The sequence below is a fragment of the Rubrobacter sp. M3-4 genome (assembly GCF_059772285.1).
Map to the genome: position 1 here is coordinate 1 of NZ_JCBAJP010000004.1, position 57671 is coordinate 57671.

Genomic DNA, 57671 nt, shown 5'->3' on the forward strand with positions numbered 1-57671 from the left:
TAGAGGGGGCGCCTGAGAGAAACCACCCGGGGCGGGAACACACCCGCCCCTTCTTTTTGCCTTCGAGCGGTGATCTCTGGTCTTGAAAGCCTCCCGCGATGCTAGAATGCCGCTTGGTGGAAGGAATCGAGAACATAAGCAAACGCCGCCGCCGGGTACGCAGGCTCGGGGAGCCGCATCCGTGGGAGCCGCGCCACATGCGGCTCATGAACGCGCGCTTCGCGGAGGCCGTCGGAGATCCGGCCGGGGCGCGCAACATAACCCTCGGCGTCATAAAGCATCTGTGGCGCTCGCCCGTACCGTTCGTCGGGTTCTATCCACCCGAGGGTGTCCCGGTCACCGGGAATCGGCCTTACTCTCCGGCCCCGCCGCGTCTGATAGACGACGCCGAGTACCTCGCCGGGGTCGAGGAGCACAAGCGGTCCTTCGCCCGGCGGCTGCAGGAGACCATGGTCTGCGGCGGAGAGCTCTCCGGGTATTTCTGCGCCCCGACGGAGTCCGGCTGGACGATGACCCTCGATCTCGTAGAGCAGGTCCTCGACATCTACGACGCCAGAGGGGAGCACAGCCGGCACGAGCTCTCGGGGGACGTGGCGCCGTTCGTGTGGGCCTACCGCAACTGCGGGTTCTGCGTGATCTCGATCTACGACAAGGACATACAGGCCCTGCGAGACGACCTGCTCTTCTTCGCCAAGCGCGAAGGGGTGGAGCTCCGGTGGCGCACCAACGCCGCATGAGATCCTGGCGGTCCCGCGGCTTCAGGGTGACCGGGGCTTCCGTACAGGCTCACCCGAAGGCGGCTGACGGATGGGGGCTTCTCCACCCGCGAGGTCGTTTGCAGGGCGGTGAGAAGGTTGTATCAGGGAGCCCGGCCGACGTTCGAGGAGCAGACACCGGAGGCTCGGGGCGGCGGGTGGACGGCTTATGATCTAGAGCGAAGACGAAACCCCGGATGCCGACCCGTCGTATACTGAGGCTAGCATGAGCTATACATCCGCAGCAGAGCTCGGCCGGTGGCGAGAGAGGCTCAGGAGCCTCACCCTCGACAGGACGAAGCTGGAGGACGACGAACTCGTCGAGCGCACCCTCGCCGGTGACGTGCGCTCCTACGAAGAGCTGGTCCGGAGGTACGAGAGGCTGGTATGGAGGGTTCTCTACCCATACTCCAGGCGTGAGGTCTCGGCCGAAGACCTCGTGCAAGAGACCTTCCTGAGGGCCTACGACCGGCTGGAGTCCTTCAACCCCGAATACAGGTTCAAGACCTGGCTGCTCGCGATCGCCAACAACCTCGGCGTGGACACGCTGAGGAGGAGGAAGGACGTCGTAGAGTTCATCCCGGAGGTGCACTCGGCGCCCGAGGCGGAGGGCCCCGAGGACGAGGCCGTCGAGGCCGACCTCTCGCGCAGCATCCAGAGGATGGTCGTGGACCTTCCGGAGTCCTACAGCGTGCCGCTGATCCTGCGCTACGCCGAAGGTCTCAGCTACGCGGAGATCTCGGAGGTGCTCGGGATCTCGGTGCCGGCCGTCAAGAGCAGGCTTTTTCGGGCCCGCAACATGCTTGCGAGCAAACTGGAGGAGTCCGGGGAGGTCCTGTGAGGTGGCAGGAGAAGAGCTCCGGGTGCGACCCGGCGCGCATCTTCGAGCTCGTGGAGGGGTCGCTCGGTCCCGGGGAAGAACGGGAGGTGCGCGAGCACCTCGCGCGTTGCCGGGGGTGCCGGAAGCTCTACGAGCGGGAGGCGGGGCTGAGCGCGTTTCTTGGGAGCATGCGCCACTGCCCGCCTCCCGTGCAGAGGGGGACCATCAGCCGGGGGGTCGCGATGGCGCTCCCGACGCGGTCCGCGAAGGCGAGGGCCGCGTGGAGCACGCTGGCCGCCGTGCTGTTCGTCGCCGCGCTGCTCGACCTGGAGCGCACGGGGGGCTTCGAGCTGGTGGGAGCCCTCACCGGGGCGTTCAACGAGCTCTCCGGGCTCATCTCCGGGGTCGCGGAGGCCGTTCACACGGGCCTTTCGGTGGTCTCCTGGCCGCTTTTCGTCGTGCTTGGGGTCGGGACCTTCGTGGACGCCGTGATAGCGGTGGTCGTGCTGGCCTTCGTCCGCCGGTCGCGGCGGGCATGAGGACGGTTCCGGGCCTCTCTCTCCCAAGCCCTTTGCGCCTGCTGGCGCTCCTGGTCTTCGGCCTCTTCTTGCTGGCCCCCGCGCAGCCTGCCCGGGCCTGGGTGGACCGGGCGATCGGGGATGTGGTGGTACGCGACGGTCAGACCGTCGACTCTGCCACGACGGCCATAGGCGACATCACGGTCGAGCCCGGAGCCCACGTCCGCGGGAACGTGAGTTCCGGTATGGGCAACATACTCATAGAGGGACAGGTGGACGGCAGCGTGAACTCGGGTTCCGGGAACGTTCGCATACTCGCGCCGGTCGCCGGCGGGGTCAAGGCCGGCAACGGCAACGTCTACGTCAACGCCCCGGTGGGTGGTGATGTGGAAGTGGGGCACGGCAGCATCCACCACGGTCCACGAGCCTGGTTCGGGGGGAGCATCATATGCCGCAGCTGCAGCATGCCCGACGAGAGCCGTGACGTGAGCGCGAGCCCCGCCGTGACGGGCGTCGCCTTCCAGAGCGGTGGCGGGCTGAGGGACGCCGGGTCGGGAGCGGGGGGCGGAGCCGGTCTCGTCGGGTGGGGTCTCGGGACGCTCGCGTTCGTCGCCTGCAGCGTCCTGCTCGCCATGGTCCTGCCCCGGCCGCTCGCCTCCGCGGCCAGAAGCATAGAATGGTATCCGGGGAGGTCGCTGCTCGTCGGGGCGGCTTCGGTGCCGCTTTTCGTCGTGCTCGGGGTCGTGCTCGCCGTGTCGGTCGTCGGAGGGCCGGTGCTCGTCCTCCTGGTCCCGGCGTACTTCGGGCTCGCGCTCTTCGGTACGGTCGCCACCGCGTACTTTCTGGGGCGCAGGACGCTGTTCGCTACGGGGCGTTACAGGAGCGGGAACGCCGCGGCGGCGATCGTGGGGGCGCTGCTCGTCGCGGTCTCCGCGCTGGTACCGATCCTGGGGGCTCTCATACTCTGCGGGCTCGTGCTGCTCGGCCTCGGCGCCACGGTGCTGGCGGTCTTCTCCAGGGGAAGACGTTAGGGAAACACTTCCTTGACTTTCATCTTGCGCGGGAGTAGTTTCTTGACTGTTCATACAGGGCGGAGTACGGATCATCTACGATGGCCTGCACCAGCGTACGAAGAAAGGAGGCTTCAAGCTGACGGTATCCCCGGATAGGTTGGCAACCTCACAAGAAGAGGCTGGGGGGTCGCTACGGGGGATAAAGAGCCGCTCGCCGCGGGAGGAGGCGCTGCGGCGTTTTCTCGCCAGCAAGAGCGCCCTAGTGGGGCTCGCGATATTCCTGATCATGATACTCGTCGCGATCCTCGCGCCCGTGCTGGCCCGTTACAACCCCGACATCCAGTTCCGTAACGGCCTCACCGCCACGGGCAGCCCGCTCCCACCCTCCGGTAGGTTCTGGCTCGGCACCGATCCGCTCGGGCGCGACCTGTATTCCAGGCTCGTCTACGGGGCGCGCACCTCGATGGAGGTCGCGATCCTGGCTAACATAATCTCCACGATAATCGGCGTCGTGATAGGCGCGGTGGCCGGCTTCTTCGGCGGGATCGTGGACACGCTGCTCATGCGCTTCACGGACGTGATGATGAGCTTCCCGGTCTTGCTCTTCGCCGCCTTCCTATCGGTGGCGCTCAAGCCCGGGCTCAAGGTCGTCATCTTCGTCATCGGGTTCGTGAGCTGGTTCTACCTGGCCCGGATCGTGCGCGGCGAGATCCTCTCGGTGAAGAACCGCGACTACGTGGACGCGGCACGAAGTATCGGGGTGAGCCGGTTCCGGATCCTGATCCGGCACCTCCTGCCGCAGGTCTACGGGCAGATCATCGTCTACGTCACGCTCGGGTTCTCGACGACCGTCCTCTACGAGGCGATCCTCTCGTTCCTCGGCATCGGCGTGCAGCCGCCGACCCCGAGCTGGGGCAACCTGATAAGCGACGGTGATCAGTACCTCACCTCGGCCCCCTGGATAGCGGTCTTCCCCGGTATCGCGGTGGCGATCACGGTACTCGGGCTCAACCTGCTCGGCGACGGGCTCAGGGACGCGCTCGACCCCAGGAAGTAGTCTGGAGGAGTGTGCCGCCGGAGGGTCCGGCGGGAGGAGAACGAAGAAGGAGGAGAAGATGACCAGAAGAAAAGAAGAGGACGAGGCGAAGCCCTACACCTCCGGTGGACGGAGGAGGGTCAGCCGCCGCGACTTCCTCAAAGCGGGAGGAACGGGCCTAGCCGGGGCCGCCCTGCTCGGGGCCGCCGGGTGCGGCGGCGGACAGGGTGGCTCGAGCGGTGGCGGTGGCGGGAGCGCCAGCCGGCCGATACAGGTCACGACCCAGCAGGACATACCGCACACCGACCCGGCTCTGGCCTACGACACGCTGAGCTGGCCGGTGGTGCACGCGACCTTCGTGACGCTCATCACCTACAACCAGAGCGCGCAGGGGTTCGTGCCGTGGGCCGCGACCGAGGTGCCCAAGCCCGAGAACGGCGGGCACAAGTACGTCTTCAACATACGAAAGGGGATGAAGTTCACCAACGGCGAGCCGGTGAACGCGCAGGCGTTCAAGTACGCCATAGAGCGCATCCTCAACCCGAAGACCAAGAGCCCGGTCGCCGACTTCTACACCAACATCGTCGGCGGTGCGGCCTATCGCAAGAACCCCAAGGGGGACGTCAAGGGCATCAAGGTCCTCTCGCCCTACAAGATAGAGTTCGACCTCGAGAAGCCCGACCAGACGTTCCTGCAGACGATCGCGATCCCGCCGGCCTCGGCGGTGCCGCAGAAGGCCGTCGAGAAGGCTGGGCCGGACTTCGACACCCATCCGGTCGGGAGCGGGCCGTTCATGGTCAAGCAGTTCAGCCACGGCTCGAAGCTGATCCTGGTGAAGAACAAGGACTACAAGAACCCGACCAGCGCTCCGGAGACGACCGAGGCGAAGGCGGGCGAGATAGACATCACCATCGGGCTGAGCCCGACGACCGAGATCCAGCGGGTCGAGTCCGGGCAGGCCGACTACGCGCTCGACTTCCCCTCCGCGCAGTACAACCAGGTCAAGAACAACCCCAAGTACAAGAGCTACATAAAGAGCGCGGTCTCTAACACGCTCTGGTACATCTTCTACAACGTGCAGCAGAAGCCCTTCACCGACCCCAAGGTGCGCCTCGCCTTCCAGTACGCGATAGACAAGAAGCGCATAGCCCAGGTCCTGGCCGGCATGGTCGTGCCGACGAACCAGATCCTGCCGCCGCACATGCCGGGCTACGACCCGAGCATAAAGGGGTATCCGTACGACCCGGAGAAGGCGAAGTCGCTCCTGAAGGAGGCCGGCTACGGCAACGGTTTCCACATCGACTTCTGGGACCAGAACACCTCGGACGAGCCCAAGGTGGACCAGGTCATACAGAACAACCTGTCCCAGATAGGCGTGAAGATGACGCTGCACAGCATCTCGTTCAGCGAGTGGATCAGCAAGATCGAGTCCGGCAAGGCGCAGGCGGGCGTCGGCGCCTGGAGCCAGGACTTCCCGGATCCTTCGGACTTCCTGGACGTCCTGTTCAACTCCAAGCAGATACCGACCAACAACCAGTCGCACTACTCGAACAAGACGGTCGACAAAGAGCTGGCGCAGGCCCTGGTCGAGACGAACCACAAGAAGCGCCTGGAGATGTACCAGAAGATCCAGCGCCAGATCCTGGCGGACAACCCGATAGTGCCGCTCTACAACCAGAAGGCCATCTACTTCGTCAACCCGAAGCTCAAGGGGGCCGACATAAACCCGGTCTTCTACCAGGTCTACCAGCAGTGGTACCTGACGTGATCGGAGCTGCGGGGGCTTAGAGGATGGCTGCATACGCGCTGCGCAGGATAGCGTGGGTCGTCTTCACGCTGTTTCTGGTCTCGGTCATAACGTTCCTCATCGCGTTCGTCGTGCCGGTCAACCCGGCGCGGGTCGTCGCCGGGCCGAACGCCCCGCAGTCGGTGGTCAACAGCATCTACCACCAGCTCGGGCTGGACAAGCCGCTCTACGAGCAGTACCTGGGCTTCGTCGACCGGGCGATCCACGGCAACTTCGGCCGTTCCTATCGGACGCAGCAGGAGGTTCTGCCTACCATTTTGCAGCGGTTCCCCTACACGGCCGAGCTGGCCGTGGCCGGGGTGATAGTCGAGCTCGCGATAGGAGTCACTACCGGGATCATCGTCGCCGTCAAGCGGGGTTTCCTGGAGGGGATCTCCAACGTGCTGGTGCTGATCGGGCTGGCGGTCCCGCAGTTCTGGCTGGGGATTCTCCTGCTCTTCTTCCTGGCGTACAAGATCCCGATCTTCCCGCTCGGTGGCACGGGGGGCTTCAAGGCGCTCATCCTGCCGGCCCTCACCTTCGGGATCACGGGCGCGGCGTTCTACACCCGGATGACCCGGGCCGGGATGCTCGAGGTCCTGAACGAGGACTACATCCGCACCGCGAAGGCCAAGGGCCTCAGCCAGAGCGCCGTCATCCTCAAGCACGCGTTCCGCAACGCGATGCGGGTCGTGGTGACGATGTTCGGGATGGACCTGGGCTACGCCCTCGGCGGCCTGCTGGTCATAGAGGAGGTCTTCGGCTGGCCGGGGATAGGTACGCTCGCCTGGCAGGCGGTGCAGAACCAGGACATACCCATGATCATGGGTACGGTGCTCTTCGCGAGCTTCCTGATCGTCGCGGCGAACCTGGTCATAGACCTGCTCTACCCGCTCCTCGATCCGCGGGTGACGTACGACTGAGCTGTGGCTTCGGGAGAGGGGGCCGGGACTCCCGGCCCCCTTTTTCTTCTCGTTGGACGGTTGCGTCGGCTATACGGGTTGATCTGGCAGAGCTCCGCATTCCTCCGGGAGCATGGGGAAGATGATGGCGTTACCCGGGGATTTATCAGTAGCGGTGGATGCATCCTGTCCGGGATTTACGCCGGCTCTTGACCGCCGGTCCAATCCGGGGTTTCATGCGACCATGTCTGATATGGTGGCGGTGAGATCCATCGCCGTGCGCGCCTCTCCCTCAGGCGATGTCGAGATGGTCACGGAGGTCGTCTGCGGCGAGCGACTCGTGGTGCTCGGGGGGAGAGGTGGCTGGCTTCGCGTCGTGGTGCCGGAACATGCCTCTCACCTCGACCCGGGAGGATACCCGGGTTGGGTGGACGCGGGGGATGGGCTGGTGGAGAGAGGCGCGTGGGAGCCCGCTTTCGTGGTCGTGGGCGAGAATCGGGCCTGCCTGCCGCTCGGGGCGCTGATCGGAGAGGATGAGGGGAAGGCGGTGCTCCCGGACGGGAGGCCGGTGGAGGTCGAGGCCGGGGTCCTGCGGCGGGTCGGGGATCCGGTCGGGATCGGGGGCCACCATCTCTGTCTGCGGCTTCTCGGGCTGCCGTACCGATGGGGCGGCACCGACTCGACGCGCGGGATGGACTGCTCGGGGCTCGTGATGAGGGCAATGCAGCTGCGCGGCACCCGGATGCCGCGCGACGCGGAGGATCAGTTCGCGAGTGCACCCTTCAGGAGCGGGGAGAGCTGGGAACGGGCCCGCGTGGGGGACCTCGTCTTCTTCGGGGAGGAGATCACCCACGTCGGGTTCTACCTCGGCGATGGTTGCTACGTCTCGGCGAAGGGCGAGGACGGCGGGGTCTCGGTGCGAAGGGTTTCGGAGGATGGGTACGTCGGCTTCGCGCGTTACGGAGGGGGATGCGGTGAACCTGGGGCCGCTCGCTGATCTCGGCGTGGTTCCCGGGTGCAGGGTAGGGCTCTGTGCTCTCGGGTTGGAGGGGGAGCCGGCCGGTAAGAGCTTCGGTGTTCGGGAGGACGAGGCCTTCCGGAGCGCGAGCCTGATAAAGCTCTTCGTCCTGGCGGCGCTTCTCGCCGAGGTGGAGGGAGGCGTGGCGTCGCTCGAGGAGTCGCTCAGGGTCCGGGCGGAAGACCTCGTCGCGTATTCGCCGGAGGTCAGCACGCCGGGTGTCTTTACGGTCGGGGGGCTTGCGTGGGCCATGATCACCGCGAGCGACAACACGGCGGCCAACGTCCTGATCCGACGCCTCGGTGTAGATGCCGTCAACCACCTCGCCCGTTCCCTGGGCCTGCGGAACACCGTGCTCGCGCGGAAGATGATGGACGTACGTGCCGCAGGGCGCGGGGAAGAGAACCTGACCTCACCTCGCGACGTCGTGGAGCTCCTCTCCGCGGTGTGGCGCGGAGATCTCCTCTCCGGACGGCATCGCCGCCTCTTTCTGGAGATGCTCCGCCGGCAGCGCATCGAGCCCCCGCTCCCCGTGCGGCTGCCGGACGGGGCCATGCTGGCCCACAAGACCGGCGACCTCGAAGGGATGGCGGGTGATGCGGGGTTCGTGATCCTACCCGGGCACGCCTATGCTCTCTGCGTGATCGCGGAGGGTGACCCCGGGGCCGCCAGGGAGCCGGTGCGGAGCGCGACGGACGTGCTGGCGAGGGCTTTCTGCCTGCCGCTCGTCCGGTCGGGAACACGCATGCTTTGATGTCCGTGGGGGGTGACGGTGTTCCCACGTCGGTGTATTCGTATGATCTTGCTTCCTTGCGGGAGGGGTGTCAGATCTCGCTCTCCGGAGGCATGAGCCAAGGGATCGTCCATGGTTCCTTCAGGGGTCCGAACGTACTCGCGGCTCCGTCGTGGAATTTTCGTCCTTAGGGCCGAAGGATCGGCCGGGACTTTTCTGTAAACTTCTTACGGTACACGTTAACTTCTTACGGTACACGTTCGCAGGGTAGCAGGCTCAGAGGGGAGGTGACCGGATACCCATTACCCGTCTTCGGACGACGGTGCAGGTCTGTCGGCAAGGATATGCAGTGGCGGTACATCCCGGCCGGGATCTTTCAGGAGAGGGGGCACAAAAACTACAATCTCGATATCGGGGGACGAAAGCTGGCATAACGGGCAGAGGAGGAAAGTCGTGAACCATTCTCCGGGGAGAGCACCTCTCGTGGCCACCTTCTCCATCGTCGGGTACGATGCCCGTAGCGGTGAGCTTGGTGTCGCGGTGCAGTCCAAGTTCCTCGCCGTCGGGGCCGTGGTGCCGTGGGCGCGGGCCGGCGTCGGAGCCGTGGCGACCCAGGCGATGGCCAACACCACCTACGGTCCGCGGGGGCTGGAGATGATGTCCGAGGGGAAGAGCGCGCGGGAGACCATCGCCGAGCTGGTGGCCTCCGATCCCGAGAGCCCTCACCGGCAGGTGGGGATGGTGGATGCGACGGGGCAGAGCGCGACTTTCACCGGGGACGAATGTATGGAGTGGGCCGGCGGGGTCGCCGGGGAGGGGTTCGCCGCCCAGGGCAACATCCTCGTCGACGGCGAGACGGTAGAGGCTATGGCCGGCGCTTTCCAGGCTTCCGACGGCCCCCTGGCCGAGAGGTTGTTGTCGGCCCTACGAGCCGGCCAGGAGGCAGGAGGGGACCGGCGGGGCAGACAGTCGGCCGCCCTGCTCGTTGTGCGTGAGGGTGGGGGGTACGGCGGGTTCGACGACCGGGCGGTCGATCTGCGGGTCGACGACCATCCCGAGCCCATAGAGGAGCTCGCCCGGCTCTACGGGCTGCACCGGCTCTACTTCGGGAGGAGCTCTCAGGAGGACGTTCTCGCGATCGAAGGGGAGGTCCGGGATGAGGTGGTGCGCTGTCTCGCCCGGCTCGGTTACCTGCGAAGCGGAGAGGTCTCCGACGACGATCTCCACCGGGCGCTCGGGTCGTTCGTGCGCACCGAGAACTTCGAGGAACGTGAGCAGGAGGAAGGTTGCATAGACCGCGCCGTGCTCGGTTTCTTGCGGGAGCGGGCGAGCCTTGGTGCATAGAGGTTGCGTAATTTTCACGGGCCGATATACTGCGCTTGGTGAGAAGAAGCGCCGCCTCGTGCAGGCGCGGGGGAAAGGGTGTTCTACCAGAGAGGTCCGACCGTCGCAAGGATATCGATCTCGGTAGAAGGCCGGAGCCTGAACACCCGTTACGCAAGAGAGGAGGAGCACGTGAGGAGCAAGAGAAGCAAGGATACAAAACGGGAACCCGGCAGCGGTATCAGCCGCCGCGACTTCCTCAAGGTCGGGGGTGCCGGGCTAGCCGGGGTGACCGTACTAGGTGCCGCCGGATGCGGCGGCGGCGGGAACCAGGGAGGTTCCAGCGGCGGTGGCGGCACTGCCGGCGGTGGGCCGAAGAAGGGCACGAACAGCCAGCTGATAATCGGCTACGACCAGGAGCCGAACATCCTCAACAACTACGTGACCGGCGGTGACCTGCAGGCCACCCAGGACACTACCGTAGGCATCCTGCAGAGCCCGCTCAAGATCATGCCTGATCTGTCCTTCGCGCCCGAGCTCGCCGACGGGATGCCCAAGATCCTCAAGAAAGACCCGCTCACCATCGAGTACAAGCTCAAGGACGGGCTCACCTGGTCCGACGGCAAGCCCCTCACCAGCGAGGATGCGCGCTGGACCTTCGAGCAGGTGATGAACAAGAAGAACCACATCATCACCCGCTTCGGGTGGGACAAGATCTCCAAGTTCGAGACCCCGGACAAGCGTACCGTCAGGATGACCTTCAAGGAGCCCTTCGCCCCCTGGATGACGCTGCTCGGTGGTTCGGAGACCCAGATACTCCCGAAGCACATCTACCAGAACAAAGACTTCAACACCGCGCTCAACAACTCCATCGTCGGCAGCGGGCCCTACAAGTTCGACACCTGGAAGAAGGGCGAATACCTGAGCTGGGTGAGAAACGACAACTACTGGGGCAACAAGCCGGCCATAGAGAAGGTGACCTTCCGCTGGATACCGGACACCAATACGCTCATCAACTCGTTGCGCAACGGCGAGGTACAGTTCATAAACCCGCCCGTGGACATCGGGCTCCTGCAGAAGCTCAAGTCCATAAGCGGGACCAAGGTACAGAGCAAGGCCGGGACGGTCTGGGAGCACATAGCCTTCAACCTGGACAAAGTCCCCAACCTGGACCTGAGGAGGGCCATAGCATACGGGATCAACCGCAAACAGGTCATAGACAAGCTCCTCAAGGGACAGGTCAAGCCGCTGCAGAGCGTACTGGTCCCGGACCAGAAGCCGTACTATACGCCGGCCTGGCAGGAGTACACGCATGATCCGGCCAAGGCCAAGCAGTACGCTCAGAAGGCCAAGTCGGCCGGTGCGAACATGAACATCACCTTCTCGACCACGGCGGACAACACCCTGCGCGAGACGCTGCAGCAGATCGTGCAGCAGCAGCTCAAGGAGTACGGCATAAACATAAGCATAAAGAACACCGCCGCCGAGACGTTCTTCGGGCAGTGGACCCCGAAGGGCAACTTCGAGATGGGTGAGTGGGCCTGGCTCGCGAGCCCCGACCCCTCGATAACCACGCTCTTCTCGGCCGACCAGATCCCGCCGAACGGTCAGAACTACTACCGCTACAAGAACCAGCAGGTCACCAAGTGGCTGCACGAGTCGGACAAGACGGTGGACGTGAACCAGCGGGCTGCGCTGCTCAAGAAGGCGCAGGATCAGATGGCCAAAGACCTGCCGCTCATCCCGATGTATCAGCGGCCGGTCTACATCGCCTACGTGGACAACCTGCAGGGGCCACAGGTCAACCCGACGCTGGCCGGCGTCTTCTGGAACATCGGCGAATGGAAGTTCGTCTAGAGGAGCACGTTCAGGAGGGCCGGGCAGGTCGGCCCTCCTGTCCCCACGTTATTAGTGCCCGGGGATCGGGGCTGGTCCGGTCCGGGCATCTGGCGGGAGGTGTCATCTGAGGTGTATGCCTATGTGATAAGGAGGCTCCTCTTCGGGCTGGTCATACTGTTCCTGGCGAGCATCACCATCTTCTGGCTGGTGAGCCTCTCCGGGAACCCGCTGACGCAGCTCAAGCTCAGCAACCCGAGGATAAGCCCTCAGGATCTGCAGAGGATAAGCCACCAGTACGGTCTCGACAAACCGCTCGTGGTGCAGTACCTGATCTGGATCCGCGACATCGTGCTGCACGGCAACTTCGGGCTGAGCTTCAATCAGAACACCTCGGTCAACAACATCATCATCCCCAGGATCTGGCCCACCGTGCTGCTGTTGGGCTCGGCGCTCGTCGTCTCCGCCCTGATAGGGATACCCTTCGGGATCTACTCCGCGATAAGGCGCTACAGCACCTTCGACAAGGTGGGGACGTTCTTCACCTTCGTCGGCTACAGCATGCCGGACTTCTGGCTCGGGCTCATCCTGCAGCTCCTCCTCGGGGTCTACCTCGCCAAGTGGGCCGGGACGCACATCTTCGCCATCTCGGGGATACACAGCCCGGGACAGAGCGGCTTCATAGACCTTCTGCAACATCTGGCGTTGCCGGTGATCACGCTCTCGGTGATTCAGATAGCCAACTACAGCCGCTTCCAGCGCAGCGCGATGCTCGACGTGCTCGACTCGGACTACCTGAGGACCGCGCGGGCCAAAGGGCTCCGGGCGAGATCGGTCTACCTCAAGCACGCCCTGAGGAACGCGCTCATCCCGACGGTGACGATCCTGGCGCTCAACATAGCGTACATCGCCGGCGGGGCGCCCATCGCGGAGACGATTTTCTCCTGGCCGGGGCTCGGGTTTCTTCTGGTCGACTCGATCTACAAGGGCGACTACAACGTGGCGCGGGCGCTCTTGCTCATCTTCGCGGTGCTCGTGGTGCTCTTCAACCTGATCGCGGACATAGTCTACGCGGTGGTCGACCCGCGGGTGAGCTACAGCTGAAGGGGGTAGAGGGATGATGGAGCAGGGCACCGGCGTCACGGAGCTACGGCCGCCGGGTGTCACGGGACAGACCAAGGCCCGCAGCCAGCGCGAGATCATCTGGCGTCGGTTCAGGCGACACAAGCTGGCCATCGCGGGTGGGGTGGTGCTGATCCTGCTGTACGTGGTGGCGCTTCTCACGCCCGTGATCGCGCCCTACGGCTACGCCGAGATAGACTTGAACGCGCTCGCTCAGCCGCCGAGCCTCGACCACCCGATGGGCACCGACCAGATAGGTCGGGACGAGCTCACGCGGGTGCTCTACGGTGGGAGGGTCTCGCTCTTCCTCGGGCTCGGGGTGGGGGTGATCTCCACGCTCCTCGGAGCCGGGCTCGGGATAGCCTCGGGCTTCTACGGAAAGCTGGTGGACAGCGGGATCATGGGGCTCACCGACTACGTCCTCACGCTGCCGCTCCTGCCGCTTCTCATCGTCATCGGCAGCATCTTCCAGTTCAGCGCCTTCACGATAACCTGGGTGCTGGCGATCCTGCTGTGGCCCACGCTGGCGCGCATCGTGCGCGGGCAGGTGCTCACGCTGCGCGATCAGGACTTCGTTCAGGCCGCCAGGGCGATCGGCGTCTCCAACGCGAAGATCATGCTGCGGCACATCCTGCCCAACGTGGTCGGGGTGATGGTCGTGCAGGCGACGCTCACCGTCGGGCTCGCGATACTCTACGAGAGCGCGCTCTCCTTCCTCGGCGTCGGTATCCAGCCCCCGACGCCCTCCTGGGGCAACCTGCTGCAGGATGCCCGGACCACGATGACCCAGAACTGGTGGCTCGCGGTCTTCCCCGGTGTGATGATAGTCATAACCGTGCTCGCGGTTAACTTTCTCGGGGACGGGCTGCGGGACGCCCTCGACCCGAAGGCGGTAGAATAGATAGCCATGGCTATGCTAGAGGTCAACAATCTCAAGACTTACTTCAACACTCCTGATGGGGTGGTGAAGGCTGTAGACGGAGTAAGCTTCTCGCTCGAGCCGGGGGAGACGCTCGGCATCGTCGGCGAGTCGGGGAGCGGCAAGAGCGTGACGGCGCTCTCGATCATGCAGCTCAACCCCAGGCCGCCGGCGGAGTACCCAGAGGGCGAGATCATCTTCGAGGGGCGCAACCTGCTCGATCTGCCCGAGAAGGAGATGCAGAAGATCCGGGGCAACGACATCGCGATGATCTTCCAGGATCCGATGTCCAGCCTCAACCCGGTCTTCACGGTGGGCAACCAGATCATGGAGGCCATCCGCATCCACCAGAAGGTCTCCAAGAAGGAGGCCTGGGAGAAGACCGTGCAGGTCCTGAGGGACGTCGGGATACCGAACCCCGAGCAGCGGGCGAAGGACTATCCCCACCAGTTCTCCGGCGGCATGCGCCAGCGGGCGATGATCGCGATGGCGCTGGCGTGCAACCCGAAGGTGCTCATCGCCGACGAGCCGACCACCGCGCTCGACGTCACGATCCAGGCCCAGATCCTGGAGCTGATGGTCGACCTGCAGGAGAAATACGGCACGGCGATCATCATGATCACGCACGACCTGGGGGTCGTGGCTCAGATCTCGGACAAGATCATGGTCATGTACGCCGGGCGGGCGGTCGAGACGGGCACCACCGAGCAGATCTTCTACGACTCGCTCATGCCCTATACCTGGTCGCTTTTGCGCTCCATCCCGCGCCTGGACACCGCCGGCGAGGTGAGGCTCCTCCCGATAAAGGGCCAGCCGCCGAGCCTGATCTTCCTGCCCGAGGGGTGCAATTTCAGCCCGCGCTGCCCGTTCGTCAAGGACGAGTGCTACGAGACCGACCCCAAGCTCGAGGAGAAGAAACCCGGACATTGGGCGGCGTGCATCCTCTCGGTGCAGGAGCTGCAGGCCCGCAAGAACAAGGTCGACCAGGAGCTTGGAGTAGAGGGATGAGCGAGAACGCAAGGAAGGACTCCGAGTATCTGCTAGAGGTGAACGACTTGAAGATGCACTTCCCCATAAAGGCGGGCATCTTCAAGCGCACCGTGGGGTACGTGAAGGCCGTCGACGGGGTGAACCTGAAGGTGAAGCGGGGCGAGACGCTCGGGCTCGTCGGCGAGTCCGGTTGCGGGAAGAGCACGCTCGCCCGCTGCATCCTCAGGTTGCTCGAGCCCACGGAGGGTGAGGTCCTCTTCGAGGGAGAGAACATCCTCAAGTTCGACCGCCGGCGGATGCTGCGCGTCCGCCGGGACATGCAGATCATCTTCCAGGACCCCTACGCCTCGCTCAACCCCAGGATGACGGTCGGCAGCATCATCGCCGAGCCGTTGAAGACCCACAAGGTCGAGGGCGACCACAAGAAACAGGTGCAGGAGCTCCTGGAGATGGTCGGGCTCTCCCCGGAGCACTACAACCGCTACCCGCACGAGTTCTCCGGCGGCCAGCGGCAGAGGATAGGGGTGGCCCGCGCCATAGCCCTGCGTCCGAAGCTGATCATCTGCGACGAGCCGGTCAGCGCGCTCGACGTCTCGATCCAGGCCCAGATCATCAACCTGCTCGAGGATCTGCAGAAGGAGCTCGACCTGACCTACATCTTCATCGCGCACGACCTCTCGGTGGTGAAGCACATCTCGGACCGGGTGGCGGTGATGTACCTGGGCCGGGTCGTCGAGACCGGCCCCCGCAAAGACATCTACGACTCGCCGCGGCACCCCTACACGAGCTCGCTGCTCTCGGCCATACCGATCCCGGACCCGGAGAAGGAGCGCGAGAGGCGGCGCATAGTCCTGACGGGCGACGTCCCATCTCCGGCGAATCCTCCTTCGGGGTGCACCTTCCACACCCGCTGCCCGCGCGCCCGCGACTACTGCGCGGAGCACGTCCCCACGCTGGAGCCGCAGGATAGCGGGGAACATCTCGCCTCCTGCTTCTTCCCGGTCAGGCAGGGCCAGAGGATAGAGGAGAAGGTCGAGAGCACGCCCTACCGGGTGGGCGGGGAGTAGGCTCCCGGAGCTTATAGAGGTAAAACACACTCTCCGCCCGGGCGCCGGGGAAGTTAGAATCAGGGCGTGAGAGGCAAGTTCAGGACCGGCTCGCGGCGCCGCCTTCCCGCGCGGTACGTCGTGCTGGTCCTTTTTTTCGTCGCCGCTGTGGTCGGTGCCTACCTCTATGGGCGTTCCCAGAGTCCGGCCGGGATGAGCCCCGGCGAGGAGAACAGCGTGAAGCTCTACGCCCAGGCGCTCAACATCGTCCGCAACCACTACGTCGAGCAGAGCGCGATAAAGCCGAAAAAGATGACCTACGCGGCCATCCAGGCGATGCTCAACACGCTCGGCGACAGGGGACACACCCGCTTTCTCACCCCCGAGGAGGTGAAGAGCAACCAACAGGAGCTCTCAGGGAGGTACGTAGGCGTCGGCATCCAGCTCGAGCAGAAGGGCAAGCGCGCCGTCATCGTCGCCCCCATAGACGGCTCCCCGGCGGCGAGGGCGGGCATACGGCCGGGGGACGTGATCGTGGCCGTGAACGGCACGAGCGTCCGGGGGGAGGACCTCTCGCAGGTCGCCAGAAGGGTTCGGGGGCCGAAGGGCACGACCGTGAAGATCACCGTGAAGCGCAAAAACGGTCTGCACACCTACACCCTGCGGCGTGAGGAGGTCAACGTTCCGGCGGCTTCCTGGGCGCTGCTCGGAGACCACGTCGCCGACGTGAGGCTCTCGTCGTTCTCCAAGGACAGCGCTTCACAGCTGAGGAAGGCCGTCGAGGCGGCGAGAGCGGCGGGGGCGAGGCGTTTCATCCTTGACCTGCGGGACAATCCCGGTGGAGAGGTGGACCAGGCGGTGCAGGCGGCGGGTGTGTTCCTCGAGCCCGGGCAGGTCGTCTACATACGCAAGGACTCCTCCGGGGCCCGTCAGAAGATCCGGGTACCGGGAGGCTCCCACCCCGTAAAGGCCCCGCTTGCAGTGTTGGTGAACCACGGCACCGCCTCGAGCGCCGAGATACTCGCCGGAGCGCTGCGGGACGACGGACGGGCGAAGGTGATCGGTACGAGGACGTTCGGCACCGGGACCGTGCTCGCGGAATACAGCATGAGCGACGGATCGGCGATCCTGCTCGGCGTGGCCGAGTGGCTCACCCCCGACGGGGACTTCATCCGCAAGAGCGGGATCGAGCCGAACGTCGTCGTGAAGCTCGGTAAAGGCGACCGCCAGATCATCCCCGCCCAGCTCAAGCACGTGAGCCCGAAGGAGGCGCTGCGGAAGGATCCCCAGCTCGCGCGGGCCTACGACGAACTGGTTTCCCGGCCGGGATGAGAGAGCGAGGCGTGCATCTCCCCGGAAGGTTCGGGTAGGATGATGGTGCAGGGTGAGAAAACCGTAGGAGCGGAGGTCAACGGACCATGGGCAACCTGACTATATGGATCCTGATAGGGCTCATAATCGTGGCCGTCATCGCCGTTTTCGTCCTGAACCGCACGCTCACCTCGAGGAGGTGATGCCCGGCGGCGGGCGCTCAGTCGAGGAGATCCCTGAGCCCCGGCGCGTGCGGCCCGCTCTTTATCTTGGCCAGCGCGGTGAGCTGTATCTGGCGGATCCTCTCGCGCGTCACGTCGAAGCGCTCGCCGACCTCCTCGAGCGTCTTCGGCTGGCCTCCGGTGAGGCCGAAGCGGTACTCCAGCACCTGCCGCTCCCTCTCCGGGAGGCCGTTCAGAGCCTCTCTCATGCGGGCCTTCAGCAACGAGGACCGCGCGAGGTCGTGCGGTGACTCCGACTCCTCGTCGGCGATGAAGTCCCCGAGCTCGGAGGTGTGATCCTCGCCGACCGGGGTCTCCAGAGAGATCGAACGCCGCGAGACCTGACGGATGTGCTCTATCTCCTCCACGTCGAGGTCCATCGCCCGGGCGATCTCGGCGTCGGTGGGATCCCGGTTGAGTTCGCTCGCCAGGTTGCGCTGGACGCGGTAGTACTTGTTGATCTTCTCGACCATGTGCACCGGGATGCGGATGGTGCGGCCCTTGTCCGCTATCGCCCGGGTCACGGCCTGCCTGATCCACCAGGTGGCGTACGTGGAGAACTTGTAGCCGCGGCGGTAGTCGAATTTCTCGACCGCCCGCATCAGCCCGATGTTGCCCTCCTGGATGAGATCGAGCAGCGAGACACCCCGGCCGGCGTACTTCTTGGCTATCGAGACCACCAGACGCAGGTTCGCCCGCGTCAGATGCGCCTTGGCCTTCTCGTCTCCGCGCTCGATGCGTTTGGCGAGGTAGATCTCCTGCGACTTCGTGAGCAGCGGGGTCTTGCCGATCTCGTCGAGGTACATCTGGACCGTGTCGCCCGTGTAGCGGCTCTTGAGGTCTCCTTCGAATACTTCTTCTACGAGCTTGGCGTCCTCGTCCTCTTTCATCGTCTCCTCGATGAACTCGGAGTCGACGATCTCGACCCCCTGGTCCTTGAGGAGGCTGTAGACTCGATGTATCTCCTCGGTGGAGAGGTCCACCTCCTGCAGGAGGTCCAGCACTTCGCTCGATTCCAGCGCCCCGGCCTGCTGCCCGGCCTCGAAGAGCTCCCGAACCTCCTCTATATCCCGCAGATCGCGATGAGGCTGCAAGGTAGAACCCCTCTGAGCTTCCTTCTCTGGACTGCAACCCTCGTGTTGCTGCTACGTAATATATCTGAAAAAGGCCAAAGATCAATTTAACATGTGCTCGTCCACGGATGAGAGGGGCGTTTTTGCACGGCCTGAGAAACATATACCGGGCGTGGGGGGAATCCCGCCGCGCAGCCAGCGGTGACGTCAAGCTTGGGGTGGTGGGTGAGGCCGGGGCGGCCGAGAGGATCGCGAGGGCCATCGGTGCCGGGAGGAGCGGGCGCGGTGCGGGGATCGTGATCTCGGTCGACGGTGACGGAGGTGTCACGGTCTCCGGCCCGGCGGTGGAGGGGGAGCGGAAGCTCTCGCTCTCCGGGCTCTCTGGAGAGACGGTGCGCCAGGAGCTCGTACCGCACGTCGTGCGCGCCGTGGACGAGGAGCACCTCGTCTCGCTGGGGCGCTCGTACCCCGCGTTCAGACGGGCGGTCTGCGAGGAGGTGGTGCGCAAGAACGCCCGTCAGAACGCGGTGGTTGGGGCGCTGCCCATCCCCGGGGCGGACATGCCGGTGATGACCGCCAACCAGGCCCGGATGGTGCTCATGATCGCGGCGGCTCACGGCGAGGAGCTCTCGCTGGAGAGGGCGCGGGAGCTCGCCGGGGTGCTGGCGGCGGGTGTAGGTTTGCGCACGCTCGCCCGGCAGGCCGTCAAGCTGGTGCCGGTGGGCGGGTGGGCCGCGGCCGGGACGATCGGGTACGCCGGGACGCTCGCGATGGGCCGGGCGGCGATCCTCTACTTCGAGCGCGGCAAGCGGGAGCTCTCCGAGCGGGAGCGGGACGAGATCTGGCGTCGGGCGAAGCGGGAGGCGGAGGAGATCTCGGCCCGGCTGCGGCGGCGCTGATGGTATGATCCCGGCATGTCTTCCCACCTGAACCACGCCCTCCAGGATGGCCTCTCCGGGCTGCGCCGGGTGGCGGTGCGCTCGGGGCTCGCCCTCGCCGGCGTACAGGCGGCCACGCTCGCCACGCTCACCGTGATGAGCGAGCTGAGAAAACGCCGGGAGGGGCCGCACGAGGGTTTCCCCTGGGAGGAGCAGCCGGAGGTCGAGGTCGAGTCCGGCGGCAGCAGGCTCAAGCTCTTCCCTTACGGCGTGAGGCTCTACGAGGAGATGCTCTCCGAGATCGCCTCGGCGGAGGACCACGTCTTCCTCGAGACGTTCATCTGGAAGGGCGATGAACTCGGCAGGCGCTTCGTGGAGGCCCTCGCGCGCAAGGCGCGCGAGGGGGTCGACGTCTACGTGATCTTCGACGGGTTCGCCAACCTGGTCGTTCCGGCGCAGTTCAAGCGCTTCCCGAAGGAGATAAAGACCCTGCACTTCCGGCCCTTCGACCACCCGGCGAGCCTCGTGGACCCGCGCAACGTCTTCCGCGACCACCGCAAGATACTCTGCGTGGACGGGCGGGTCGGCTTCGTGGGCGGATACAACATAGGCGGGCTCTACGCCCGCAGCTGGCGGGATACTCACCTGCGGGTGCGCGGCGAGGAGGTGTACGAGCTCGAGAACGCCTTCATAGACTTCTGGAACGCGCACAGGACCGGCGATCTCCCACCGATAAAGCCCGGCCGCGAGCGTTCCTGGAGGCCGGAGATCCTGCTCCGTCGCAACGACCCCTACCTGCGCATCTTCCCGATCCGGGCGATGTACCTGGAGGCGATAGACCGGGCCAACCACCACATCTACCTCACCCACGCCTACTTCGTCCCCGACCGTGCCTTCAAGGCCGGCCTGATAGAGGCCGCCTCGCGGGGGGTGGACGTGCAGATCCTTTTGCCCGAGCACTCGAACCACGTCACGGCCGACTGGCTCGCCCGACGCCACTTCTACGAGTTGCTGGCGGCGGGGGTGAGGATCTTCCGTTACAAGGACCTCATGATCCACACCAAGACCGCGACCATAGACGGGGTGTGGTCGACCGTCGGGACGGCGAACATAGACCGCTTCAGCATGCTCGGCAACTACGAGATCAACCTGGAGATCTACAGCCGCCGCTTCGCCGCCCAGATGGAGCGGATGTTCGAGCTGGACAAGACGAACGCCGAGGAGCTGACGCTGGAGGCCTGGGAGCGAAGGCCGCTGCCGGCGAAGGCCGTCGAGCGCACGCTCGCCTCCCTGAGCCCGCTGGTCTGAGCGAGGCTCTGTATAATCGCCCGGAAGGAAGATCCTCGTCACAGGGGAGGAACCGATCTTGGCGCGCTGGCGTATGCTCGAGCCGGAGGAGGGGCTCGTGGCGGAGCTCGAACGGCTGGAGGGAATCGACGCCCTCTGCGCCCGCGTGCTCGCCAACCGCGACGTACCTCCGGAGGAGGCGTCCTCCTTCCTCTCCCCCTCGCTCCTGACCGTGCGCAGGCCCGAGGAGGAGCCCTGGATCGCGGCGGCCCGCCGGATCGCCCGGGCGGTGAAGGACCGGGAGCGGATAGGCATCTTCGGGGACTACGACACCGACGGCATCACCTCGGCGGCGCTGCTCTACGAGGCGCTCTCGCGCTACACGGAGAACCTGCTCGTCAGGCTCCCGACCCGCCAGACGGGCTACGGGTTGCTCGAGCCCTACGTGAGGGACCTCTTCGCCGAGGGGGTCGACCTCCTCATCACCGCCGACTGCGGCATCTCGAACCGCAGGGAGGTGGAGCTCGCGGCGTCTTTGGGGATGGACGTTATCGTGAGCGACCACCACATCCCGCCCGAAGACCCGCCGGAGGCGGCCGTCGCGGTGCTAGACCCCAAGCTCTGGGACCCGGAGGACCCGCTCGCCGGGGTCGGGGTGGCCTGGAAGCTCGCGTGGGCCGTGGCGAGGGAGCTCGGGGGATCCGAAGAGGGAAAGCGCCTCCTCAAGGGTTCGCTCGACCTGGTCGCGCTCGGGACCATCGTGGACATAGCGCCGCTCGTCGGAGACAACCGGGCGCTCGCCAGCACCGGGCTGCGCTACCTGAACGAGAGCCTGCGTAAAAGGAGCATCCGCCCCGGGCTGCGGGCCCTGGTGGACGTGGCCGGGGTGAGGGGTGCTCTGGACGAGGAGGACCTCGGCTGGCGCATCGGGCCCAGGATCAACTCCATCGGGAGGATGAAGGACCCCACGCCCGCGCTGAAGCTGATGCTCACCCGCGACCGCGTGGAGGCGGCCCGGATAGCTTCGGAGCTCGATCATCTGAACGCGGAGCGCCAGCGCAGGACGCAGCGGGCGGTCGAGCTCGCGCTCGCGGAGGTCGACCCGGAGCAGGATCTGAAGGTGGTGATCACGGAGGAGATCGGGGGGATCGCCGGGCTCATAGCGGGGAAGGTAGCCTCGGCGACCGCGCGCCCGGCGGCAGTCCTGAACCGCAGGGCCGACGGCTCCTACGGGGGGTCGGCCCGCGCCGGGGAGACCGACGTGGACCTCTACGGGGCGCTTCTGTGTGTGCGGCACCTGATGGGCGAGTGGGGCGGACACCGCAAGGCCGCCGGCATCTCGGTGAAGCCGGGCAGGCTGGAGGAGTTCTCGCGCGGGGTCAACGCGGCGGTGCGCGCCCAGCACGAGGCCAACCCGGAGATCTTCGAGCCCGCGCTGGAGGTTGAGGCCGAGGTACCGCTCTCCGCGCTCTCGAACGGCTTCCTGGGTTGGCACGAGCGGCTGGCTCCCTTCGGGAGCGGCAACCGCCGGCCGCTCTTCGTGAGCAGCGGGCTCGTGGTCGAGGGGGTCCGGCGGCTCTGGGAGGGGATGTACCTCCTCAGGGTGAAGGACGGACCGTCGGCGAGGCTCGCCGCCCCGCCCGAGGCGCTGCCCGAGGGACCCTTCGAGGCCGCCTACACCGTCTACCGCAGCGCCTACGGCGGGGGGGCCGAGATCGAGATCCTGGACTGGAGGAAGTAGCCCCTGAACGCCGTCGGCGTGGACGTGGGAGGCACCAAGATCGCCGCCGGGGTCATAACCCCACAGGGCGAGGCGCTCAGCCGGGTACGCTATCCCACCTCCTCCTCGCCGGAGATTCTGCTTTCGACCCTCGTCCGCGCGATAAACGAGGTGCGGGAGGGCTTCGAGGTGGGAGGGGTGTGCCTCTCAGTGCCGGGGTTCGTCTCCGAGCGGGAGAACCGGGTGGTCTACTCCCCGAACCTGCACGCGGTCGAGGGGATACCCCTCAAGGAGGTCCTCGAGCCCAGGATAGGGCTTCCGCTGACCGTCGAGAACGACGCGAACGCCGCAGCCTGGGGCGAGCTGCGCTTCGGGCTCGGTCGCGAGGTCGAGCACCTGGTGATGGTGACGCTCGGCACCGGCATCGGTGGGGGTGTGATCTCGCACGGCATCCTCCTGCGTGGCGCGCAGGGGGCCGCCGGGGAGCTCGGACACGTGACCGTGCTCCCCGACGGGCCGCGCTGCGCCTGCGGCAACCGCGGATGTCTGGAGGTGATGGCCTCCGGGACTTCGATCGGGAGGCGCGCGAGGGAGGTCGCCGCCAGGTATCCCGGCTCGGCGCTCGCGGAGCTCGCGATGGAGCGTGAGATCGTCGGCGAGGACGTGAGCCGCCTGGCCGCCGCGGGCGACGAGGGGGCGCTGGCGGTGCTCGCGGAGACCGGACGGTGGCTCGGGATGGGGCTCGCATCATTCGTCAACGTCTTCAACCCGGAGGTCGTCGCCATAGGGGGCGGGGCCGTCGACGCCGGGGAGCCGCTGCTCGGGCCGGCGCGCGAGGAGGTGCGTCTGAGGGCCCGTCCTCCCTCGCGCGACCTCGTGGTCGTCAAGGGGGCCACCCTCGGCCCCGAGTCGGGGATGTTCGGGGCGGCGGCGCTCGCCCGCGACCCAAAGACCGGCCGCTACATCCTCGACGAGGCGTAGCGGGATGCCGCTCGTCGTCGTACCGACCCCGATAGGCAACATGGAGGACATAACGCTGCGCGCCCTGAGGGTCCTGCGCGAGGCGGACGTCATAGCCTGCGAGGACACCCGGCGTACCGGGAGGCTCCTCGCCCGTCACGGCATAGAGAACCGGCTTCTGGCCTACCACGAGCACAACGAAGACCGGCTCGCCCCGAGGCTCTGCCGCGAGGCGCGCGAGAAGATCGTGGCGCTCGTCTCCGACGCCGGGATGCCGCTCGTCTCGGATCCCGGATACCGGCTGGTCCGCCGCTGCATCGAGGCGGGCGTAAGGGTCGAGGCGCTCCCCGGCCCCTCGGCGCTCACCACGGCGCTCGCCGTCTCCGGGCTGCCGGCCGACGTGGTGATCTTCGCCGGTTTCGTGCCCCGCAGGGGGAGGGGGCGCGAGGAGCTGCTGGAGAAGGTACGCCGGGAGAGGGCGACCTTCGTGCTCTTCGAGTCCCCGAACCGCCTCGCCAGGACGCTCGAGGAGCTGCCCCCGGAGGCCCCGGTCGCCGTCTGCCGGGAGCTCACCAAGCTGCACGAGGAGGTCTTCCGGGGCACGGCGAAGGAGGCCGCGGAGCGCTTCGCCGCGGGTGCGAGGGGCGAGGTCGTGGTCGTGGTGCGGGGTGGGGAGGGGGTGGGGGGGAACGATCTCGAGGAGGCGCTCGCGGACGCCCGGTGGTATGTCTCGCAGGGGGAGAGCCCATCCCGCGCCGCCTCCCGCGCCGCGCGCGGCAGGGGGGTGAGCAGGGGCGAGGTCTACGACCGGCTGGTCCGGAGGGAGGGGTGATGAGCTTCTCTCTGTATAATTCCCTTGCCATGAGAACCGGAGAGACAGGTCCCGGATGCTCGTAGACTCCCACGCGCATCTCCTCATGCTCGACGTCTCCCCCGAAGAGGCCGTGGAGGAGGCCAGGGGTGCCGGGGTCGGGGTGGTGGTGAACATCGGGACCGATGCGGAAGATTCCAGGAAAGGGGTGGCGCTCGCCGCTGCGCTGCCCCACGTCTGCACCACCGTCGGCATCCACCCTCACAACGCACATGCCTACACGGCCTCGGACCTGGAGGCCGTGGCGGAGCTCTCCGAGTCGCCGGGGGTCGTCGCCATCGGCGAGGTCGGGCTGGACTACTACCGGGGCCGGGAGACCGGCGAGGCCCAGCGGGCGCTCTTCGAGGACGAGATCTCGCTCGCCAACGACCTCAGGATGCCGCTCGTCATCCACTGTCGCGAGGCCTTCGAGGACGTGATGTCGCTGCTCTCGGGGGCGAGGGTGCCGGTCGTGCTCCATTGCTTCGAGGGGGGACGCAGAGAGGTCGAGGAGGCGAAGGAGCGCGGCTACTACATAGGCCTCACCGGCAACGTCACCTACAAAAACAGCCGGACGGCGGGGGTGCTGGACCTGATCGACGCGGAGCGCCTCCTTTTGGAGACGGATTCCCCGTACCTGAGTCCCCGTCCGGTGCGCGGCAGGAGGAACCGACCGGCCAACGTCGTCCACACCGCCCGGTTCGTCGCGGAGCGACTCGGGGTGCCGGAGGAGGAGATCGCGCGCACCACCACGGCCAACGCCCGGCGTCTGTTCGGGCTGCCCCCGGAGGTCAAATAGCGTTTGACGCGACCGGGGAGGCCCAAGAAGCGCCTCGGGCAGCACTTCCTCAAAGACCCGAACACCGCCCGCGTCGTCGCCGGGGGGATCACGCCGGAGGACGTGGTGCTCGAGATCGGGGCCGGCAGGGGCTTTCTCACGGCCTTCCTGGCCGAGAGGGCGCGACTGGTGCACGCGGTGGAGCTGGACCGGGACGTGATCCCGGCGCTGCGCGAAGCCGTGAGGGATCGTGAGAACGTCATCGTCCACCGGGCCGACGCCCTGCGCATGGATTTTTCCACCCTCCGGCCTCTGCCGAACCGTCTCGCCGCCAACCTGCCGTACAACATCGCCTCCCCGCTCGTCCTCAGGCTGCTCGAGGAGGCGCCCTTCGTCGGGTGGATGCGTTTCATGGTGCAGCTCGAGGTGGCGAGGAGGATGGCCTCCCGACCCGGGAGCAAAGACTACGCGGCCTACGCGGTGCTCGTGCAGCTGCTCGGGGAGGTGAGGATCGTCCACCGCGTCCCCCCATCCGTCTTCGAGCCGCCGCCGCGAGTCTGGTCGGCCGTCGTGGAGGTGCGGCGCAGGGAAAGGCCGGAGGATTACGAGGCGATCAAAGAGTTCGTCCTCGCGGTCTTCTCCAGCCGGCGCAAGCGGCTCGTCAACAACCTGCCGCGTGAGGCCCGCATCCGGGCAGAGGCGGCCCTGCGGGAGCTCGGCCGTCATCCCGATGTCAGGGCCGAGGAGCTTCAGCCCGAAGAGCTCGCCGCGCTCCACCGGGCATCGAGCAGCTGACGGCCCGAGGCGCCTTCCGGTATAATCGCTCGCGTTCGGGAGTAGGCCCGGTTTTGGGGCGTAGCCAAGCGGCAAGGCACCGGGTTTTGGTCCCGGGATCGCAGGTTCGAATCCTGCCGCCCCAGCCACACGACGCCGCTTTTGCGGGTCTTAGGGCAACGAGGAGAACTTCTTTTGAGCAGCGGAGGCCCCATGTCGCATCGAGGTCCCATCTTCGCCGTGGTCCTGGCGGCGGGCAAGGGAACGAGGATGAAATCCAACCGCGCCAAGGTCCTGCACACCCTGTGCGGGGTTCCGATGGTCAACTACGCGATAGAGGCGATAAGACCCCTCTCTCCCGAGCGGCTCCTCGTCGTGGTGGGCCACCAGGCGGAGGAGGTGAAAAAGGTGCTCCCGCCCGACACCGAACCGGTCCTGCAGCGCGAGCAGCTCGGCACAGGGGATGCGGTGCGGGTCGCGCTCGAGGCGATAGAGGAGAAGGAAGGGATTCTGCTCGTCGTCAACGGCGACGGTCCGCTCATCTCCGCGCGCACGCTCATGGGGCTCGTCGAGCGGCACCGCTCGGCGGGGGTCGGGGCGACGGTGCTGGTCGCGGAGCTGCCCGACCCGAGCGGTCTCGGGCGGGTGATGGAGGACGCCGGCGTGGTGCGGATAGTCGAGGAGCGGGACGCGAGCGAGGAAGAGAGGAAGATAAGGCTCGTCAACCTGGGGCTGTACGCCTTCGAACTCGGAGAGATAAGGCGGGCCATCGGGCTCCTCGAGGCGGACAACGAGCAGGGTGAGCTCTACCTGACCGACGCGCTGGAGATCATCGGCCGGCGGGCGCGGGCCGTGACCTACCTTCTGGAGGACCTGGAGGAGGCCAACCTGGTCAACGACCGCTCGCACCTGGCCCGGGCGGAGGAGATCCTCCGTCGGCGCATCCTGGACGCCCACATGCGCGAGGGGGTGACGGTGCGCGACCCGGCTAGCACGCACATCGAAGCCGGGGTCGAGATCGGGCGGGACACGGTGATCCTGCCGGGCACCTTCCTCAGGGGCAGGACGAAGGTCGGATCGGACTGTGTGATAGGCCCCTTCTCCGACCTCTCGGACACGATAGTGGGGGACGGGGCGGTCGTCGAGCACTCCGTCGGGCGGGGGGCGAAGATCGGGGACAGGGTGGTCGTCGGACCCTTCGCCTACCTGCGTCCGGGGACGGTGCTCGAGGAAGGCTCGAAGGTCGGGGCGCACTGCGAGGTGAAGAACAGCCGCGTCGGACGCGGGAGCAAGGTCCCGCACCTCTCGTACGTGGGGGATGCGGAGATCGGGGAGGGCGTCAACCTCGGCGCCGGCACGATAACCGCCAACTACGACGGCAAGAACAAGAACAAGACCAGCATAGAGGACGGGGTCTTCACGGGGGTCAACACGAGTTTGATCGCCCCGGTTACAATAGGGAGAGGCTCCTACCTCGGGGCCGGGAGCGTGGTGAACAAGGACGTGCCGCCGGGCAAGCTCGCCGTCGGTGCTCCGGCCCGCGCGATCCGGGACATCTCCGGGGCGGGTGGTGAGAAGAGTGAGGCTGGCGAGGAGGAATAGGGCAGGACGCGTATGGAGAACGGATACCTGACTCAGACCACCGAGAAGCGGCTGATGCTCTTCTCGGGCCGGGGATATCCCGAGCTGGCCGAGCGGATCGCCGAACGTCTCGACGTACCCCTGGGCGAGGTCGAGCTGGAGACCTTCCCCAACGGGGAGGTCTACGCCCGCTACCTGGAGTCCGTACGGGGGGCGGACGTCTTCATCATCCAGTCGCTCGGGGAACCGGTCAACGAGAACCTGATGGAGCTTCTGGTGATGATCGACGCGGCGCGCCGGGCCTCGGCGAAGCGGATCACGGCCGTCATCCCCTGGTACGCCTACTCCCGCCAGGACCGCAAGACCAAACCGCGCGAGCCGATCTCCGCGCGGCTGGTGGCGAACCTGATCGCGGCGGCCGGTGCCGAGCGGGTGATGACGATGGACCTGCACGTCGGGCAGATCGAGGGGTTCTTCTCCTTCCCGGTCGACCACCTGACCGCGATGCACACCTTCGTCGACTACTTCGTCGAGGCGGGCTTCAGGGGGGCTGATGACGCCGTGGTCGTGGCCCCGGACACGGGGGAGGTGAAGATGGCCAAGGCCTTCGCCGGGCATCTGGAGCTCCCCTGGGCCATCCTGAGCAAGACCCGGCACGCCGCCCGCCAGTCGGAGGTCACCCACGTCATAGGGGAGGTGGCCGGCAAGCGGGCGATCATGATAGACGACGTGATCGGGACGGCCGGGACGCTGGTCGGGGCGGCGGAGAGGCTCGTGCAGGAGGGGGCGCGGGACATCCGGGCCGCGGCCACCCACGGGGAGTTCTCGGGTTCGGCCTACGAGAAGATAGAGGCTTCTCCCATAGAGGAGGTCGTGGTGACCGATACCCTCCCTCCGAAGCGGGGGAAGACCTCGGGGAAGATAAAGCGCCTGACGATCGCCCCGATTCTGGCCAGCACGATACGCAACGTGTTCACCGACGAGTCGGTGAGCGCGGTCTTCATGGGCGAGAACCAGCTCTTCTAGAGATACGAGAGGGAGGTAACTTTCATGCCGGAGAACGTCAGCCTGCGCGCCGAGGAGCGTGAGCGGAGGGGCAAGAACGACGCCCGGCGGCTGCGGGCCGCCGGGATGCTTCCCGCCGTCCTCTACGGGAACGGCCCGGATGGAGGACGGGTCATGGCCGTACCCGCGAAGGTGATCGACCAGACGATCCACCATCTGGGGGACAACGCCCTCTACGACATAGAGCTTCCGGGCAGCGAAAAGGCGACGGCGAGGATCGTCGACGTGCAGCGCGACCCGCTGACGGGGAGGCTGTTGCACGTGGACTTCGCCCCGGTGAACATGACCGAGCGCATCGAGGTGACGGTGCCGGTCGTCGTCTCGGGCGAGGCGCCGGGGGCCAAGGAGGGCGGCGTGCTGCAGCAGGTCCTCTACGAGGTGCAGGTGGAGTCGCTCCCGGGCAACATCCCGCAGGAGCTCGAGATCGACGTCTCGAACCTCGGCATGGGCGAGAACCTGACGCTCGGCGAGATCGAGCTGCCCGAGGGGGTGACGCTGGTCTCCGACCCGGAGGAGGTCGTGGTGACCGTGACCACGCCGACCGAGATCACCGAGGAGGAGGCCGCGGAGGCCGGAATCGCCGAGGAGCAACCGGAGGAGGCTGCGGAGGCCACCCCGCCCGAGGCGCCTTCCGGCGAGGACCGGGAAGAGTCCGAGGAGTAGCGCCGGGGGCCGGGGCTGGATACGAAGCGGTGGGTCGTCGCCGGGCTCGGTAATCCGGGACGCTCCTACGCGAACACCCGCCACAACGCGGGTTACATGGTGGTGGACGAGCTGGCCGCCCGCCACGGCGGCGCCTGGCGCAGGCGGAAGCGGGCCGAGGAGGCGGAGATCCGCCTGGACGGCTTTTCGGTCGTGCTCGTCAAGCCGACCACGTTCATGAACGATTCGGGCCGGGCCCTCGTCGCCTATTCCGGCGACCGTCTCCTGGTCGTCCACGACGACCTGGATCTGCCCGCGGGCACGGTGAGGGTGAAGCTCGGCGGCGGCGCCGGCGGTCACAACGGGCTGCGCTCGGTGATCGGGAACATCGGGGAGCGGTTCGCGCGTGTGAGGGTCGGGATAGGCCGTCCTCCGGATGGTGTCGAGGTGATCGACTACGTGCTCGGGCGGATGGACGGGGTGGTGAGGGAGACGATCCCGCGCGCGGCGGACGCCGCCGAGGCGGTGATCGAAGAAGGACCCGAGGCGGCCATGAACCGCTTCAACGTACGCCGAAACCAGGAAGGGTAGCACCGCGGGCCGAAGAGACGATATGATGAGCGGGGTTCGGAACGTGCGGGCGCCGGTGTCGTCGGTGCGTGGTGCAGGTTGATGCCCCTCTGAGGGCGTGTGAGGTTGCAGGAAGAATGGAAGAGGGCGTTCATCCAGCGCTCACCGGGGGCACCGCTGGAGAGGAGGTGCCGTCTTGACGAACCCGGCGCGGAGGGAAGAGCAGGAGATCAACCTCTCAGACCCTTCGCTGTACATCAATCGCGAGCTCTCGTGGCTCTCCTTCAACGAGCGGGTGCTCGCTCAGGCGTGGGACGAGAGGCACCCGCTGCTGGAGCGGGTGCGTTTCGTCGCGATCTCCGCGACCAACCTGGATGAGTTCTTCATGATCCGGGTCTCGGGGCTGCAGCAGCAGGTCGCCGCGGAGCTCCCCAACCCGGTGCCGGACGGCATGCCCCCCGAGGAGCAACTCGCGCGCATCCACGAACATACCCGGGGCTTCCTCGCCGAACAACGCGAGGTCCTGGAGAAGGTGCTGATGCCGGCGCTGCGGCGCGAGGGAATAAACCTCGTTCCCTACGCCAGGTTGCGCAAGGCGGAGAAAGAGGAGCTCAGGGAGAAGTTCATCCGGGACATCTTCCCCGTTTTGACCCCTCTGGCCATAGACCCCGCGCATCCTTTCCCGCACATCTCCAACCTCTCGCTCAACCTCCTGGTCGTGCTCGAGGATCGGGGGCGGCGGGTGATGGCCCGGCTCAAAGTCCCGACGACGATAGACCGGTTCATAAGGCTCTCCGGCGGAGAGTCGGAGCGCGGCAATGGAGGGAGGGCCGAGATACGCCTCGTGAGGGTCGAGGAGGTCATAGCCGCGAACCTCGAAGAGCTGTTCCCCGGCAAGAAGATCGCGGCGAGCTACGTCTTCCAGGTCACTCGAAACGCCGATTTCGTCATCGAAGAGGACGAGGCGGCCGACCTGCTGCAGGCGATAGAGGACGAGCTGGAGAGCCGCTGGTTCGGGCAGAGCGTGCGGCTCGTCGTCACCGAGGAGATGCCCCGCGAGTTGCGGGACTGGCTCGCCGCCCACCTCAACATCTCGCCGGATGCGGTCTACGCCGTCCCGGAGCCGATCGGGCTCGGGGATTTCGAGGAGCTGACCCATCTGGAGCGGTCGGATCTGCTCTACCCCCCGATCTCCCCCCGGGTGCCCGATGCCATCCGGCGTTCGCGCTCGATCACCTCGGCGATCCGACAGGGGGACATCCTGCTCTATCATCCCTACGACTCCTTCGCCCCGGTCGTGGAGTTCGTGCGGGCCGCAGCCGGGGATCCGAACGTGCTCGCGATAAAGCAGACCCTCTACCGGGTGGGGGCGAACTCCCCGATAGTCGAGGCGCTCCTGAGCGCTCGCGACGAGCAGACGCAGGTGGCGGTGCTGGTGGAGCTCAAGGCCCGCTTCGACGAGGAGCCGAACATCACCTGGGCCCGGCAGCTGGAGGCGCACGGGGTGCACGTGGCCTACGGGATCGTGGGGCTCAAGACCCACGCGAAGATCTGTCTGGTCGTCAGGCGAGAGGGGCAGGGCTTGAGGCGCTACGTACACCTCGGCACCGGCAACTACAACCCCTCGACGGCCAGGGTCTACACCGACTTCTCCTACTTCACCGACGATCCCGGGCTCTGCGAGGATGCCTCGGATCTCTTCAACTATCTGACCGGGTATTCGGCCCAGCGGGAGTACAAGGCCCTGCTCGTCGCCCCCCTGACGCTGCGCGAGGGCATCCTGCGCCTGGTCGAGGAACAGATAGAGCGGGCCCGGAACGGCGAGCGCGCCCGCATCACCTGGAAGATGAACTCGCTCACCGACCCGCAGATCATCGAGGCCCTCTACCGGGCTTCTCAGGCCGGGGTGAGGGTAGATCTCATCGTGCGGGGCATCTGCTGTCTGAGGCCGGGGATGGAGGGTGTGAGCGAGAACATACGGGTGGTTTCCCTCGTCGGGCGCTTCCTCGAGCACGCGCGGGTCTTCGCCTTCGGCGAAGGAGAGGACGAGAAGATTCTCCTGGGCAGCGCGGACATGATGCAGCGCAACCTCGATCGGCGGGTCGAGCAGGTGTTCCCCCTGCGGGAAGAGCGCCACCGCCGGCGCGTCAGGCGCATCCTGGATCTTCAGCTCTCCGACACCGCCAACGCCTGGGAGATGAAGCCCGATGGCTCCTTCGAGAGGCTGCGTCCTCCCGCCGGGCAGGACCCTCTCGACAGCCAGGCCCTGCTCCTCGAAGACCCGGGCTGAGCGGTGCAGGCTTCGGACGTGGGAAGGGGGGTGCGTGGGGGTGTCTGAGACCGCTGCGCAGGATCACCGGGAGATCGAGTGGCAGTTCGACGCCGCCGACCTCGATGCCGTGGTGGGCTTTCTGGAGGGAAGCGGGCGGGATGACGGGCTCTCCGTCGAGCCGGCGGGGGATTTGCGGATCGTCGACACCTACTATGACACCTCCGACTGGCGGGTCATGCGGGCCGGGTATGCGGCCCGGGTGCGGAGGGTGGAGGGGGACGGTGCGGAGGCGACGATGAAGCTCCTCGCGCGCGGGGATCCCTCCGGCCTGAAGGTTCGGCGGGAGATCTCCTGCCCGGTGGGAGAGGGGGAGTCGCCGCTCTCCGCCGGTGCCGTGGGGGAGCGCCTCGGGTACCTGGCCGGGAACAGGAAGCTCAAGGTGCTCTTCGAGGTGCGCACGCGCCGCAGGGTGTACGAGATATCGCTGGGGGGCCGGCGTCTGGGCGAGGTGGCGCTGGACGACACGAGGGTTTTCTCTCCCGACGGTGGGAGGGAGCGCGAGATGATGCGGGTGGAGGTGGAGGTGGAGGATGCGGCTCACCCGGCTCTCGGATCCTTCGTGGACGGGCTGCGCGAGGCCTGCGGTCTCGAACCGGCCACCCGGTCCAAGTTCGGCACCGGGCTGGAGGTCGCCGGGCTCGAACCCCCCGGCCCGCCGTCTTTCGGTCCGACCGGGTTCGGGGCGGGGTCCACCACCGGCGAGGCGGCCTTCGCCGTGCTTCGGAGGCACTTCGCGGAATTCCTCTCCCACGAGGGAGGGGTCCGGCTCGGGGAGGACCCCGAGGAGCTGCACGACATGCGGGTGGCCGGGCGGCGGGTACGGGCCGCGATCAAGCTCTTCGACCGGGCGCTGCCGGTGAAGCTCCGGTCGCTGGAGCGGGATCTCGGTTGGATCCTGGGGGTTCTCGGCGGCGTGCGCGACCTCGACGTGTTGCTGGAGAAGGTCGAAGGTGGGGAGGTCGATCCTGCGGGAGGGGGAGAAGGTACAGGGAGAGTGGTGGAGGAGATAACGAAGCGCCGGGAGGAAGCGCGCAGGGAGCTGTTACGGGCGCTGGATTCCCGCCGTTACGCGCGCTTCGTCGGAAGCTTCTCGGAGCTTCTGCGTGCGGGGCCGACGAGTTCGGTCGCCGCGCGCCGGCCGGTCCTCGAGAGTGCCCCGAGGATCCTGGGCGGTGCGTACCGCAGGGTGCGCCGGGCGGGAGACGGGTTGACCCCGGGCTCACCGGCGGAGGATTTCCACCGGCTGCGCAAGCGCGCCCGCCGGCTGCGTTACGCGCTGGAGTTCTTGGAGCCCGTCTACGGCAAGCCGGCGCGCAGGCTCGCGCGGAGGCTCAAGGGGCTGCAGGATGTCCTCGGGGAGCACCAGGACGCGTTCGCCGCCGCGGGACACCTGCGGGGGCTGGCTTTGGAGAGCGGGAGGAGGCTGCCGGCCGAGGTGGTCTTCGTCATGGGGGCTCTTTCCGGCGGGTGGCGCGAGAAGGCGCTCGGGGTAAGGGAGGACTTCCCCGCCGCCTACGATCGCCTGCGGGGCAAGAGGTGGAGGAGGCTCGAGGCGAAGATGGAGAGGATGAAGCCCTCCGGCGGGGGACGCGAAGTTTGAGGGTTTGCCTGGTGCGGCACGCCGTAGCCTACGATCGGGATGCCTCCCGCTGGCCGGACGATTCGAAGCGGCCTCTCGAACCAGAGGGGCGAAAGAGGTTCGAGGCGGCCGCGCGCGGGCTGTTACGCGTGATGCCGGAGGTGGATCTCGTGCTCAGCAGCCCGTTCGTGCGGGCCTGGCAGACGGCCTCGATCGTCTCCGCGTTGGGGTGGCCGGAGCAGAAGCCCTGCCCGGAGCTCGAGCCCGAACGTGACCCGGCAGAGGTGCTGGAGGTCTTGCGGGAGCTTCCCGGGGTGCAATCCGTCGCTCTCTTCGGGCACCGTCCGAACCTGCACGCCGCGGCCTGCCACATGATCTTTGGCCGTCGGGATCCCGGGCGCCTGAAGATAAAGAAGGGAGGCGCGCTCCTGATCGAGTTCGGAGGCGAGCCAGGGGTGGGTGAGGGGGTGCTGCGATGGAGCCTCCCTCCCGGACTGCTCCGGGAGCTGAGCGAGGAGCGTTAGGTAACGCCGGGCCGCCGCCACGAGAGGACCGCGAGCCCGCAGAAGACGAGGGCGCTGCCGAGCAGCGCGGGCGGGGTGAGGCGTTCTCCGAGCACGAAGACGCCGAGCAAACCCGCCGTCAGCGGTTCGGCGAGGGAGAGCGTCGTCGCGGTCGCGACCGGAACCAGCCTGAGCCCCCGGCCGAACAGGAAGTATGCCGCGGCGGTGGCCACGATCCCCAGGTGCAGCGCCACCCCGAGCCCGCGGGCCGTGGCGAGCCAGCCGGCACCGGTGAGCGCCAGCACCGGCGAGAGCAGAACGGCTCCCCCGGTGAAGAGCACGGCCATCACCGCCTCCGGTGGAATGCGCTTCAGAAGACCCTTGCTGGCGGTGGCGTAGGCCGCGTAGGAGGCACCCGCCCCTAAAGAGAGCAAGACGCCCGAGGGCGCCACGGAGATCTCGCTGCCGGAGCCGATCAGGAGCACGCACCCCGCGACCGCGAGCGCCGTGGCAAGCGCCCACCGGTACGAGAGCCTCTCACCGTGGACGAAAAATCCCATGAGCCCGCCGAAGACCGGGGAGCTTCCGATGGCGACGATCGTGCCGACCGCCACCCCGGTCCTCGACACGCCGCTGAAGAACAGCGCCTGGTATGCCGCCACCCCCGCACACCCCGTCGCCGTTGCGAAGAGGGGCCACCGGTGCCCGCGCAGCGTGCCGCGTGTCAGCGTGATCGCCAGCAGCGCCAGGCCCCCTATCGTGATCCTCGCCGCCCCGATGGCCTCCGGTGTGGCCGAGGGTGGGGCGAAGGCCCCGGCCGTACCGGTCGTGCCCCAGAGCACGGCGGCGAGGAGCACCAGGTAGTGTCCGGGGACCGCCTTCCCCGGCTCCTTCATCCCCGTGTTTTCGCTCATGATCCCATTTAGCCATCCGGAAGTTGGCGTGTCCAACGAAGGAGTTCGTTGGGATGGAACCGTGGGGCGGATCCGGCGACCCAAGATCCTCCGGACGGTGCGTTCGTCGTGCGCGGTCGGTCTTTTCTCTAAGTTCGGGGTCTCGCTCCGGATCGTCTCAGAGCCCGAAGAGCAGTTCGTACCCGAGGTAGAGGGCGCTCGCCCACATCACGAGCGCCGAGAGACGGCCGAGGTGGGTGCGGACCGTGTCCAGCTTGCCGAAGGCCCTGCCGGCGGCGGACAGAGAGGCGAACCACAGCCAGGAGACCATTATGCTCGCGAGGGTGAAGGCGACCTTCGCGGCGCCATGGTAGGCCAGCGAGCCGGTGCCGATCACGCCTATCGTGTCCAGGATGGCGCCGGGGTTTAACAGCGAGACCGAGAGGGCGAAGAGGATCCGTCGCCTGAGCGTCCCCTCCGCCGCCCGCCTCCACTCTCCGTCGACCGCGGGGGTCTGGCGCCAGTTGGACCAGCCCAGGTAGATGAGGAATCCCATCCCGCCCAGGGTGAGCGCGATCTTCATCGGGGACAAGGAGAGGACCGCGACCGAGACGCCGAGCACGGCGGCGGAGATGAGCGCGGTGTCCGAAAAAGCGGCGGTCAGGACCACGGGCAGGGCCTCTCGGAAGCGGGTTCTGCTCGCTCCTTCGGAGAAGACGAACATGTTCTGGGGCCCGAGGACGACGATCAGGCCCAGAGCCAGCACGAACCCGTGTACGAAAGGCAAAATCAAGCCCCGAGATGTTATCCATCCGATCCCAACCTGGCAAGGCGGTGGAAGCGAGCCCCGCGTTGGAAAGCGGGTGGGACGGGTTAAAATTACCGGGTGAGAAACCCTCTCCGTACGAGATCCGTACAGGCCCCACACCGTATCCGAGCCTACCTCGCCGCCACCGCGGAGAGCCCCGTCGTACTCGTGGCGGGAAGCGAGGAGGCGGCCGAGCGCTACGCCCGCGAGGCGGCGTGTTTCACGCAGGATGCGGTCGTGCACCTGCCCTCGCGTGGGGCTATCTACGGGGACGTCTTCGACCCGCCCGTCGCGAACGTCGGCAGGAGACAGCGGGCGCTGCACGCTTTGGGCCGGGCGCGCATCGTCGTGGCCGGACCGCTCGCGTTCGCCGAGAGGACGCCCCTGCACGAGCCACTTGAGCTCTCCGGCGGCGTGGAGCTGGAGTTCGACGAGGCTCTGGAGAGGCTCGCCCGGCTCGGGTACGAGCGGGTGGACAGGATCTCGCGTCCCGGGGAGTTCGCCGTGCGCGGCGGGATCGTGGACCTCTTCCCGAGCACCCGGCGCTCCCCGGTGCGCGTCGAGTGGTGGGGGGACGAGGTCGAGAGCGTGCGGGTCGTCTCCCTGGCGACCCAGCGGGTCGTGAAGGACCTGAAGGCGGTGACGGTCTACGCTGCGCGCGAGGCCGACCTGGCGGCGCTCGCCGCGGAGAGCTGGGAGGAGCTGCCCGAAGAGGCGCTCCGGGGGGTGAGGGTGGTGGGGCTCGACCGGCTGCTCCTCGGCCTCGATCCCGTCTCACCGCGCGAGCTTTTGCCCGGGGGGGCCGAGATCTGGCGCGAAGAGCCGCAGGAGACGCTGCCGGAAGACCTGGACGGTCTGGTGCGCGAGCTCTACGACACGGCGGCATCCGAGCCGGATCTCGAGTTCACCGGTGCGGAGGATGGCGAGGCGGTCCTGGCGCCGCCGGTGGTGGCGTTCGGGGGTGGGTTGCGGGAGGTCGCCAGGATGCTCGAGGCGCTCGTCGCGGACGGGCTTGCGGTTTTCATCGCCTGCGGTTCGGGGAGCGAGGTCAAGCGCACCGTCTACGCCTTCGGCGAGATCGGACGCGAGGTGAGGGAGGCCGCCCGCGTGGACGCGAGCCTTCCTCCCGGGCTCTACGCCGTACCCGGCGAGGTAGAAGAGGGGTTCGTCTACCCGGAGGACGGGGTCGCGGTCGTCAGGCGCGGGGATTTCCTGGGGAGGAGGGTTAAGGGCCGCAGGGGCGGCCGGACGCCGACGAGCTTCGCCGACCTCAAGCCCGGAGACCTCGTCGTGCACGACACGCAGGGTATCGGGCGCTTCGAGGGGCTCGTGGCGCGGGAGGCCCTGGGTGTCACCCGCGACTACATGGAGGTCAGCTACCGGGGCGGGGACAGGCTGTTCGTGCCCTACGAGCAGATGGACCTCTTGCACAAGTACGTGGGCGGCGAAGGGGCGCGGCTGGACCGGCTCGGCGGGAGTTCGTGGGCTCAGGTCACCGAGCGGGTCAGGAAGCGGGTCAAGGCGCTCGCCGGGGAGCTGCTGCGGCTGCACATCGTGCGTGCCTCGGCCGAAGGGTTCGCGTTTCCGGAGGACACGGAGTGGGAGCGGGAGCTCGAGGAGAGCTTCCCCTACCAGGAGACCCCGGACCAGCAGGCCGCGATCGCCGCGGTCAAGGCCGACATGCAGAGGCCGAAGCCGATGGACCGGCTGGTGTGCGGAGACGTGGGCTTCGGGAAGACCGAGGTCGCGGTCAGGGCGGCGTTCAAGGCGGCGCTCGCGGGCAAGCAGACGATGATGCTCGCGCCGACCACCCTGCTCGTCCAGCAGCACGAGCGCACCTTCCGCGAGCGGCTGGAGCGCTTCGCGGTGCGCGTCGAGAGCCTCTCGCGGTTCACATCCCCGGCGGAGAGGAGGCGTATCCTCGAAGGGTTCGCCGCCGGGGAGGTGGACATCCTCATCGGGACGCACGCCCTGCTCGGGGCGGAGGTGAGGCCGAAGGACCTCGGGCTCGTCGTAGTCGACGAGGAGCAGCGCTTCGGGGTTGCGCACAAGGAGAGGATCAAACAGCTCAAGGCCTCGGTCGACGTACTCACGCTCACGGCCACCCCGATCCCGCGCACGATGCAGATGGCGCTCTCCTCCCTGCGGGACATAAGCGTGATCGAGACGCCGCCGGCGGGGAGGAGGCCCGTGCTCACCCACGTCGGGCCCTACGACGAGGACCTGGTGCGGCGTGCGGTAGAGCGCGAGCTCGGACGGGGCGGTCAGGTCTTCTTCGTGCACAACCGCATCGAGACCATAGAGGAGAGGGCCGAGCAGCTGCGCGGGCTGGTCCCCGGGGCTCGTTTCGCGGTGGTTCATGGTCGGATGCCCGAGCGGGAGCTCGAGGGCAAGATGCGCTCGTTCCTCGAAGGAGAGGTGGACGTGCTCGTCGCCACGACGATCATCGAGACCGGGCTCGACGTGGGGACGGCGAACACGCTCATCGTCGAGCGGGCGGACGCTCTGGGGCTCGCGCAGCTCTACCACCTGAGGGGAAGGATCGGACGCTCCTCCGAGCAGGCCTACGCCTACCTCTTCGCGCCGCTCGGGGCGACGCGGGAGGCCCAGAGGCGGCTCGAGGCGCTTCTGGACTTCACCGAGCTCGGGAGCGGGTTCGCGGTCGCGATGCGGGACCTCGAGATCCGGGGCGCGGGCAACCTGCTCGGTGCGGAGCAGTCGGGGCACATAGCGGCCGTGGGCTTCGAGATGTACCTGCGGCTTCTGGAGGAGGCCGTCGAGGAGGCGCGGGGGAGGCCCGCAGCGCGGAGAGACGAGGCGCCGGTCGTGGTCGAGGTGCCGCTCGACGCGTACCTGCCGCCGGACTACGTGCAGGACGAGATAGAGCGGGTCTCCCTCTACCAGCGGGCCTCCGGCGCCGGGAGCATCGAGGAGGTCGAGGAGCTCGCCGAAGAGCTCGCCGACCGCTTCGGGGAGCCGCCTGCTCCCGCGCTCAACCTGCTCGGGATCACGCGCGTCAAGCTGCTCGCGAGGAGGGTGGGGGCCAGGTCCGTCTCCTACCGGCAGGGGACGCTCACCATCTCCGGGGTCACGCCCGATGCCAGGGCCGTTTCGGCCCTCGAGCGGACGACCGGGGCGGAAGTGTCGAGCCAGGCCGGCCGGATGCGGGTTCGCGGTGCCGCAGGAGAACCGCTCGAGGTCGCCGAGCGGGCGCTCGGGGCGCTCGGGCGTACCATGCTATAATCGCGGGCGTTTTGGGATCCAACCAGCTCGAGGTGAGATCTTGCGTTTTCTGAGCGGATCGTGGCGCCAGCGATCTCTGGTGACGTGGGGGTTGATCCTGTTCCTCGCCGCGGTGCTCTCCGGTTGCTCCGCCGCTTCCACGGTCGCCAACGTCGAGACGGGCTCGAGGAAGGTGGCCGTCTTCGACGGCGGTCAGATCACGCAGAGCGATGTACAGAAGCAAATCGACGCGCTCGCCCGCCAGAGCGGGCTCAAGGAGGCGCCGCAGCCCGGCTCCGCCCAGTACAAGGCCGCCGTCTCGCAGGTCATGCCCCAGCTGGTGGACACCAAGATCGCCGAGGCCTACGCCAGAGAGCACGGGATCTCCGTCTCCAGCGGGGAGGTTCAGAAGGCCCTCGAGAACTTCAAGAAGCAGGCCGGTCAGCAGGCCCGGCAGCAGTTCGGGAAGAACCTCAGCGACGAGGAGGCCTTCCGGCAGGTGCTCAAGGGGTACGGGATAAACGAGAGCCAGGCCCGGCAGCAGATCCGGGTGGGGCTTCTCGTACGGAAGGTCGAGGACAGGGTCACGGGGAACGTGAGCCCCTCCGAGAAGCAGATAAAGAGCTACTACGAGAAGAACAAGGCCCAGTTCAAGGTGCCCGAGCGCCGTTGCTTCAGCGCGATAGTCTTCGCCCCGGACAAGGCGAAACAGAAGAAGCAGGCCGAGAAGGTGAAGAGCGAGCTCGAGAAAGGCGGGGACTTCGCGAAGCTCGCGAAGAAGTACTCCCAGGACCCCCGCAGCGCGAAGAAAGGGGGGAAGGTGGGGTGTGTCAGCAAGGGGCAGATCTCCCTCTCCGCGCTGGACAAGGCGATCTTTTCGGCGAAGAAGGGGAAGGTCTCCGGGCCGATCGAGGTCAAGAACCTCGGCTACTACCTGATCGAGGTGACGAAGATAGAGCCCGGGCACACCACGCCGCTCGAGAAGGTCGCCCCGCAGATAAAGCAGCACCTCGCGCAGCAGGAGCGGGCCAGGGCCTTTCAGAAGTGGCTCGAGCAGCAGAAGAAGTCGCGTGACGTGAAGTACCTGCCGGCCTACAGGCCGCAGGGATCGACCTCCTGAAGGCTCTGGCGCTCTGCCTCCCGAAGGCGTAGAGTAGAGGGGCGACGAGCCTTGCATCCGAGAGACAGGAGGGTAGCTTCATGACGGAGATCGTCTCGGTCCGCGCGCGGGAGATCCTCGACTCCAGAGGGAACCCCACGGTCGAGGTGGAGCTCATCACGGCCAGCGGGTTCGCGGGCCGGGCGGCCGTGCCCTCCGGGGCCTCCACCGGGCAGAACGAGGCGGTGGAGCTGCGGGACGGCGAGAAGGAGCGCTACGGCGGCAAAGGCGTGCGGCGGGCGGTCGAGAACGTCGAGACCGAGCTGGCCGAGGTGGTCGTCGGGATGGACGCCACCGACCAGCGGGCGCTCGACCTCGCGATGATCGAGGCCGACGGCACGCCGAACAAGGGCAGGCTGGGGGCGAACGCGATCCTTGGGGTCTCGATGGCGGCGGCGAAGGCCGCGGCCGAGGCTGCGGACCTGCCGCTCTACCGCTACCTGGGCGGCGCGGGCGCCTCCACGCTCCCGGTTCCCTGCTGCAACATCCTCAACGGCGGGGCGCACGCGGCGAACAACGTGGACTTCCAGGAGTGCATGGTCGTCCCGGTCGGCTTCGAGAGCTTCTCGGAGGGCATCCGGGCGGTCTCCGAGATCTACCAGAGCCTCAAGAAGCTCATCGGCGAGAAGGGGCTCGCCGGCGGCATCGGGGACGAGGGGGGCTTCGCCCCGGACCTCTCGAGCAACGGCGAGGCGCTCGCGCTCGTCGCTGAAGCGGTGGAGCGGAGCGGATATTCTCTGGGGGATCAGATCTGCTTCGCCTTGGACCCGGCGGCCTCGGAGTTCTACCGCGGCGGCGTCTACGAGCTCGCCGGGGAGGGGAAGAAGCTCTCGAGCGGGGAGCTCATCGGCTACTACGAGGAGCTCGCCGGGGAGTACCCGATCATAAGCCTCGAGGACGGGCTCGCCGAGGAGGACTGGGACGGTTGGGCCGAGCTGACGAAGCGGCTCGGCGGCAGGATGCAGCTCGTGGGGGACGACATCTTCGTCACCAACCCGAAGATCCTCGCCCGCGGCATCGAGCGAGGGATAGGGAACTCCATCCTGGTGAAGGTCAACCAGATCGGCACGATAACCGAGACGCTGGAGACGATCGAGCTCGCGCACAAGGCGGGCTACACCACGATGATCAGCCACCGCAGCGGCGAGACCGAGGACACCACCATCGCCGATCTCGCGGTGGCGGTCAACGCCGGGCAGATAAAGAGCGGCGCTCCCGCGCGGAGCGAGCGTGTGGCCAAGTACAACCAGCTCCTCCGCATAGAGGAGTCGCTCGGGGAGGCGGCGATCTACCCGGGACGCACCGCGTTCGAACCCCGCGGAGGCAGGAGCTAGAGAGATGCGGCGCACCAAGATAGTCGCGACTTTAGGGCCCGCGACCTCCTCCGAGGAAGCCATAGAGGCGATCCTGCGCGCCGGCGTCGACGTGGTGCGGTTCAACTTCAGCCATGGGGACCAGGAGATGCACCGGCACAACGCAGAGGTCGTGCGCGGGGTCTCCGCCCGGCTCGGACGCAACGTGGCGATCATGCAGGACATCCAGGGCCCGAAGATACGGACGGGGGAGGTCGAGGGGGACACCGAGCTCGTCGAGGGGCACCGGGTGGTGATCGCGCCGGGGGATTTCGTCGGGGACGCGAGCCGGCTGCCGACCTCCTACGAGCGGATCGCCGAGGACGTCGAGCCCGGGCACAGGGTGCTCATAGACGACGGCCTGATCGGGCTCGAGGTCGAGGAGATAAAGAACGGCGAGGTCGTCTGCAAGGTGATAGAGGGCGGACCCGTCTCCTCGCACAAGGGCCTCAACTTCCCGGACTCCTCGCTCTCGATCCACGGCCTCACCGAGAAGGACGTGGAGGATCTGCGTTTCGGGGTCGAGGTGTTGAAGCCCGACTGGATCGCCGCCTCCTTCGTGCGCACGGGCCAGGAGGTGCGCGACATAAAGCACCTCATAAAGGAGTTCGGCGACGACGTCCCCGTGATCTCCAAGATAGAGAAGCACGAGGCCATAGACGACATCGAGGAGATCATAGAGGCCTCCGACGGGGTGATGGTCGCGCGGGGGGACCTCGCCGTCGAGCTCTCGGCCGAGCGGGTGCCGATCGAGCAGAAGCGCATCGTCGCCCGCTGCCGACGCCTGGGACGCCCGGTGATCGTCGCGACCCAGATGCTCGATTCGATGATCCGCAACCCCCGTCCGACCCGCGCCGAGGTCTCCGACGTGGCGAACGCGATCTTCGACCGCACCGACGCGGTGATGCTGAGCGGGGAGACGGCGGTGGGCCGCTACCCGGTGCAGAGCGTGGAGGAGATGGACCGGGTCTGCCGGGCGGCGGAGGCGGCGATCAACTACGGGAGGGACATCGCCGCCTCGGCTTCCTGGGGGCGGGGCGACCGTTACGACGCGGTGACCCACGCGGCCTGCGAGCTGGCCGAGGTGCTCGACGCGGAGGCGATCCTGACCGCCACCCAGAGCGGGCTCTCGTGCATCCGGGCGGCGCGCTTCCGGCCGCCGAACCGCATCCTCGCGGTGAGCCCCGAGGAGAGGACCGTGCGCCGCCTCGCGCTGGTCTGGGGGGTGACGGCCATCCAGGGGGAGCAGGCCGGCTCGCTCGCGGAGCGCTTCCGGGAGGCGATCGAGGCGGCCGAGAGCACAGGGTGCGTGAAGGAGGGGGACGAGATCATCGTGATCGGGGGGACCGCCGGGCCCGTGCCGGGCTCGACCAACACCCTGCAGGTCCACACGGTGGGCGAGGACCGGTGAGACGGCGCGCCCGGCACCGGTACCGTCCGGCGGCCGTGGTGCTCTACGCCGTGCTCATCGGGCTGCTCCTGTCGTCCTACGTCTCGCCGCTGCGCCAGATCTTCGTGGACCGCTCGGAGATCTCTTCCCTCCAGCAGAGCCTCGCGCATCTGCGGGAGCGCAACACACGGCTGGCCGATCAGGCGCGGAGCCTCCAGACCCCATCCGGGATAGAACGGGCCGCGCGCGAGCGCTACGGGATGATAAAACCAGGCGAGAAGGTCTACGTCCTGCGCGAGCGTGGTGGAGAGAAGTAGTCCGCAGGACATGGAGATCGTCGCGCGCCAGCTCGGGCGCGAGCCCCGGCCCTTCCGGGTCGCCGCCCGCTGTCCCTACGGCGCGCCGAGCGTGATCGAGAACGAGACCGGACGCGAGATGCCGACCCGCTTCTGGCTGACCTGCCCCAGCCTGGTGCGAGCCGTCTCCAGGGTGGAGTCCGCCGGAGGGGTCAGGCAGGCCTGGCGGGAGGTCGGTCCCGGGGTGGTGGAGAGGATCCACGAGGAGCACCGCGCCCGCTACGGGAGCCGGGTCGCCGGCGTCGGGGAGGGTGGCGGCGTGAAGTGCCTGCACGCCTTCACCGCGCTCCATCTCGCAGGGGCCATCCCGAATCCAGTCGCGGAGTGGACCCTCGATCGGGTGGACGAACCGTACCCGAGGGGCGGGTGTTGCTCACTCTGAGGTGGCTTTGGCCGCCGGGTTCGTTGCTGGTATATTCTTGAACGACCCGGGGGCGTAGCCCAATCGGCAGAGGCAGCGGACTTAAAATCCGCCCAGTGTGGGTTCGAGTCCCACCGCCCCTACTCCACCCCTTCTTGCCTATCCCGGCGGCCCCGGGGTCTCTGCGGGACGCTAATCGTTTTCTCAGGATCGCGGGTTGCAATCCCGGGTATGAGGACTCCTGAGCTGAAGCGTGGGGGGGTGTTAGAGCCGGCGGGTGATCTCCGGGACGGGACGGCTCCCACCGTCTCCCGCAGGGGCTTCCTGAAGCTGGGCCTCACGCTGGCGGGCGTGGTCGGGTTTCTCGGGGCCGACGGGAGGATGCCTCCACCTGCTCCACATCGAACGGGACGGGCGAACGCGCATGTCTCACCCGCCGTACTCGAGCTGAACGACGGCTGGGAGTACGGGCGGCTCGAGGAGCCCGGGCTCTGGCCTTACCGGGGGCCTTCCCGCTACGAGGAGGCCGTGCTCCCGCACACCGTCGTGCGTCTCTCGTGGTGCGACTGGAGGCCCGAGCGCTGGCAGCACCTGTGGGTCTACCGGCGGGAGGTGATCGCCGACGGGAACGCCCTCGCCGGGCGCGTGTTCGTGGAGTTCGCCGGGATCCTGACCGGGGCCTTGCTCTACGTTAACGGGCGCTTCGCCGGCAGGCATCTCGGGGGATACGTGCCGTTCGAGCGGGAGATCACGCGCTTTCTCAGACCCGGGAAGAACGAGCTCGCCGTGGTCGTCGATGCCCGCTGGGGACAGAACGTCCCACCCGACAGGCCTCGGCCCTACGGGCCCGCCTCCATCGACTACTGGCAGCCGGGGGGCATCTACCGGGAGGCGTACCTCAGGGTGTACCCGCAGACGTTCCTGGCGTACCCGTTCGCCCGTCCGGCCGACGTTCTCGACCCGGCGCGCAGGCGTCTAGAGGTCGAGTGCCTGATCGACTCGGCACGGAGGACGCCTTCTCCCGTGCACGTGAGGGCCGAGCTTCTTCAGGGCGGGAGCGTGATCTCTGAGAGTACCGTCCGACTCCCGGGGTTGGAGCCGGGCCGCAGGAGGGTGCACCTCACGCTCGCCTCCCTCGGAGACGTGAAGCTCTGGGACGTGCGGAGCCCGAACCTGTACGACGTCGCCCTCAGCCTGATCCTGGCGGGGCGCGTCGTCCACCGCCTCCAGACCCGGACCGGCTTCCGGGAGGCACGCTTCACCAGGGAAGGTTTCTTCCTCAACGGGCGCCGCCTGAAGCTCTTCGGTCTCAACAGGCACCAGTTCTATCCCTACGTCGGGGGGGCGATGCCCGCGCGGGTGCAGCGCAGAGACGCCGAGATCCTCAAACGAGAGCTCAACTGCAACATGGTGCGCTGCTCGCACTACCCGCAGTCGGAGGCCTTCCTCGACGCCTGCGACGAGCTCGGGCTGATGGTCTGGGAAGAGGCCCCGGGCTGGGACTACATCGGCGATGCGAGCTGGCGGGGCTACGTCCTGCGGGACGTGCGGCGCATGATCCTGCGGGACCGCAACCACCCCTCGATCGTCATCTGGGGAACCCGTCTCAACGAGACGCGCAACGATCCCGCGCTCTACCGCAGGACGCGCGAGATCGCGCGGGATCTCGACGGCTCGCGCCCCACGACCGGTGCGGTCAAGCGCGCCCCCGAGGAGTCCGGGGGGATCAAGGAGAGCCGGAAAGGAAGGGAAGAAGACCCATACTCGACGCGGAGCTTCGCGGAGGACGTCTTCTCCTTCAACGACTACACCAGGAAGTACGTCCGGAGCAGGACGGGGAACTTCCGGCTGCCGGTGCTGAGGCCGCCGAGGGTGGACATGCCCTACCTGGTGAGCGAGGCGATAGGTGCGATAGTCGGTCCGCACTTCTACCGCAGGATCGACACCGGGCGCGTGCAGCAGGAGCAGGCGATACTGCACGCCGCGGTACACGACCGGGCCGCCTCCGACGAACGCTACTGCGGGCTGCTGGCGTGGAGCGCCTTCGACTACCCCTCGGGCCACGGCTACTCTTTCCGGGGGGTGAAGTGGACCGGCGTCTGCGACGTCTTCCGGGTCCCCAAGCCGGGGGCGGCCTTCTACCGCGCGCAGGTCGATCCTTCGGTGCGCCCAGTGATCGAACCGGCCTTCTACTGGGACTTCGGGCCGTACGCGCCCCCGGGAGGACCCGGCCGGAAGTCCACCATCTGGTCCAACTGCGAGCGGCTGGAGGTCTTCGTCGGGGGGAGGCACTTCGCCTCGCTGCTCCCGGACCGCGCGGACTTTCCCCACCTCGAGTACCCGCCTTTCGTCGTGGATCTCACCGTGGACGGTTCGGGGTACCCCGAGCTCAGGATAGACGGCTACGTCCGGGGACGGCGCGTCATCACGCGCAGGTTCTCCTCCGACCCTTCGGGGGACCGTCTGCTCCTCAAGCTCGACGACGATCGTCTCCTCGCGGACGGCTCGGACATGACCCGGGCTTACTTTCAGGTGGTGGATCGCTACGGCGCGCCTCGCTACCGCGCCTCGGGCCGGGTCTACCTCCACCTCAGCGGACCCGCGCTGCTGGTCGGAGACAACCCGTTCGACCTCGGAGCCAACGGAGGAACGGGGGCCGTCTGGATCAGGTCGAAAAAAGGTGCTTCGGGACGGGTGCGCCTCGTGGCGAGATGTCCGCTGCTCGGCTCTTCCTCCGCGAGCCTCTACGTCCTCCCGGCGGGATAGGCAAAACTTTATCGAATGTTTACCTCCCTCTCAGGAAATTCTAAGGCTGCGTCTGCAGACTCATGGTTCGCCATGCGGGAGAGACCGGACGGACGGGTTCCAGGGCGACTCCCCGGCGGGGAGCCGGGAGGGAGTGCCGCCGGTATGTCCTGTGGTCCGAGATGAGCAAGAACGTGCTGCAGACGGGTGATCCGATCCGGGCCCCTGGTCCCGCCTGGGGGCTACGGACCCGGCTGGTTCTGGCGGGGGTCGGCGTAGAGGCCGACGCGGCCGTCGTGGAGCTGGTAGATGCCCTGGAGAGACACAGCGCGCAGACCGCGGAGCACTCCCGCCGCGTGTGCTCGCTCGCGGGCAGGATCGCCCTCGCCATGGACCTCCCCTCCGAAAGAGTCCGCGCCGTCGCTCTCGCGGCCCTCCTGCACGACGTCGGGAAGCTCTTCGTCCCGGAAGACCTGCTCGCCGGGGAGGAGGCGCTGGACGAGCGGGGGTGGGCCCGCATGAGGCTTCATCCGGAGCTCGGCGCGGCGCTGGTGCACGAGGTTTTGCCGGGGACGGAAGTCCCGCACGCGGTGCTCTCCCACCACGAGAGGCTCGACGGCAGCGGATATCCGTCGGGGCTCCGGGCGTGTGAGATCCCGCTCGAGGCCCGGATCATCGCCGTGGCGGACGCCTACGATGCGCTGGTGAACGAAAGGCCCTACCATCGTCCGCTGCCCCCGGAGGTTGCGCTCGACGTACTGGGTGCTGCGGCGGGGCTCACGCTGGACGGGTGCGTCTTCGACGCCCTCTCCGCGCTGATCCTGCGGAAAGGGCGCTCCGGGGAGGCGGGTTCGCCGTGAAACGCCGGAGGGTGGCGACGTTCTTCTCCGTGGCCGCCGTGCTGCTCGTCGTGGGGGGCGGGGCCTTCGCCGGCTACAACTACTACATGTACCGCACCCTCTGGGGTGACCCCAACGTCAACCACGGCGCATCGGGGACCGTGCAGACCCACTACTTCTACTCCAGGGCCCTGGGAGAGACGGTGCGGTATCTCATCTACCTGCCCCCGGGCTACGGGGCTCTGCAAAACCACTTCGAGCACTACCCCGTCGTCTACCTGCTGCACGGCTCTCCCGGCCGCCCCGAGGACTGGGTGAACGTCGGCGGGATCAAAGACAAGATGGATACCCTGATCTCCGAGGGCAAGGTCCGGCCCATGATCGTGGTCATGCCCCAGGGCAACCCCTCGCAGTTCTCCCCCTCCTCGGAGTACGTGAACGGAGCGGAGGGAGATTGGGCGACGTACATCACCCGGGATCTCGTGCGGCAGATAGACGAGCACTACCGCACGGTGGATGGCCCCGGCGGACGGGCGATAGCCGGGCTCTCGGAGGGAGGATTCGGAGCCGCCAATTTGGGCCTCAAGCACCGCGGCGAGTACGGGGTGATCGGGAGCTTCTCCGGGTATTTCAAGATGTTCCCGAACGACGCCAGGCGTCTCTTCGGGCACCGGGCCCGCGTGGAGGCCCGCCGCAACAGCCCGATGGACTACCTGAACCATCTGAAGGGAAAGCTCCCCGCCTTCTACCTCTACGCCGGCAGGAGCGACGGCGTGTTCCTCCGCCAGACCGAGCAGTTCGCACACGAGCTCGAGCGCAGGCACGCGGACCTCTCCTTCCACGTCTACAGTGGCGGGCACTCGTGGGCTCTGTGGAGGGCCCACCTCTCGAGTTTCCTGATCTTCGCGAGCAGACATCTGGAGTAGGAACGGGAGCGTCTTCCTGTGAGAACGGAGATCGAGAAACGGCCCCTGCGCAAGAGGATCGGTCCTCTGGTGGAGACGCTGTCCGGGCACATCCTGCCGTGCACGGCGAGAAGATGGGCCGTCCGGCTGGTCGCGCTCGCAGCCCTTTACAACGGCGTGCTGGAGATACTCTGGGTCCAGATCGTGCGGGTGCCGGAGAGAAACATCTCCTCCAGCCTGCCCTTCGGTCTGCACTACTGGAACCGGACCCTGAGCCTCGTCTTCGGGCTCGCCCTCGTCTACCTCTCGCTCAACCTCTGGCGACGCAAACGTGTCGCCTGGCAGCTGGCCACCGCCAGCTCGGCCGCGATCATCGTGGGGCACCTGTTCTTCCGGGTGATGAAGCTCTACCGGGGGGTGCCCCACCACGTGCACCATCCGGAGCACTGGTTCGTCGTGCCGGTGTTGACCCTCGCCCTTTTGCTCGCCTTCCGCGGGGAGTTCACGGTCCGCAGCGAGCCGCGCAGCATGAAGCGCGGCCTACTGCTGATGGGGGGGAGCCTGCTGTTCGCGCTCGCCTACGGCACGCTCGGCTTCTGGCTCCTCGACCGGCGGGACTTCGGGACGAACTTCAGGCTCGCCGCGTCGTTCGTGCAGACGCTGCGTGCCTACGCCCTGCTCGGGACCGGACTTCCCAGACCCCGTACGGCGCAGGCGGAGTGGTTCTTGGACTCGCTGGGCTGGACCGGCCTGATGAGCGGCGCGTTCGCCGCCTACAGCCTCTTCAGGCCGCTCTCCTACCGGTACAAGGTCCTTCCGCACGAGCGGGAGAGGGCCGGCAAGCTGCTGCACCGGTACGGGGGGACCTCCCTCGACTACTTCAAGCTTCAGCCGGACAAGTCCTACTTCTTCTCGAAGGACGGCTCCGCTTTCGTTGCTTACGGTGTGGCCCGGGGTGTCGCGCTGGTGTTGGGCGATCCCTCGGGCCGTCGGGAAGCCTTCGCGGGGCTCGTAAAGGACTTCCTCGATTTCTGCACCGACAACGGGTGGATGGCGGCGTTCTACGAGGCCGAAGAGCATCTCCTGCCGCTCTACGAATCTTTCGGGATGCAGGCGGTGCTCATAGGCGAGGAGGCCATCGTGGACCTCGCCCGTTTCGGCGAGCGGACGTCGCATCGCAAGTGGTTCCGCTACGTGGTGCGCAGGCTCGAGCGGGAGGGGTATACCTTCGAGCGGGCGGAGCCCCCGCACCGGGGGCCTCTGCTGTCGGAGGTGGAGGAGGTCTCCCGCGCCTGGCTCTCGCTGCCCGGCAGACGTGAGCGGGGCTTCACGATAGGGTCCTTCTCCCCGGAGTACGTCGGCGGCACGCCGCTCTTTTTGGTCCGGGACCCGGACGGCCGCGTCGTCGCCTTCGCCAACGAGGTCCCCTCCTACAAGGAGGGCGAGGCCACGATAGACCTCATGCGCCACAGGCCGGAGGTGCCCAACGGTACGATGGACTACCTGCTCACGAAGACCATGCTCCACCTGAGGGAGCGGGGATACAGGACCTTCGATCTGGGGCTCGCCCCTCTCTCCGGTACGGGGGGGCGTCCCGGTGCGCCGCTGGAGGAGAGGATCCTCGGGCAGCTCTCCGAGCCTCTCACGCGCTTCTTCTCCTACAAGGGGCTGAAGAACTACAAGGCGAAGTTCGAGCCTCGTTGGGAGAGGCGCTTTCTGGTCTACAGGGGGAGGTTGAGCGGGCCGACCAGGGTGGTGCTCGCGCTGGTGATGCTCACCGAGGGTGGATGAGGCATGAGCCGGTGGAAGGTTCTGGCGGGTGTGGCGCTCCTCGCCGTCGCCATCCCGGCGGGGGCCGTCCTGGTCGTACAGGCCCGGGGTGATGTGAGCGGGGTGCTCGTACGGGCCCGGCCCTGGCCGGTCGGCGCGGCGTTGCTGCTCACCGCGGCATCCTACCTCTTCCTCAGCGGATCGTTCGCCGTGCTCGGACGCGTCTTCGGCGTCTCCCTCGCCCGGAGGGAGCTGTTTACGGTAGGGTTCGTCTCCTGCGCGCTCGGTTATCTCACCTCCGCCGGAGGGGCCGCGGGCTACTCGCTCAGGGTGCTCGTGGCGAGACGCCGCGGCCGGCCGGCGGAGAACATGCTCGCCGCCTCGATGGCCCACTCGGTGATGAACAACCTGATCCTGGTGCTGCTCGTCCCGGCCGGGGGGATCCTCCTGCTCGGCAGCGCACGCCTTTCGGTGGGGTGGGGAGGCGTGCTCTTCGCCGGGATCCTGGCGGCGCTGGCGGCGCTCGTCTCGGTTCGGAGGGTCAGGCTTCCGTTGTGGCGTGCGTTGCAGGGGACGTTCGCGGGGGGGTTCCTCGGGCGGCTGTGGGGCGAGATCCGCGGAGGGGTCGCCCTGCTCCGCTCCAGACCGCGCAACGCCCTCGTGCCGCTCGCCCTCTCGGTCGCCGATTGGGGGTGCAGTGCGGGGGCGCTCTGGTTCTGCTTCGATGCGTTGGGGTACCACCTCGCACCCGCCGTCCTCCTCGCCGGCTTCGTCCTCGGGGCGGTGGCCGGCGCCGCCTCGATGGTTCCCGGCGGGCTCGGTGTGCAGGAGGCGTCGATGTCCGCGCTCTTCGCTCTGCTCGGCGTACCTCTGGGCAAGGCGGTCCTCGCCGCGTTGCTGTTCCGGATCGTCTACTACGTGCTGCCGTTCATGGTGAGCCTGCCCCTGTACCGGGGGCTTCTCCGCCGAGAGGCCGTCACCAGGGTGCCGGGTGGCGGGTATATAATCCCCGCCGGAGAAGAAAGCTACCCGAAAGAGGAGGTGAGCGATCCTTGAGCCACGCGGACGAAGGCCCGAGTAGTAGAGGGTCGCTCGCCTCGCGCCCGATCACCGGGTAGCGGCCCGCTCCCCACCGGAGCGTCATCCCACCCCGGGGAGGGCGTGGTTGGTCGACCATCCTGCTTCCCCGGGGTCCGTGCTCGAAGGATCCTCGCCTCCTGAGTCGATGCGCTCACGGAGAGGAGGTGGAGAGTGTCTCAGAGAGTGCGGACTTTCCCGAGCCGGCAGGCTCTCGGGAGGATGCCCTTCGGGATGGTGGACGTCGTGGTGCTGGCGGGCGTCTTCCTGTTGCTGTTCGCGGTGGTGTGGGCCGGGCGGGGTATGGTCTCCTCTTTCACCCCCTCGCGGCCGGTGCGGGTGAGCACCGATCCGGCCGAGCTTCCCTACTATGCGCTGCGCAGCGCGATCCGGATGTTCGTGGCCCTGTTTTTCTCGGTCGTGTTCACGCTGGGCTACGGATATCTCGCTGCTAAGAGCCGCAGGGCCGAGAAGGTTCTCGTGCCGGCTCTGGATATCCTGCAGTCGGTGCCCGTGCTGGGCTTCCTCTCTGTGACCGTCACGGGGTTCATAGCGCTCTTCCCCCACAGCATGCTGGGCCTGGAGTGTGCTTCGATCTTCGCCATCTTCACCGCGCAGGCCTGGAACATGACGTTCAGCTTCTACCACTCGGTCAGGGCGCTGCCGCGCGAGCTCGACGAGCTGAGCCGGATGCTCAGGCTCACCCGCTGGCAGCGCTTCTGGAAGATCGAGGTGCCGAACTCGATGGTCGGGTTGGTGTGGAACGGGATGATGAGCTTCGGTGGGGCGTGGTTCTTCCTCGCCGCCTCCGAGTCGATCAGCGTGCTCAACCACGACTACCAGCTGCCGGGTGTCGGCTCGTTCGCCGCCGAGGCGATAAGGAAGGGGAACCTGGGTGGGGTGGTCCTCGCGATAGTCACGATGGCCTTCATGGTCGTCGCGATAAACTTCCTGTTCTGGCGCCCGATCACCGCGTGGGCCGAGCGCTTCAAGGTCGAAGAGGCGGAGGCCGCCGAGGTACAGAGATCCTGGGTGCTGGAGGTGCTGCGGCGTTCGATCTTCGCGTCTCTCGCCGGGTCAGCCTGGGCGGTCGTGACCGAACCGCTCGGCAGGATGATGCGGATACTGGGGCGCGATGGGGAGTATCCGTCGGGGGACGGGTTGCCTGGCGGAAGGAAGCTCCCCGGGCGTACGGGGGACTTTGTCTTCGCCGCCTTCGTACTCCTCCCGATAGCTTACGGGATCTACCGCATGGCTGACTACGTGCTCAGGGGGGTGGGGCTGGGTGGTCTGGGTGGGGCTTTCCTGCTCGGCGCGTTCACGCTCGGACGGGTTTTCGCCGTGCTCGTTTTCGCGACCCTCGTCTGGGTGCCGGTGGGGGTTTGGATCGGGCTCAACCCCAGAGTGGCACGCCTGGCACAGCCGCTGATACAGGTTCTGGCGAGCTTCCCGGCCAACCTGCTCTTCCCCTTCGCTACGCTGCTCTTCTTGAAGTACGGTATCAGCCTGAACCTCGGCGGCATCCTTCTGATGGCACTCGGTTCGCAGTGGTACATCCTGTTCAACACCATAGCAGGGGCCATGGCCATACCGACCGACCTGCGGGAGGCGGCCGAGGCGAGCGGGCTCAGAAGGTGGAAGAGGTGGCGGTACCTGATCCTCCCGGGCATATTCCCGGCGTACGTGACGGGGGGGATCACGGCGGCCGGAGGGGCCTGGAACGCTTCGATCGTGGCCGAGGTTGTGCGCTACGGTGGCACCACGCTCACCGCCTCCGGCCTCGGGGCTTACATCACCCGGGCGACGGCGACCGGGCAGTGGCCTCAGATCCTCACCGGCGTTGCGGTGATGAGCCTCTACGTTGTGGCCTTCAACCGCCTGCTCTGGCGCAGGCTCTACGCTCTGGCAGAGACCCGTTACTCGCTGTAGGAGGAGAAGATGGCATCCGTCACGACGACGTCCGAAGTTATCATCTCGGTACGCAACCTCAGGAAGGATTTCGAGACACCCTCCGGTGGGAACCTCCCGGTGCTGGAGGGGATAGACCTCGAGTTGCACGAGGGGGAGATCGTGGCCCTCCTCGGGAGGTCCGGGTCTGGTAAGTCTACGCTGCTGCGCTGTATCGCGGGGCTCATACCTCCTTCGGAGGGTAACGTCTTCTACCGGGGCAGGCCCCTCTCCGGCTCCAACCCGGGCACGGCGGTGGTCTTCCAGACCTTCGCGCTCCTGCCCTGGCTCACGGTGCAGCAGAACGTCGAGATCGGACTCGAAGCCCGCGGCGTGCCGCGTGAGGAGAGAAGGAAGAGGGCGCTCAAGGTGATAGACCTGATCGGGCTCGACGGGTTCGAGTCGGCCTACCCCAAGGAGCTCTCGGGGGGGATGCGCCAGCGGGTGGGCTTCGCCCGGGCTCTGGTCGTCGAGCCGGACGTGCTGCTCATGGACGAGCCGTTCAGCGCGCTCGACGTGCTCACCGCCGAGAACCTCAGGACCGAGATCCTCGAGCTGTGGCAGGCCGGTGAATTTCCCGCGAGGTCCATACTGCTCGTCACCCACAACATCGAGGAGGCCCTGCTCTTCGCCGACCGGGTGGTGGTGCTCGGGACCAACCCCGGTCGCATAAAGCACTCTCTGGTGGTCGGCCTGCCGCGTCCGCGCGACCGGCGCTCCGCTGCTTTCGAGGCGCTGCTCGACAGAACCTACGGGGTGATGATGGGGCGTGAGGAGGAGCTGCGCGGGGAGCTGGAGGGTGAGACGGAATCCGGGAGCGAGAAGGGGGTATCCCCCGGCATGATCCCCCACGCGAGCGTCGACGGGTTGTCGGGTTTTCTGGAGATACTGCAGGCCGAGGGCGGGGTGGCGGACCTGGCGGACCTCGCCTCCGACCTCGGCCTCGAGGTCGACGACATGGTGCCCCTCGTCGACGCCTGCCAGCTCCTCGGGTTCGTGAGGACCGAAGGCGGGGAGGTGCACATGACCGACGTGGGCCACGAGTTCGCATCGGCGGACATCCAAATCTCCAAACGTCTCTTCGCCCGACAGGTGAGGGAGCGGGTGTGGCTCGTGCGGGTGATCGAGAGGGCCATAGGACGAGCTTCCGACGGAGCGCTGCCCGAGGGGCTCTTCCTGGACATTCTGGGCAACCACTTCAGCCCCGAGGAGGCGCGCCGGCAGCTCGAGGTGGCCGTGGACTGGGGCAGATACGCCGAGCTGTACGAGTACGACGCCGCCCGCAGGGAGATCCGCACCCCGAACTTCGACGAGCGGGGATGAGGCCGCCTGTCCCGCCGAGGAACGGGGTTTCACGACCCGAGGCCACGTTTTAGCGACTATTTTACGTGTCGGGCGTAATCATGGTAGGCGAGCGCCCCGGTTCCATGCTCGAGGGAGGTCGAAGCTGCTGCGCCGGTTGTGGAGAATGTCGACGTGAAGGTCTATCGTGGTCGGATGAGGTTCGTGGGCGCCAGGAGGCGCCAGAAGAGGAAAGAGTTCCGCAAGCGCCTCTATCGCAGGCGCAGATGGTTCGGCCTCTTCGTCCTGGGGGCGGTGGTCCTGATCTGTTTCGCCGCGATAAAGGCCGAGGGCACGATAAAGGACGGGCCGATCCCGCCGGGGTTCTTCGCCGCCCATCCTTCCCTCGACCAGAGCAGCGTGATCTACGACTCCTCCGGCCATCCGGTGAGCTACGTCTTCGGGTCCGAGAACAGGATCGTGGTTCCCCTGAGCAAGATGTCGCCGTATCTCCCGGAGGCGCTCATCGCCATAGAGGACAACAACTTCTACGAGTTCCCGGCGATAGATCCCAAAGGGATAGCCCGCGCGATAGTCGTGGACATCACCCACGGGGCGCCGAGGCAGGGGGGCTCGACGCTCACCGAGCAGCTCATGAAGCAGCTCTACATAAAGCAGAACCTGCGGGGACAGAAGGACATCTGGCGGGTTCTGGCCGAGGCGGCGCTCTCGGTCCCCTACGCGATGAGCCACACCAAGCACCAGATCCTGCAGAACTACCTCAACACCGTCTACTTCGGGCATAACGCCTACGGAGCGCAGGCTGCGTCCCTGACTTACTTCGGGGTACCCGCGAACAAGTTGAGCCTGCCGCAGGCGGCCACCCTGGCCGGGTTGGTCAACGCACCGACTTACCTGGACCCGCTCAAGAACCCGAAGGCCGCCACCCAGAGGCGAAACGCCGTCCTCAAGGCGATGTTCGAGCAACACATGATCTCCCGCTCCCGCTACGAGAAGGCGGTGAAGACTCCGCTGCAGACTCACCCCTACGATTTCTCGGCCCCTGCTCAGGATGAGGCGTACACTACCGCGGTGAAGAACCTCCTCTTCAGGAAACTCGGCCAGAAGAAGCTGGAGACCGGAGGCCTCAAGATCTACACTCCGATGAAGGAGAGCTTCCAGAAGAACACCTACTACTCTGCCAAAGCTCTGCTGCCCGACCCTTCGGTGGATCCCTCGGCCGCTTCGGCGGTGGTCCAGCCGGGCACCGGAGCGGTCCTCTCGCTGCAGGGGATGACCCCCGGTGGATTCGACCTCGCGACCCAGGGATACAGGCAGCCGGGCAGCGCCTTCAAGACCTTCGCACTCGCCGCCGCGGTGAAGGACGGCATAGACCCGACCAGGAGCGTGTTCGTCTCGAAGAACCTGCAGTTCTCCTGGAACGGAACCCCGGCGAGCATCCACAACTTCGCCTACAAGCAGCGGGGGCCGATGACGCTGGAGAAGGCGACCGAGGTCTCCGACGATACGGTCTTCGTTCAGCTCGGGCTCCTGGTGGGGCTGGACAATGTGATCCGAACCGCTCACCAGATGGGGATCACCTCGTCCCTCAACCGAGATCCCTCGATGCTCCTCGGCGGGCTACAAAAGGGGGTGACGGTGCTCGAGATGGCCTCGGCCTACGCGACGCTTGCCGACGGGGGCGTCTACCACTCACCGTACGTCGTGAGCAAGGTCGAACAGAACGGCCGGGTCATCTGGACGCCGCACCACACCTCCCGTCGGGCGCTCACGAAGAACCAGGCCGCCGTCGTGGACTCGGTTCTCGAAGGGGTCATGAAGAACGGCACCCCCAGATGGTTCCACGACGCCGACGCCGAGACCGGGCATACCATCGCCGGTAAGCCCGGCATCTCGAGCAACGACAACGACGCCTACTTCGCGGCCTACACCCCTCAGTACTCGATGGCCGTCTGGGTCGGCTACCCGCAGGGAGGCTCGATGGCGAACGTGCCGGGGATAGGCTACGTCTACGGCGAGAGCATCCCGCAGGAGATCATGATCCAGCTCTTCAAGGAAGCCCTCCGGAACAAGCCGAATGTCGGCTTCCCGAAGCCCGACTTCTCCGGGCTGCACGCGATCTACGTGCCCCCGAACGACATCCAGAACCTGGCAGACAACGGCCTGCGCGGCACCAGCATAAACGCCTTCTCCCCTCCGCCGGTCCATCCGGCGAGTAGCGGCGCCGGCCGGGGGACGCAGGGAAGCTCCTCCGGAGGCGGGGGTACGAACTTCCTGAAGGGGCTGCACCAGCTCCTCCAAAACATCCAGAAGAACCTGCCGTAGGAGGCCCTTCGGCGTCGTATCCTCAGTCTACCTGCCTCCATACGGCGGCGACGACATCCCGCAGGAAGCGCGCGACCGCCCGACGCTCGTCCTCGTCCATGTGCTCCACTACCGCGCGGATCTCCTGCACGAGCGGCCGGAGGTGCCGCCGGGCCTCCGCAACCCCCCGCGGCGTGGCCCTTATCACGGAGCTGCGCCGGTCTTCGGGGTTGGGGTATCGCTTCGCGAACCCGGCCCGCTCCAGACGATCCACCAGCGCCGTCACCGCCCCCGAACTCATCGAGAGCCGCCGCCCCAACTCCTTGGGCGTAAGCTCCCCCGCACCGAGGTGCTCCAGCGCAGCCACCTCCGAGAGCCCGAGCCCCACCCGTCGCGCCACCGCCGCCGTGTACGAGAGCGTCGCCGAGATCTCGTCTCGCAGCAACACCACCAGATCCTCCGGATCGTGGCGTGGGTTTCTGCCGGCTTCGCTCTCGTGACGGTCGTCCACGAGGGTGTTGTAGCACGCCCCCTCTCCCCTTGTGAACCCTTGTGTTTGGGATCACAAAAATTACCGGTGCAAAGATTGAAACCGCAAGGAAGTTCCGTATACTCTCCCGGCAGCGGTTACGGAGTGTTACGAGGTATTCCATGTCCGAGTTTTTGCGGAACGAGAAGGAGGCCGGGGTAGGGATCTTCGTTGGCGAGGAGCCGCTTCTGGAGCGGCTTGCGCTGGCCTTCAAGCGGACGCTCGGTGCGATCGAGCGGGAGAGCGGCATCGGTGCGATGAAGCTCTTCGTGCTCTCCGAGATCGGCCGTGGGGAGGGGGTGAGCCAGGCTGCCATCTGTCAGGAGCACGGGCTCGACCCTTCGCGGGTGACGCGTTTCGCGCAGGCGCTGGAGGGGGAGGGTTTGATCTTTCGGGAGCGCGATCCCGAGGACAATCGGGTGGTCAGGATGTACCTCACCGACGAGGGGAGGAGGCTGCTCGGTGTGGTGCCGGCGCTCGAGGAGGAGCTGGGGCGGCGGGTGTCTGGCGCCATGAGTGAGCGGGAGGCCGGAGAGCTCGCGAGGCTGCTCGGGCTGCTCGCCGAGGCGATGAGATGAACGTTCGTTTTGCGAGAAAGGGTTCCCAAAGATTGAAGGATTATTTCACGTTCGGAGGGGAGGTGTGAGGATGAGCCGTCTGAAGGAGCCCGGGGTCAGGGCACAGGTTCTCGCGGTGGCTGGGCTCATGCTCGCGCTCTTTCTGGTGGCGCTCGATCAGACGGTGGTCGGGACGGCGATGCCCAAGATCATC

The 57671-nt window shown here is 67.0% G+C and carries 50 protein-coding genes and 2 tRNA genes (1 of these 52 running past the window's edge); 48 read left to right on the top strand and 4 right to left on the bottom strand.

The features are described from left to right. The first annotated feature begins 116 nt into the window (after nucleotides 1-116). The 16 genes from AC6EKW_RS05500 to AC6EKW_RS05575 all read left to right on the top strand — a co-directional run bounded on the left by AC6EKW_RS05500 (nucleotide 117) and on the right by AC6EKW_RS05575 (nucleotide 17149). Nucleotides 117-737, top strand: coding sequence for a hypothetical protein (locus AC6EKW_RS05500; protein WP_498513881.1), 621 nt, complete (start codon nucleotides 117-119; stop codon nucleotides 735-737). A gap of 244 nt (nucleotides 738-981) precedes the next feature. Continuing rightward, nucleotides 982-1596: an RNA polymerase sigma factor gene (locus AC6EKW_RS05505; RefSeq protein WP_273888341.1), complete on the top strand. Its 615-nt coding sequence runs from the start codon at nucleotides 982-984 to the stop codon at nucleotides 1594-1596. Next, nucleotides 1593-2114: an anti-sigma factor family protein gene (locus AC6EKW_RS05510; RefSeq protein WP_273888342.1), complete on the top strand. Its 522-nt coding sequence runs from the start codon at nucleotides 1593-1595 to the stop codon at nucleotides 2112-2114. The genes AC6EKW_RS05505 and AC6EKW_RS05510 overlap by 4 nt, the downstream gene beginning before the upstream one ends. A 32-nt stretch (nucleotides 2115-2146) precedes the next feature. Further along, nucleotides 2147-3124 carry a bactofilin family protein gene (locus tag AC6EKW_RS05515; RefSeq protein ID WP_498513882.1) on the top strand — a complete coding sequence of 326 codons (978 nt, stop codon included), beginning with the start codon at nucleotides 2147-2149 and terminating at the stop codon, nucleotides 3122-3124. 139 nt (nucleotides 3125-3263) lie between these two features. After that, nucleotides 3264-4163, top strand: coding sequence for an ABC transporter permease (locus AC6EKW_RS05520; protein WP_273888344.1), 900 nt, complete (start codon nucleotides 3264-3266; stop codon nucleotides 4161-4163). A gap of 58 nt (nucleotides 4164-4221) precedes the next feature. After that, nucleotides 4222-5910: an ABC transporter substrate-binding protein gene (locus AC6EKW_RS05525; protein WP_273888345.1), complete on the top strand. Its 1689-nt coding sequence runs from the start codon at nucleotides 4222-4224 to the stop codon at nucleotides 5908-5910. Nucleotides 5911-5933: 23 nt separating this feature from the next. Then, nucleotides 5934-6851 (top strand): ABC transporter permease, encoded by a 918-nt coding sequence (locus tag AC6EKW_RS05530; protein WP_273888346.1) that lies wholly within the window; start codon nucleotides 5934-5936, stop codon nucleotides 6849-6851. A gap of 223 nt (nucleotides 6852-7074) precedes the next feature. Next, the gene (locus AC6EKW_RS05535) at nucleotides 7075-7827 is read left to right on the top strand and encodes a C40 family peptidase (protein ID WP_273888347.1); all 753 of its coding nucleotides are present in this window, start codon (nucleotides 7075-7077) and stop codon (nucleotides 7825-7827) included. Beyond that, nucleotides 7805-8602 carry a serine hydrolase gene (locus AC6EKW_RS05540; protein ID WP_273888348.1) on the top strand — a complete coding sequence of 266 codons (798 nt, stop codon included), beginning with the start codon at nucleotides 7805-7807 and terminating at the stop codon, nucleotides 8600-8602. Before AC6EKW_RS05535 ends, AC6EKW_RS05540 begins: the two co-directional genes overlap by 23 nt. A 462-nt stretch (nucleotides 8603-9064) precedes the next feature. Beyond that, nucleotides 9065-9925, top strand: coding sequence for a DUF1028 domain-containing protein (locus tag AC6EKW_RS05545; protein WP_498513883.1), 861 nt, complete (start codon nucleotides 9065-9067; stop codon nucleotides 9923-9925). 171 nt (nucleotides 9926-10096) lie between these two features. Next, a complete protein-coding gene (locus AC6EKW_RS05550) occupies nucleotides 10097-11761 on the top strand; it encodes a peptide ABC transporter substrate-binding protein (protein WP_273888350.1) in 1665 nt (554 codons plus the stop codon). A gap of 111 nt (nucleotides 11762-11872) precedes the next feature. Further along, complete coding sequence (locus AC6EKW_RS05555) at nucleotides 11873-12844, top strand: ABC transporter permease (RefSeq protein ID WP_498513884.1); 972 nt, start codon at nucleotides 11873-11875, stop codon at nucleotides 12842-12844. Between the two features lie 13 nt (nucleotides 12845-12857). Continuing rightward, entirely contained in the window at nucleotides 12858-13763 is a 906-nt protein-coding gene (locus tag AC6EKW_RS05560) for an ABC transporter permease (protein WP_273888352.1), read from the top strand. Between the two features lie 6 nt (nucleotides 13764-13769). Further along, nucleotides 13770-14789: an ABC transporter ATP-binding protein gene (locus AC6EKW_RS05565; protein ID WP_498513885.1), complete on the top strand. Its 1020-nt coding sequence runs from the start codon at nucleotides 13770-13772 to the stop codon at nucleotides 14787-14789. After that, nucleotides 14786-15838, top strand: coding sequence for an ABC transporter ATP-binding protein (locus AC6EKW_RS05570; RefSeq protein ID WP_273888354.1), 1053 nt, complete (start codon nucleotides 14786-14788; stop codon nucleotides 15836-15838). Before AC6EKW_RS05565 ends, AC6EKW_RS05570 begins: the two co-directional genes overlap by 4 nt. A gap of 66 nt (nucleotides 15839-15904) precedes the next feature. Then, on the top strand, nucleotides 15905-17149 hold the full coding sequence (locus AC6EKW_RS05575) for a S41 family peptidase (protein ID WP_273888355.1): 1245 nt from the start codon (nucleotides 15905-15907) through the stop codon (nucleotides 17147-17149). 199 nt (nucleotides 17150-17348) lie between these two features. On the opposite strand, the gene AC6EKW_RS05580 is transcribed toward AC6EKW_RS05575, so the two are convergent. Then, nucleotides 17349-18443: a sigma-70 family RNA polymerase sigma factor gene (locus tag AC6EKW_RS05580; RefSeq protein ID WP_273888356.1), complete on the bottom strand. Its 1095-nt coding sequence runs from the start codon at nucleotides 18441-18443 to the stop codon at nucleotides 17349-17351. Nucleotides 18444-18565: 122 nt separating this feature from the next. Between AC6EKW_RS05580 and AC6EKW_RS05585 the strand changes: the two genes are divergently transcribed. From AC6EKW_RS05585 to AC6EKW_RS05655, 15 genes are all read left to right on the top strand, one after another. Beyond that, the gene (locus tag AC6EKW_RS05585) at nucleotides 18566-19321 is read left to right on the top strand and encodes a YcjF family protein (RefSeq protein WP_273888357.1); all 756 of its coding nucleotides are present in this window, start codon (nucleotides 18566-18568) and stop codon (nucleotides 19319-19321) included. A 15-nt stretch (nucleotides 19322-19336) separates the two neighbouring features. Then, nucleotides 19337-20608 carry a phospholipase D-like domain-containing protein gene (locus AC6EKW_RS05590; protein ID WP_273888358.1) on the top strand — a complete coding sequence of 424 codons (1272 nt, stop codon included), beginning with the start codon at nucleotides 19337-19339 and terminating at the stop codon, nucleotides 20606-20608. A 58-nt stretch (nucleotides 20609-20666) separates the two neighbouring features. Next, nucleotides 20667-22328, top strand: coding sequence for a single-stranded-DNA-specific exonuclease RecJ (locus AC6EKW_RS05595; RefSeq protein ID WP_273888359.1), 1662 nt, complete (start codon nucleotides 20667-20669; stop codon nucleotides 22326-22328). A 24-nt stretch (nucleotides 22329-22352) separates the two neighbouring features. Further along, nucleotides 22353-23288, top strand: a complete 936-nt coding sequence (locus AC6EKW_RS05600) for an ROK family protein (RefSeq protein ID WP_273888360.1) — start codon at nucleotides 22353-22355, stop codon at nucleotides 23286-23288. Nucleotides 23289-23292: 4 nt separating this feature from the next. Next, complete coding sequence (gene rsmI, locus AC6EKW_RS05605) at nucleotides 23293-24099, top strand: 16S rRNA (cytidine(1402)-2'-O)-methyltransferase (protein ID WP_273888361.1); 807 nt, start codon at nucleotides 23293-23295, stop codon at nucleotides 24097-24099. A 55-nt stretch (nucleotides 24100-24154) separates the two neighbouring features. After that, the gene (locus tag AC6EKW_RS05610; protein ID WP_273888362.1) at nucleotides 24155-24916 is read left to right on the top strand and encodes a TatD family hydrolase; all 762 of its coding nucleotides are present in this window, start codon (nucleotides 24155-24157) and stop codon (nucleotides 24914-24916) included. 3 nt (nucleotides 24917-24919) lie between these two features. Continuing rightward, complete coding sequence (rsmA, locus tag AC6EKW_RS05615) at nucleotides 24920-25690, top strand: 16S rRNA (adenine(1518)-N(6)/adenine(1519)-N(6))-dimethyltransferase RsmA (protein ID WP_273888363.1); 771 nt, start codon at nucleotides 24920-24922, stop codon at nucleotides 25688-25690. A gap of 54 nt (nucleotides 25691-25744) precedes the next feature. Next, a tRNA-Gln gene (locus AC6EKW_RS05620) sits at nucleotides 25745-25818 on the top strand. A gap of 64 nt (nucleotides 25819-25882) precedes the next feature. Continuing rightward, nucleotides 25883-27271: a bifunctional UDP-N-acetylglucosamine diphosphorylase/glucosamine-1-phosphate N-acetyltransferase GlmU gene (gene glmU / locus AC6EKW_RS05625; RefSeq protein WP_273888364.1), complete on the top strand. Its 1389-nt coding sequence runs from the start codon at nucleotides 25883-25885 to the stop codon at nucleotides 27269-27271. Nucleotides 27272-27283: 12 nt separating this feature from the next. Continuing rightward, complete coding sequence (locus tag AC6EKW_RS05630) at nucleotides 27284-28276, top strand: ribose-phosphate diphosphokinase (RefSeq protein ID WP_273888365.1); 993 nt, start codon at nucleotides 27284-27286, stop codon at nucleotides 28274-28276. A 24-nt stretch (nucleotides 28277-28300) separates the two neighbouring features. Further along, nucleotides 28301-28978: a 50S ribosomal protein L25 gene (locus tag AC6EKW_RS05635; RefSeq protein WP_273888366.1), complete on the top strand. Its 678-nt coding sequence runs from the start codon at nucleotides 28301-28303 to the stop codon at nucleotides 28976-28978. A 15-nt stretch (nucleotides 28979-28993) separates the two neighbouring features. Continuing rightward, nucleotides 28994-29548 carry an aminoacyl-tRNA hydrolase gene (gene pth, locus AC6EKW_RS05640; RefSeq protein WP_498514009.1) on the top strand — a complete coding sequence of 185 codons (555 nt, stop codon included), beginning with the start codon at nucleotides 28994-28996 and terminating at the stop codon, nucleotides 29546-29548. Nucleotides 29549-29723: 175 nt separating this feature from the next. Then, nucleotides 29724-31817, top strand: coding sequence for a polyphosphate kinase 1 (gene ppk1 / locus AC6EKW_RS05645; RefSeq protein ID WP_498513886.1), 2094 nt, complete (start codon nucleotides 29724-29726; stop codon nucleotides 31815-31817). A 40-nt stretch (nucleotides 31818-31857) separates the two neighbouring features. Next, nucleotides 31858-33459, top strand: a complete 1602-nt coding sequence (locus tag AC6EKW_RS05650; protein WP_273888368.1) for a CYTH and CHAD domain-containing protein — start codon at nucleotides 31858-31860, stop codon at nucleotides 33457-33459. Nucleotides 33460-33470: 11 nt separating this feature from the next. After that, the gene (locus tag AC6EKW_RS05655) at nucleotides 33471-33962 is read left to right on the top strand and encodes a SixA phosphatase family protein (RefSeq protein WP_273888369.1); all 492 of its coding nucleotides are present in this window, start codon (nucleotides 33471-33473) and stop codon (nucleotides 33960-33962) included. Here the strand turns inward: AC6EKW_RS05655 and AC6EKW_RS05660 are convergent. Together AC6EKW_RS05660 and AC6EKW_RS05665 are read right to left on the bottom strand one after the other, a co-directional pair. Beyond that, nucleotides 33959-34855, bottom strand: coding sequence for a DMT family transporter (locus AC6EKW_RS05660; protein WP_273888370.1), 897 nt, complete (start codon nucleotides 34853-34855; stop codon nucleotides 33959-33961). The two genes, AC6EKW_RS05655 and AC6EKW_RS05660, sit on opposite strands and share 4 nt — an antisense overlap. 157 nt (nucleotides 34856-35012) lie before the next feature. Next, complete coding sequence (locus tag AC6EKW_RS05665; protein ID WP_498513887.1) at nucleotides 35013-35621, bottom strand: LysE/ArgO family amino acid transporter; 609 nt, start codon at nucleotides 35619-35621, stop codon at nucleotides 35013-35015. Nucleotides 35622-35810: 189 nt separating this feature from the next. Here AC6EKW_RS05665 and mfd point away from each other — a divergent pair, with 189 nt between their 5' ends. The 15 genes from mfd to AC6EKW_RS05740 all read left to right on the top strand — a co-directional run bounded on the left by mfd (nucleotide 35811) and on the right by AC6EKW_RS05740 (nucleotide 56392). Further along, complete coding sequence (gene mfd, locus AC6EKW_RS05670) at nucleotides 35811-38885, top strand: transcription-repair coupling factor (RefSeq protein WP_498513888.1); 3075 nt, start codon at nucleotides 35811-35813, stop codon at nucleotides 38883-38885. A 40-nt stretch (nucleotides 38886-38925) separates the two neighbouring features. Continuing rightward, entirely contained in the window at nucleotides 38926-39984 is a 1059-nt protein-coding gene (locus AC6EKW_RS05675; RefSeq protein ID WP_498513889.1) for a peptidyl-prolyl cis-trans isomerase, read from the top strand. Nucleotides 39985-40064: 80 nt separating this feature from the next. Next, a complete protein-coding gene (gene eno, locus AC6EKW_RS05680; protein WP_273888374.1) occupies nucleotides 40065-41357 on the top strand; it encodes a phosphopyruvate hydratase in 1293 nt (430 codons plus the stop codon). Between the two features lie 4 nt (nucleotides 41358-41361). Then, nucleotides 41362-42786 (top strand): pyruvate kinase, encoded by a 1425-nt coding sequence (gene pyk, locus AC6EKW_RS05685; RefSeq protein ID WP_273888375.1) that lies wholly within the window; start codon nucleotides 41362-41364, stop codon nucleotides 42784-42786. Further along, nucleotides 42783-43082 carry an FtsB family cell division protein gene (locus AC6EKW_RS05690; protein WP_498513890.1) on the top strand — a complete coding sequence of 100 codons (300 nt, stop codon included), beginning with the start codon at nucleotides 42783-42785 and terminating at the stop codon, nucleotides 43080-43082. Before pyk ends, AC6EKW_RS05690 begins: the two co-directional genes overlap by 4 nt. Next, nucleotides 43069-43503, top strand: coding sequence for a DUF501 domain-containing protein (locus AC6EKW_RS05695; RefSeq protein ID WP_498513891.1), 435 nt, complete (start codon nucleotides 43069-43071; stop codon nucleotides 43501-43503). Before AC6EKW_RS05690 ends, AC6EKW_RS05695 begins: the two co-directional genes overlap by 14 nt. Before the next feature lie 48 nt (nucleotides 43504-43551). After that, nucleotides 43552-43625, top strand: a tRNA-Leu gene (locus tag AC6EKW_RS05700). Between the two features lie 88 nt (nucleotides 43626-43713). Continuing rightward, complete coding sequence (locus AC6EKW_RS05705; RefSeq protein WP_498513892.1) at nucleotides 43714-46248, top strand: glycoside hydrolase family 2 protein; 2535 nt, start codon at nucleotides 43714-43716, stop codon at nucleotides 46246-46248. 161 nt (nucleotides 46249-46409) lie between these two features. Further along, complete coding sequence (locus AC6EKW_RS05710) at nucleotides 46410-47087, top strand: HD-GYP domain-containing protein (RefSeq protein ID WP_273888379.1); 678 nt, start codon at nucleotides 46410-46412, stop codon at nucleotides 47085-47087. Next, nucleotides 47084-47992 (top strand): alpha/beta hydrolase, encoded by a 909-nt coding sequence (locus AC6EKW_RS05715; RefSeq protein ID WP_273888381.1) that lies wholly within the window; start codon nucleotides 47084-47086, stop codon nucleotides 47990-47992. Before AC6EKW_RS05710 ends, AC6EKW_RS05715 begins: the two co-directional genes overlap by 4 nt. 18 nt (nucleotides 47993-48010) lie before the next feature. Further along, nucleotides 48011-49762 carry a phosphatidylglycerol lysyltransferase domain-containing protein gene (locus AC6EKW_RS05720; protein ID WP_273888382.1) on the top strand — a complete coding sequence of 584 codons (1752 nt, stop codon included), beginning with the start codon at nucleotides 48011-48013 and terminating at the stop codon, nucleotides 49760-49762. A gap of 3 nt (nucleotides 49763-49765) precedes the next feature. Beyond that, complete coding sequence (locus AC6EKW_RS05725) at nucleotides 49766-50797, top strand: lysylphosphatidylglycerol synthase transmembrane domain-containing protein (RefSeq protein WP_273888383.1); 1032 nt, start codon at nucleotides 49766-49768, stop codon at nucleotides 50795-50797. Nucleotides 50798-51040: 243 nt separating this feature from the next. Next, nucleotides 51041-52747, top strand: coding sequence for an ABC transporter permease (locus AC6EKW_RS05730; protein WP_420542065.1), 1707 nt, complete (start codon nucleotides 51041-51043; stop codon nucleotides 52745-52747). 9 nt (nucleotides 52748-52756) lie between these two features. Then, nucleotides 52757-54088 (top strand): ABC transporter ATP-binding protein, encoded by a 1332-nt coding sequence (locus AC6EKW_RS05735; RefSeq protein WP_273888385.1) that lies wholly within the window; start codon nucleotides 52757-52759, stop codon nucleotides 54086-54088. Between the two features lie 153 nt (nucleotides 54089-54241). Next, nucleotides 54242-56392: a transglycosylase domain-containing protein gene (locus AC6EKW_RS05740; RefSeq protein ID WP_273888386.1), complete on the top strand. Its 2151-nt coding sequence runs from the start codon at nucleotides 54242-54244 to the stop codon at nucleotides 56390-56392. Nucleotides 56393-56414: 22 nt separating this feature from the next. On the opposite strand, the gene AC6EKW_RS05745 is transcribed toward AC6EKW_RS05740, so the two are convergent. Further along, nucleotides 56415-56882, bottom strand: coding sequence for a MarR family winged helix-turn-helix transcriptional regulator (locus tag AC6EKW_RS05745; protein WP_498513893.1), 468 nt, complete (start codon nucleotides 56880-56882; stop codon nucleotides 56415-56417). Nucleotides 56883-57022: 140 nt separating this feature from the next. Here AC6EKW_RS05745 and AC6EKW_RS05750 point away from each other — a divergent pair, with 140 nt between their 5' ends. Both AC6EKW_RS05750 and AC6EKW_RS05755 read left to right on the top strand, forming a co-directional pair. Next, complete coding sequence (locus AC6EKW_RS05750) at nucleotides 57023-57478, top strand: MarR family winged helix-turn-helix transcriptional regulator (protein ID WP_273888388.1); 456 nt, start codon at nucleotides 57023-57025, stop codon at nucleotides 57476-57478. A 70-nt stretch (nucleotides 57479-57548) separates the two neighbouring features. Next, nucleotides 57549-57671: the beginning of an MDR family MFS transporter gene (locus AC6EKW_RS05755; RefSeq protein ID WP_498513894.1), read on the top strand. 1716 nt of this gene lie beyond the right edge of the window; 123 of the gene's 1839 nt are visible here — the first part of the coding sequence; the start codon lies at nucleotides 57549-57551; its stop codon lies beyond the right edge, outside the window.

Bases quoted from the DNA above. Each gene is read 5' to 3' on its own strand.
- AC6EKW_RS05505 (WP_273888341.1), top strand. From the start codon at position 982: ATGAGCTATACATCCGCAGCAGAGCTCGGCCGGTGGCGAGAGAGGCTC.
- AC6EKW_RS05525 (WP_273888345.1), top strand. From the start codon at position 4,222: ATGACCAGAAGAAAAGAAGAGGACGAGGCGAAGCCCTACACCTCCGGT.
- AC6EKW_RS05530 (WP_273888346.1), top strand. From the start codon at position 5,934: ATGGCTGCATACGCGCTGCGCAGGATAGCGTGGGTCGTCTTCACGCTG.
- AC6EKW_RS05535 (WP_273888347.1), top strand. From the start codon at position 7,075: ATGTCTGATATGGTGGCGGTGAGATCCATCGCCGTGCGCGCCTCTCCC.
- AC6EKW_RS05560 (WP_273888352.1), top strand. From the start codon at position 12,858: ATGATGGAGCAGGGCACCGGCGTCACGGAGCTACGGCCGCCGGGTGTC.
- AC6EKW_RS05565 (WP_498513885.1), top strand. From the start codon at position 13,770: ATGGCTATGCTAGAGGTCAACAATCTCAAGACTTACTTCAACACTCCT.
- AC6EKW_RS05570 (WP_273888354.1), top strand. From the start codon at position 14,786: ATGAGCGAGAACGCAAGGAAGGACTCCGAGTATCTGCTAGAGGTGAAC.
- AC6EKW_RS05590 (WP_273888358.1), top strand. From the start codon at position 19,337: ATGTCTTCCCACCTGAACCACGCCCTCCAGGATGGCCTCTCCGGGCTG.
- rsmI (WP_273888361.1), top strand. From the start codon at position 23,293: ATGCCGCTCGTCGTCGTACCGACCCCGATAGGCAACATGGAGGACATA.
- AC6EKW_RS05610 (WP_273888362.1), top strand. From the start codon at position 24,155: ATGCTCGTAGACTCCCACGCGCATCTCCTCATGCTCGACGTCTCCCCC.
- glmU (WP_273888364.1), top strand. From the start codon at position 25,883: ATGTCGCATCGAGGTCCCATCTTCGCCGTGGTCCTGGCGGCGGGCAAG.
- AC6EKW_RS05630 (WP_273888365.1), top strand. From the start codon at position 27,284: ATGGAGAACGGATACCTGACTCAGACCACCGAGAAGCGGCTGATGCTC.
- AC6EKW_RS05635 (WP_273888366.1), top strand. From the start codon at position 28,301: ATGCCGGAGAACGTCAGCCTGCGCGCCGAGGAGCGTGAGCGGAGGGGC.
- AC6EKW_RS05660 (WP_273888370.1), bottom strand. From the start codon at position 34,855: ATGAGCGAAAACACGGGGATGAAGGAGCCGGGGAAGGCGGTCCCCGGA.
- eno (WP_273888374.1), top strand. From the start codon at position 40,065: ATGACGGAGATCGTCTCGGTCCGCGCGCGGGAGATCCTCGACTCCAGA.
- pyk (WP_273888375.1), top strand. From the start codon at position 41,362: ATGCGGCGCACCAAGATAGTCGCGACTTTAGGGCCCGCGACCTCCTCC.
- AC6EKW_RS05705 (WP_498513892.1), top strand. From the start codon at position 43,714: ATGAGGACTCCTGAGCTGAAGCGTGGGGGGGTGTTAGAGCCGGCGGGT.
- AC6EKW_RS05710 (WP_273888379.1), top strand. From the start codon at position 46,410: ATGAGCAAGAACGTGCTGCAGACGGGTGATCCGATCCGGGCCCCTGGT.
- AC6EKW_RS05725 (WP_273888383.1), top strand. From the start codon at position 49,766: ATGAGCCGGTGGAAGGTTCTGGCGGGTGTGGCGCTCCTCGCCGTCGCC.
- AC6EKW_RS05730 (WP_420542065.1), top strand. From the start codon at position 51,041: ATGCCCTTCGGGATGGTGGACGTCGTGGTGCTGGCGGGCGTCTTCCTG.
- AC6EKW_RS05735 (WP_273888385.1), top strand. From the start codon at position 52,757: ATGGCATCCGTCACGACGACGTCCGAAGTTATCATCTCGGTACGCAAC.
- AC6EKW_RS05750 (WP_273888388.1), top strand. From the start codon at position 57,023: ATGTCCGAGTTTTTGCGGAACGAGAAGGAGGCCGGGGTAGGGATCTTC.